The 48,414-nt window shown below is 66.1% G+C and carries 51 protein-coding genes and 5 tRNA genes; 18 read left to right on the plus strand and 38 right to left on the minus strand.

Features of this window, described 5'->3' with window-relative positions:
* Positions 1–102: 102 nt before the first annotated feature.
* Positions 103–1,236 carry a mandelate racemase/muconate lactonizing enzyme family protein gene (locus tag ACIBW7_RS13545; RefSeq protein WP_397047056.1) on the plus strand — a complete coding sequence of 378 codons (1,134 nt, stop codon included), beginning with the start codon at positions 103–105 and terminating at the stop codon, positions 1,234–1,236.
* A 112-nt stretch (positions 1,237–1,348) separates the two neighbouring features.
* On the opposite strand, the gene ACIBW7_RS13550 is transcribed toward ACIBW7_RS13545, so the two are convergent.
* The 9 genes from ACIBW7_RS13550 to pgsA form a co-directional block, all read right to left on the minus strand.
* Positions 1,349–1,792, minus strand: coding sequence for an SRPBCC domain-containing protein (locus ACIBW7_RS13550; RefSeq protein ID WP_397046563.1), 444 nt, complete (start codon positions 1,790–1,792; stop codon positions 1,349–1,351).
* A 27-nt stretch (positions 1,793–1,819) separates the two neighbouring features.
* Entirely contained in the window at positions 1,820–2,167 is a 348-nt protein-coding gene (locus ACIBW7_RS13555) for an ArsR/SmtB family transcription factor (protein WP_387296643.1), read from the minus strand.
* A complete protein-coding gene (locus ACIBW7_RS13560; protein WP_397046564.1) occupies positions 2,164–2,613 on the minus strand; it encodes an SRPBCC family protein in 450 nt (149 codons plus the stop codon). Before ACIBW7_RS13560 ends, ACIBW7_RS13555 begins: the two co-directional genes overlap by 4 nt.
* Before the next feature lie 132 nt (positions 2,614–2,745).
* On the minus strand, positions 2,746–2,925 hold the full coding sequence (locus tag ACIBW7_RS13565; RefSeq protein ID WP_397046565.1) for a hypothetical protein: 180 nt from the start codon (positions 2,923–2,925) through the stop codon (positions 2,746–2,748).
* Positions 2,926–3,266: 341 nt separating this feature from the next.
* Complete coding sequence (locus ACIBW7_RS13570) at positions 3,267–4,157, minus strand: hypothetical protein (RefSeq protein ID WP_397046566.1); 891 nt, start codon at positions 4,155–4,157, stop codon at positions 3,267–3,269.
* Positions 4,158–4,306: 149 nt separating this feature from the next.
* Positions 4,307–5,143, minus strand: coding sequence for a phage shock protein PspA (pspA, locus tag ACIBW7_RS13575; RefSeq protein WP_357483270.1), 837 nt, complete (start codon positions 5,141–5,143; stop codon positions 4,307–4,309).
* A gap of 202 nt (positions 5,144–5,345) precedes the next feature.
* Positions 5,346–5,783 (minus strand): helix-turn-helix domain-containing protein, encoded by a 438-nt coding sequence (locus ACIBW7_RS13580; protein WP_397046567.1) that lies wholly within the window; start codon positions 5,781–5,783, stop codon positions 5,346–5,348.
* A gap of 129 nt (positions 5,784–5,912) precedes the next feature.
* The gene (locus tag ACIBW7_RS13585) at positions 5,913–6,407 is read right to left on the minus strand and encodes a CinA family protein (protein ID WP_397046568.1); all 495 of its coding nucleotides are present in this window, start codon (positions 6,405–6,407) and stop codon (positions 5,913–5,915) included.
* Positions 6,404–7,060: a CDP-diacylglycerol--glycerol-3-phosphate 3-phosphatidyltransferase gene (gene pgsA, locus ACIBW7_RS13590; protein ID WP_397046569.1), complete on the minus strand. Its 657-nt coding sequence runs from the start codon at positions 7,058–7,060 to the stop codon at positions 6,404–6,406. Before pgsA ends, ACIBW7_RS13585 begins: the two co-directional genes overlap by 4 nt.
* A gap of 311 nt (positions 7,061–7,371) precedes the next feature.
* Here pgsA and ACIBW7_RS13595 point away from each other — a divergent pair, with 311 nt between their 5' ends.
* The 3 genes from ACIBW7_RS13595 (at position 7,372) to ACIBW7_RS13605 (ending at position 8,894) form a co-directional block, all read left to right on the plus strand.
* Entirely contained in the window at positions 7,372–7,938 is a 567-nt protein-coding gene (locus tag ACIBW7_RS13595) for an amino-acid N-acetyltransferase (protein ID WP_397046570.1), read from the plus strand.
* Between the two features lie 16 nt (positions 7,939–7,954).
* Complete coding sequence (locus tag ACIBW7_RS13600) at positions 7,955–8,239, plus strand: YciI family protein (RefSeq protein ID WP_397046571.1); 285 nt, start codon at positions 7,955–7,957, stop codon at positions 8,237–8,239.
* A gap of 115 nt (positions 8,240–8,354) precedes the next feature.
* Positions 8,355–8,894 (plus strand): hypothetical protein, encoded by a 540-nt coding sequence (locus ACIBW7_RS13605; RefSeq protein ID WP_397046572.1) that lies wholly within the window; start codon positions 8,355–8,357, stop codon positions 8,892–8,894.
* On the opposite strand, the gene ACIBW7_RS13610 is transcribed toward ACIBW7_RS13605, so the two are convergent.
* Positions 8,891–9,892, minus strand: coding sequence for a TerC family protein (locus ACIBW7_RS13610; RefSeq protein WP_397046573.1), 1,002 nt, complete (start codon positions 9,890–9,892; stop codon positions 8,891–8,893). The two genes, ACIBW7_RS13605 and ACIBW7_RS13610, sit on opposite strands and share 4 nt — an antisense overlap.
* A 262-nt stretch (positions 9,893–10,154) precedes the next feature.
* On the opposite strand from ACIBW7_RS13610, the gene ACIBW7_RS13615 reads away from it, so the two are divergent.
* From ACIBW7_RS13615 to ACIBW7_RS13645, 7 genes are all read left to right on the plus strand, one after another.
* The gene (locus tag ACIBW7_RS13615) at positions 10,155–10,499 is read left to right on the plus strand and encodes a hypothetical protein (protein ID WP_397046574.1); all 345 of its coding nucleotides are present in this window, start codon (positions 10,155–10,157) and stop codon (positions 10,497–10,499) included.
* An 83-nt stretch (positions 10,500–10,582) separates the two neighbouring features.
* On the plus strand, positions 10,583–10,729 hold the full coding sequence (locus ACIBW7_RS13620) for a hypothetical protein (protein WP_157187247.1): 147 nt from the start codon (positions 10,583–10,585) through the stop codon (positions 10,727–10,729).
* A gap of 77 nt (positions 10,730–10,806) precedes the next feature.
* A tRNA-Trp gene (locus ACIBW7_RS13625) sits at positions 10,807–10,880 on the plus strand.
* Between the two features lie 81 nt (positions 10,881–10,961).
* Positions 10,962–11,037 (plus strand) — tRNA-Arg (locus ACIBW7_RS13630).
* A gap of 7 nt (positions 11,038–11,044) precedes the next feature.
* Positions 11,045–11,121 (plus strand) — tRNA-Leu (locus ACIBW7_RS13635).
* Between the two features lie 23 nt (positions 11,122–11,144).
* Positions 11,145–11,217 (plus strand) — tRNA-Arg (locus tag ACIBW7_RS13640).
* Between the two features lie 4 nt (positions 11,218–11,221).
* A tRNA-Gln gene (locus ACIBW7_RS13645) sits at positions 11,222–11,293 on the plus strand.
* 79 nt (positions 11,294–11,372) lie between these two features.
* Here ACIBW7_RS13645 and ACIBW7_RS13650 read toward each other — a convergent pair.
* The 5 genes from ACIBW7_RS13650 to dapA form a co-directional block, all read right to left on the minus strand.
* Positions 11,373–12,827, minus strand: coding sequence for a carbamoyltransferase N-terminal domain-containing protein (locus ACIBW7_RS13650; RefSeq protein ID WP_397046575.1), 1,455 nt, complete (start codon positions 12,825–12,827; stop codon positions 11,373–11,375).
* A gap of 36 nt (positions 12,828–12,863) precedes the next feature.
* Positions 12,864–15,446, minus strand: coding sequence for a DNA translocase FtsK (locus ACIBW7_RS13655; RefSeq protein ID WP_397046576.1), 2,583 nt, complete (start codon positions 15,444–15,446; stop codon positions 12,864–12,866).
* A 226-nt stretch (positions 15,447–15,672) separates the two neighbouring features.
* Complete coding sequence (locus ACIBW7_RS13660; RefSeq protein ID WP_397046577.1) at positions 15,673–16,299, minus strand: TIGR03085 family metal-binding protein; 627 nt, start codon at positions 16,297–16,299, stop codon at positions 15,673–15,675.
* 60 nt (positions 16,300–16,359) lie between these two features.
* Positions 16,360–18,339 carry a ribonuclease J gene (locus ACIBW7_RS13665; protein WP_397046578.1) on the minus strand — a complete coding sequence of 660 codons (1,980 nt, stop codon included), beginning with the start codon at positions 18,337–18,339 and terminating at the stop codon, positions 16,360–16,362.
* Positions 18,340–18,406: 67 nt separating this feature from the next.
* Positions 18,407–19,315, minus strand: a complete 909-nt coding sequence (gene dapA, locus ACIBW7_RS13670; RefSeq protein WP_397046579.1) for a 4-hydroxy-tetrahydrodipicolinate synthase — start codon at positions 19,313–19,315, stop codon at positions 18,407–18,409.
* A 147-nt stretch (positions 19,316–19,462) separates the two neighbouring features.
* On the opposite strand from dapA, the gene ACIBW7_RS13675 reads away from it, so the two are divergent.
* Positions 19,463–19,909 carry a toxin-antitoxin system HicB family antitoxin gene (locus tag ACIBW7_RS13675; protein ID WP_397046580.1) on the plus strand — a complete coding sequence of 149 codons (447 nt, stop codon included), beginning with the start codon at positions 19,463–19,465 and terminating at the stop codon, positions 19,907–19,909.
* Positions 19,910–19,974: 65 nt separating this feature from the next.
* Positions 19,975–20,952: an alpha/beta hydrolase gene (locus ACIBW7_RS13680; protein WP_397046581.1), complete on the plus strand. Its 978-nt coding sequence runs from the start codon at positions 19,975–19,977 to the stop codon at positions 20,950–20,952.
* 5 nt (positions 20,953–20,957) lie between these two features.
* Here ACIBW7_RS13680 and ACIBW7_RS13685 read toward each other — a convergent pair whose 3' ends face one another.
* The 8 genes from ACIBW7_RS13685 to ACIBW7_RS13720 form a co-directional block, all read right to left on the minus strand.
* A complete protein-coding gene (locus ACIBW7_RS13685) occupies positions 20,958–22,157 on the minus strand; it encodes a winged helix-turn-helix domain-containing protein (RefSeq protein ID WP_397046582.1) in 1,200 nt (399 codons plus the stop codon).
* Positions 22,158–22,265: 108 nt separating this feature from the next.
* The gene (locus tag ACIBW7_RS13690; protein WP_397046583.1) at positions 22,266–23,279 is read right to left on the minus strand and encodes a hypothetical protein; all 1,014 of its coding nucleotides are present in this window, start codon (positions 23,277–23,279) and stop codon (positions 22,266–22,268) included.
* Entirely contained in the window at positions 23,272–24,591 is a 1,320-nt protein-coding gene (locus ACIBW7_RS13695; protein WP_397046584.1) for an ATP-binding protein, read from the minus strand. Before ACIBW7_RS13695 ends, ACIBW7_RS13690 begins: the two co-directional genes overlap by 8 nt.
* Entirely contained in the window at positions 24,555–25,238 is a 684-nt protein-coding gene (locus ACIBW7_RS13700; protein ID WP_040692955.1) for a response regulator, read from the minus strand. The genes ACIBW7_RS13695 and ACIBW7_RS13700 overlap by 37 nt, the downstream gene beginning before the upstream one ends.
* 117 nt (positions 25,239–25,355) lie before the next feature.
* Positions 25,356–25,808 carry a flavodoxin family protein gene (locus ACIBW7_RS13705; protein ID WP_157124579.1) on the minus strand — a complete coding sequence of 151 codons (453 nt, stop codon included), beginning with the start codon at positions 25,806–25,808 and terminating at the stop codon, positions 25,356–25,358.
* Between the two features lie 626 nt (positions 25,809–26,434).
* Positions 26,435–26,953, minus strand: coding sequence for a hypothetical protein (locus tag ACIBW7_RS13710; RefSeq protein WP_397046585.1), 519 nt, complete (start codon positions 26,951–26,953; stop codon positions 26,435–26,437).
* Positions 26,950–27,696: a 4-hydroxy-tetrahydrodipicolinate reductase gene (gene dapB / locus ACIBW7_RS13715; protein ID WP_327100945.1), complete on the minus strand. Its 747-nt coding sequence runs from the start codon at positions 27,694–27,696 to the stop codon at positions 26,950–26,952. Before dapB ends, ACIBW7_RS13710 begins: the two co-directional genes overlap by 4 nt.
* 175 nt (positions 27,697–27,871) lie before the next feature.
* Positions 27,872–28,291: a hypothetical protein gene (locus tag ACIBW7_RS13720; RefSeq protein ID WP_397046586.1), complete on the minus strand. Its 420-nt coding sequence runs from the start codon at positions 28,289–28,291 to the stop codon at positions 27,872–27,874.
* Between the two features lie 60 nt (positions 28,292–28,351).
* Here ACIBW7_RS13720 and ACIBW7_RS13725 point away from each other — a divergent pair, with 60 nt between their 5' ends.
* Complete coding sequence (locus tag ACIBW7_RS13725; protein ID WP_397046587.1) at positions 28,352–28,798, plus strand: MarR family winged helix-turn-helix transcriptional regulator; 447 nt, start codon at positions 28,352–28,354, stop codon at positions 28,796–28,798.
* Positions 28,799–29,042: 244 nt separating this feature from the next.
* Here ACIBW7_RS13725 and ACIBW7_RS13730 read toward each other — a convergent pair whose 3' ends face one another.
* Complete coding sequence (locus ACIBW7_RS13730) at positions 29,043–30,149, minus strand: zinc-binding dehydrogenase (protein ID WP_397046588.1); 1,107 nt, start codon at positions 30,147–30,149, stop codon at positions 29,043–29,045.
* 199 nt (positions 30,150–30,348) lie between these two features.
* Here ACIBW7_RS13730 and ACIBW7_RS13735 point away from each other — a divergent pair, with 199 nt between their 5' ends.
* Entirely contained in the window at positions 30,349–30,744 is a 396-nt protein-coding gene (locus ACIBW7_RS13735) for a VOC family protein (protein WP_397047057.1), read from the plus strand.
* 87 nt (positions 30,745–30,831) lie between these two features.
* Here the strand turns inward: ACIBW7_RS13735 and ACIBW7_RS13740 are convergent, their stop codons facing one another.
* Entirely contained in the window at positions 30,832–32,232 is a 1,401-nt protein-coding gene (locus ACIBW7_RS13740; RefSeq protein ID WP_397046589.1) for a pentapeptide repeat-containing protein, read from the minus strand.
* 49 nt (positions 32,233–32,281) lie between these two features.
* The gene (locus ACIBW7_RS13745) at positions 32,282–33,517 is read right to left on the minus strand and encodes an MFS transporter (protein WP_397047058.1); all 1,236 of its coding nucleotides are present in this window, start codon (positions 33,515–33,517) and stop codon (positions 32,282–32,284) included.
* A gap of 79 nt (positions 33,518–33,596) precedes the next feature.
* Here ACIBW7_RS13745 and ACIBW7_RS13750 point away from each other — a divergent pair, with 79 nt between their 5' ends.
* On the plus strand, positions 33,597–33,926 hold the full coding sequence (locus ACIBW7_RS13750) for an ArsR/SmtB family transcription factor (RefSeq protein WP_397046590.1): 330 nt from the start codon (positions 33,597–33,599) through the stop codon (positions 33,924–33,926).
* A gap of 1 nt (position 33,927) precedes the next feature.
* On the opposite strand, the gene ACIBW7_RS13755 is transcribed toward ACIBW7_RS13750, so the two are convergent.
* From ACIBW7_RS13755 to ACIBW7_RS13775, 5 genes are all read right to left on the minus strand, one after another.
* Positions 33,928–35,466: a hypothetical protein gene (locus ACIBW7_RS13755; protein WP_397046591.1), complete on the minus strand. Its 1,539-nt coding sequence runs from the start codon at positions 35,464–35,466 to the stop codon at positions 33,928–33,930.
* Between the two features lie 21 nt (positions 35,467–35,487).
* Positions 35,488–36,798, minus strand: a complete 1,311-nt coding sequence (locus ACIBW7_RS13760) for a M16 family metallopeptidase (protein WP_397046592.1) — start codon at positions 36,796–36,798, stop codon at positions 35,488–35,490.
* Between the two features lie 80 nt (positions 36,799–36,878).
* Positions 36,879–39,152, minus strand: coding sequence for a polyribonucleotide nucleotidyltransferase (locus ACIBW7_RS13765; protein WP_397046593.1), 2,274 nt, complete (start codon positions 39,150–39,152; stop codon positions 36,879–36,881).
* 366 nt (positions 39,153–39,518) lie between these two features.
* Entirely contained in the window at positions 39,519–39,788 is a 270-nt protein-coding gene (gene rpsO / locus ACIBW7_RS13770) for a 30S ribosomal protein S15 (protein ID WP_040692977.1), read from the minus strand.
* Between the two features lie 126 nt (positions 39,789–39,914).
* The gene (locus tag ACIBW7_RS13775; RefSeq protein WP_397046594.1) at positions 39,915–40,883 is read right to left on the minus strand and encodes a bifunctional riboflavin kinase/FAD synthetase; all 969 of its coding nucleotides are present in this window, start codon (positions 40,881–40,883) and stop codon (positions 39,915–39,917) included.
* 149 nt (positions 40,884–41,032) lie between these two features.
* Here ACIBW7_RS13775 and ACIBW7_RS13780 point away from each other — a divergent pair, with 149 nt between their 5' ends.
* A complete protein-coding gene (locus ACIBW7_RS13780; protein ID WP_040692983.1) occupies positions 41,033–41,809 on the plus strand; it encodes a metal-dependent transcriptional regulator in 777 nt (258 codons plus the stop codon).
* A 158-nt stretch (positions 41,810–41,967) separates the two neighbouring features.
* Here the strand turns inward: ACIBW7_RS13780 and ACIBW7_RS13785 are convergent, their stop codons facing one another.
* A complete protein-coding gene (locus ACIBW7_RS13785; RefSeq protein WP_397046595.1) occupies positions 41,968–42,390 on the minus strand; it encodes an EF-hand domain-containing protein in 423 nt (140 codons plus the stop codon).
* Positions 42,391–42,521: 131 nt separating this feature from the next.
* Positions 42,522–42,935 (minus strand): DUF4345 domain-containing protein, encoded by a 414-nt coding sequence (locus ACIBW7_RS13790; RefSeq protein WP_397046596.1) that lies wholly within the window; start codon positions 42,933–42,935, stop codon positions 42,522–42,524.
* Positions 42,936–43,020: 85 nt separating this feature from the next.
* Here ACIBW7_RS13790 and ACIBW7_RS13795 point away from each other — a divergent pair, with 85 nt between their 5' ends.
* Positions 43,021–43,623, plus strand: coding sequence for a TetR/AcrR family transcriptional regulator (locus tag ACIBW7_RS13795; protein WP_397046597.1), 603 nt, complete (start codon positions 43,021–43,023; stop codon positions 43,621–43,623).
* Here ACIBW7_RS13795 and truB read toward each other — a convergent pair.
* The 5 genes from truB to ACIBW7_RS13820 all read right to left on the minus strand — a co-directional run bounded on the left by truB (position 43,595) and on the right by ACIBW7_RS13820 (position 48,279).
* A complete protein-coding gene (gene truB, locus ACIBW7_RS13800) occupies positions 43,595–44,500 on the minus strand; it encodes a tRNA pseudouridine(55) synthase TruB (RefSeq protein WP_397046598.1) in 906 nt (301 codons plus the stop codon). The genes ACIBW7_RS13795 and truB overlap by 29 nt on opposite strands.
* A complete protein-coding gene (npt, locus tag ACIBW7_RS13805; protein ID WP_397046599.1) occupies positions 44,500–45,171 on the minus strand; it encodes a 4'-phosphopantetheinyl transferase Npt in 672 nt (223 codons plus the stop codon). Before npt ends, truB begins: the two co-directional genes overlap by 1 nt.
* Before the next feature lie 165 nt (positions 45,172–45,336).
* Positions 45,337–46,293 (minus strand): metallophosphoesterase family protein, encoded by a 957-nt coding sequence (locus tag ACIBW7_RS13810; RefSeq protein WP_397047059.1) that lies wholly within the window; start codon positions 46,291–46,293, stop codon positions 45,337–45,339.
* Positions 46,294–46,372: 79 nt separating this feature from the next.
* Positions 46,373–47,278 (minus strand): TIGR03943 family putative permease subunit, encoded by a 906-nt coding sequence (locus ACIBW7_RS13815; protein ID WP_397046600.1) that lies wholly within the window; start codon positions 47,276–47,278, stop codon positions 46,373–46,375.
* Positions 47,275–48,279: a permease gene (locus tag ACIBW7_RS13820; RefSeq protein WP_397046601.1), complete on the minus strand. Its 1,005-nt coding sequence runs from the start codon at positions 48,277–48,279 to the stop codon at positions 47,275–47,277. Before ACIBW7_RS13820 ends, ACIBW7_RS13815 begins: the two co-directional genes overlap by 4 nt.
* Between the last annotated feature and the right edge of the window lie 135 nt (positions 48,280–48,414).

Genomic DNA, 48,414 nt, shown 5'->3' on the forward strand with positions numbered 1-48,414 from the left:
CCTTCGGAGCCTCAACAGAGACAAAACCCCATCAGCTACACCCCACCGCCCTGGGCATCCAGGGCACCAACCCCAGACACCTACAAACTTAGGGACACCACCATGGATTCACCCATCCTCGACCGGATCACCAGCGTCAAGATCTCTTCGGTCACCGTGCCCCTGCCCACCGGGATCAGCGATGCGAAGGTGCTGACCGGTCGACAGAAACCGATGACCGAAGTCGCGGTGCTCTTCGCCGAGATCACCACCGAGGCCGGGCTCGAAGGCATCGGCATCAGCTACTCGAAACGCGCGGGCGGGCCGGGCCAGTTCGCACATGCCCGCGAGATAGCGCCTGTACTGCTCGGTGAGGATCCCAGCGATATCGCCAAGATCTGGGACAAACTCATGTGGGCGGGGGCCTCAGTTGGTCGCAGCGGGCTGTCGGTGCAGGCGATCGCCGCTTTCGATGTCGCTCTGTGGGATCTCAAGGCCAAACGCGCCGGGTTGCCGCTGGCGAAACTGCTTGGTGCACACCGTGATTCGGTGCGCTGCTACAACACCTCCGGCGGATTCCTGCACGCACCCATCGAAGAAGTCCTCGACCGCGCCACGGCATCGTTGGAACACGGCATCGGCGGCATCAAAATCAAGGTCGGACACCCCGACCACGCGGTGGATCTCGCTCGCCTCACCGCGGTGCGCGAAAAGCTCGGCGACCGAGTGCCGTTGATGGTCGATGCCAACCAGCAGTGGGATCGTCCGACCGCTCGCCGCATGTGCCGGGCTTTCGAGCCGTTCGGGTTGGTGTGGATCGAAGAACCCCTCGACGCCTACGACTTCGATGGCCACGCCCAACTCAGTGCCACCTTCGACACCGCCATCGCCACCGGTGAAATGCTCACCAGCGTCGCCGAACACACCCAACTCATCGCTGCCAACGGCGCGGACATCGTGCAGCCGGACGCACCACGCGTCGGCGGCATCACCCAATTCCTGAAGGTAATGGCCCTCGCCGACAGCCAAAACCTGCAACTGGCACCACATTTCGCGATGGAAATCCACATCCACCTCGCCGCCGCCTACCCCCGAGAGCCCTGGGTCGAACACTTCGAATGGTTCGACCCCCTCTTCAACGAACGCCTCGACATCGCCGACGGCCGCATGCACCTGTCATCCCGCCCCGGCCTCGGCGTAACCGTCAGCGACCAAGCCCGCGCCTGGACCATCGCCGAACACACCATCCACTCCTGACCCCACTGGGCTGGTCAGATGATCACCATGCGTTGTGTACGGCATCGGCCCAGAGGCCTGCCCCGTCAGCGCATGGTGATCGCCTGTCCGATTCGCAGGAAGGCCTGCTGCGTCAGTTCCAGTTGTCGATCTTGACGTCGTGCGGATCGGGCGCGCCCTTTCCGGTCTCCACCAACGACTTCAGGCTCAGCAGGAAGACCGCCCACTTGGTGCTGCAGTGGTGCATGAATTCCACCGGCTCCTTCCAGCCTTCATGCTTGAAGAGCACGACGGCGTAATCGTCGACCTGGTCGAGGTTCCAGTCCACGTGGGTGCCGACCCATTCTTCGGGTCCCTCGACGACCTCCCAGCGCACGCGCACGCCCGGGTCGAGCTCGAGGACCTTCATATCGAATCCACCGGCAACGAAACGGAATTGGAGCACGCCCCCGACGTCATTGCCTTTGCCCTGGGTGTTGTTCGCCCACCAGCCGGCGAGCCCCTCGACGGTGGTCAGGGCCGCATAGACCTCGGCCGTCGACGCTTTGATTGCGACTCGGTGCAGGATATCCACCATTTTCGATCCTCATTCCAGTGTTGGATTTCACTTCTGCTGCTGATCTTTTGTGCGTTGAATCGCCTCGGCGATCCGCTTGATGCGCCGGAGCCTGGCGTCCCACGCCGCGCCGACCGAGGACAACTGCGCTACCGCGCGGGCAAGTTGTGCCTCATCCACCCGATACCTCCGTTCCCGCCCCGCGGGCGTGGCGTGCACCAGGCCGACACGGTCGAGCACGCCAAGATGTTTCGCGATGGCCTGCCGTGTCACCGGCAGCTGCTCACTGAGACTGGTGGCTGTGCCATCCCCGGCCGCCAGGAGCAGGTCGAGCATCCGCCGACGGGTCGGATCCCCGACCGCGGACCACAGGTCGTCGTCGACGGTAGCGGTCACGGGGTCGACACCAGCCGCGCGATGTACTCGCCGAGTTGCGGAACGAACCTGTCCCAACCGGCGGCGTGGTCTTGGTATGTCTCCTCCAACTTCGCGGCCTCCCAACCCATCTCGCGAAACCCCGTCTCGGTGAGGCGAATCCTGGTGCCCGCGCCCGCCGGGGTGAGTTCGAAGGTGACGAGCAGAGAGTCGGCGAGGTCCGCCGGACCCTCCGGGTAGCACCAGCGGAACGAGAACAGCCGTGGCCGCTCGACGGTCACCACGGTGATCGGGGCGACATGTTCCCGGTCGCCGAAGACCAGTTCACCGACCGCGCCGGGAGTCGACTCGAAATCGGCCGCGTCGGACCACCATTCCGAGATGTGTTCCGGGCTGCTGACCACCTCGAAGACAACTTCGGGTGAGGCGTCGACGTGGATCTCGCGTTCGATGCTGCCGTACTCCATATTCTTCCTCCATCTGCAACGTTTGGTTGCACATCACGCTAGCCGACCATCCGTCATCACGCAACCATCGGTTGCGCATTTGCTCCGACCGCGTACCGGCAGACAAAACACCAGCGAGACCATCACGCATGGTCAGCCGAGGTTTCGGCGGCGACTCAGACCTTTTCGGTGACGTAGGCGTAATGGCAGGCGAAGAGCCCCGAGGACGACGAGCCAACGCAGCGTGCTCACCAGCGCCACCGAATCGACCGGGAGGGTGTAGGCGAGCACTACCCGCACCACGGCGTCGAGGGCGAAGCCCGAACCCCACACCGCGGTCAGTACCCGCAGCTGGCTGTGAAATCGAGAGTCGCTGTCCCCGCCGGCTGCCGATAGCCTTCTTCACAGTCACGATCGTGCGGGCGGCGCTGCACATGAAGGGATACCGGGTGAACCAGGGTGGCCAGCACCCACAGCCCCCGCCGTCAGCGCACCCGAGCCCGAGGACCGCCCGCGCCCAGCCACCTACCCTCCCGAAGCACATCGAGCCCACGAGAATGCATTGGCGGCGGGCCCTTCTCAGGTGTTTGCCTCGACCAGCGCACAGTGGCCATCCGACAGCTGCGCTGCGACTGAGGTCTTATGCCGCCGGCACCTCGGCCGGAGCTCGCCGGCTAGATCCCGTGCGGCGGAAGCGAAGTCGGGGCGTGCTGGTCTGCCACCTCGGTGAGCGCCTGCGCCCACCCGTCCAGGCGATCGGCCGCGTCGCGCAGATCGGCGACGATGGTGTCGAAGTTGTGCCGAAGCACCGCACTTTCGGGCACCGCGAGAATCCGCCCCGCCGCGGCAACTACCTGTTCGTACTCGGCGACCCCGCTATCGAGGCGGCCGAGTGCGAATTGCATATTCTCGGTGAGGCCAACGGCGGCAACGGATTTCGAGTGCCCGATGGCGCCGAGTGCCTGTTCCATCGCGGCGATGTCGGCGGCCAGCGCGTGCAGCGCGGCCGCACCCGAACCCGCGGTTTCGATCATGTCGGCGAGTTCGTCCTCGGGCAGCCGGTTCGAGCGGGCGATCTGCGTGCCGAGGCCGTGTAGCGCCTTCTCCGCCCGAACCAGGCGGGAAATCGGCCCGCGCGCCGAGGACCACGGCGGTGGCTGTTTGCGCGGCACGAAAGCTGCCTGCGGCAGCGGTGAGCTGCGCAACTGTAGGTAGCGGCGGGCGCTCAGCGCGGTACCGGTGACCAGCGCCACCGCTCCCCCGCCGACCACGACGACCGCCCATACCGGTGCCGAAAGCACCATCAGCCCAACGGTTCCCGCGGTGGTGAGACCGCCGACGGTGCCCAGTTGGAAGCTGCGGCGGCGGGCCCGGCGGCGCCTGCGCAACTCCCGCTCACGCGGATCCGCCCAGCGCCGTACCGCGACCAGCGCGTGTTCGCCCACCTCACGCAGACTGTCGGGCAGGCTCCCCGGCTGCGGTGCGAGTGCCGCCTGTGCGCGCACCAGCGCGGCACCGCGACGACGACCACCCTTGCCTTGTTCGCGAGGTCCCTGCGGGCTCATCGGTCTCCTCCAGGGCACGCGTTCGGCGCGACCCGCGGTGGCCGGACAGGCAGGGCCCGAGCATGACCGACGGCCGACCCGCCAGGTACCCGTGCCATGTCTTCCACCGAACCAGTCCTCGCCGAACTGTATCTATTTCGAGCTATCCGCTACTGCTGCGCGGTCTGGCCCTTGTTCATCTGCGGCTGTGGCTGTGCCGGATTCGCCTGCGCGGCACCCGGATTGATCGCCGGTGCGGTCGCACCGCCGGCGGGCAGCGCATCGCCGCGCATCGAGGCGCGGATCTGCTCCAGCTTGCTGTGTCCGGCCATCTGAATGCTGGCCTGCTGCACCTCGAGCATCCGGCCCTGCACCGAATTGCCCGCGAGTTCAGCGGCACCCAGCGCATTCGCGTAGCGGCGCTCGATCTTCTCGCGCACGGCATCCAGGCTCGGCGTGGTGCCGGGCGCGGACAGCGTCGAATCCATCCGCTGCAGCGATGCCGAGACCTGCTCCTGCATCTTGGCCTGCTCGAGCTGGCTGAGCAGCTTGGTGCGCTCGGCGACCTTCTGCTGCAACAGCATCGCGTTCTGCTCGACCGCCTTCTTGGCCTGCGCGGCCGCCTGCAGCGACTGGTCGTGCAGCACCTTGAGGTCCTCGACGGCCTGCTCGGCGGTGACCAACTGCGCGGCGAATGCCTCGGCGGCGTTGGTGTACTGGATCGCCTTCTCGGTATCGCCGGCTGCGGCGGCCTGATCGGCCAGCATGACGGCCTGGCGCGCATTGGCATTGAGCTTCTCGACATCGTCGAGCTGACGGTTCAGCTTCATCTCCAGCTGACGCTGGTTGCCGATGACCGATGCGGCCTGCTGCGAGAGGGCCTGATGCTGACGCTGAGCTTCCTCGATAGCCTGCTGAATCTGGACCTTCGGATCCGCGTGCTCCTCGATCTTCGAATCGAAGAGGGCCATCATGTACTTCCAGGCCTTGACGAACGGATTAGCCATCGATTGATCCCGCCTCCATAAGATGCGCCGCGCTTTACCGCGACTCTAGTGCGCGACCGTCACGCACCCGATATGTGCCTATCCTCCACCATGTGGCACCCGGGCCGGGCGAACCCGGCCCAACTGACGCCTAGTACAGAATCTATCCGCTTTCGGCACCGGTTCGCAGCGTCGGCCGCGGACGCCACCTCTCGTCTATTGGTCAGTTGCTTTTCACCAGGACCAGCATGTCGGCCCTCGGGGCCGGAATGACGATCCGGGTGTCCTCGGCGATCTGCGGCCGGGCACCGGCCACCGACATCGTGGCGGTCGCGGGCTCCGACGCGGCCTCGGCGGGTTCGGCCGCAGCGGTCCGCTCCGCCTCGGGTGCATCGGCGGTCTGAGTAGGCGCGTCGGCGGTCAGGCCGTCGGCGCCTGCCATGATCGTGCTCACATCCCAGAGCACCCGCGACAGCGGCACATCCAGGGCCGCGCAGATGGCGGCGAGCAGTTCGCTGGAGGCCTCTTTGCGGCCCCGCTCGACTTCCGACAGATATCCCAGGCTCACGCGCGCCGAGGTGGAGACCTCACGCAGGGTCCGGCTCTGGGCGAGACGAGCACGCCGCAGACTGTCCCCGATCGCCTCTCGCAGCAGCGTCATGTCGTTCTCCTTAGCTCCCAGTAACCGGGTCCGCGGGCGCCTACCTGCGCTGCGCACGCCGTCCTTTCTGGCACAACGTCGAACAGGGCCCAGTTGGTTCCCACGGTGGCAAACCAGGCGCGGCAGCACCTAGTGGCCGCCTCCCACGATACGACGCAACTCCCGTACCGCGCTGTGCGTAGCGCCGATTCGGATCGCCCACCGGTCGCCGTCCAGTTTCAGCCGCATGACCTCGGTATGCCCGGGCCCGGCCAGTCCGAGGAAGACAGTGCCGACGGCATGCCCGCCCTGAGATTCGGGTCCGGCTACCCCGGTCAGCCCGATACCCCAGTCCGCACCGCAGCGCAGCCGCGCACCGACGGCCAATTCTTCGGCAGTGCTCGCGGCAACCGGTCCCTCGGTCGCGAGCAGTTCGTCACTGACACCGGCCAGGCTGTGCTTGAGTTCCGTCGCGTAGACGACCAGCCCGCCGCGCAGCACCGCGCTGGCACCGGGCACCCCGGCGATGGTCGCCGCGAGCAGGCCCGCGGTCAGCGATTCGGCGGTAGCCACGGTCTGCCGGGCAGCACCCAGCTCGCGCACCAATTCGACGACGGGCGCTCCGGTTGTCAGCGGATCGGTCATGCGCCGCGTGTCCGGACCGGACCTCCCGCGAGCCACACCCGCGCCGCCTGCCCCACATAGTCGAGGCCGGTGATGACCGTCAGCGCGACGGCCACATACATCAATGTCATGCCGGCGGTGGCGAATCCGCCGTGCAGCGGCAACAGCAGTACCGCGATCGCGACGGACTGCACCAGCGTCTTCAACTTGCCGCCGCGTCCGGCCGGAATCACCCCGCGCCGCACGACCACCAGCCGCAGCAGCGTGATCCCGATCTCGCGACCGCAGATGACCAGGGTGATCCACCACGCCAGATCACCGAGCATCGATAGTCCGATCACCGCCGAACCGATCAGCGCCTTATCCGCGATCGGATCGGCGAGTTTGCCGAAATCGGTGACCAGGCCGTATTTGCGCGCCAATTGCCCGTCGAAACGATCGGTGATCGCGGCGATGCCGAACAGTGCGGCCGCCGCGATCCGCCAGCTGGTCTGGTGGCCACCGCCCGCGAACAGCGCGAGCACGAACAGCGGCACCAGCGCGATGCGCAGCATGGTGAGCACATTCGCGATATTCATCAGCGGGACGACGGGATCGGCCTGGGCGGGTGTGAATCCGGCGCGAACCGCGGGTTCGCCCCAGCCTCGATCGATCTCTTCGGGCTGCACGCTCACGCCTCCGCCTCGCTGGCGCTCGGCTCCGGCGCGTGCGTGCACGGCTGTGACATGGTTCGCTCGCTGCGCTCCCACACAGCCTCCACCTCGCTGGCACTCAGCTCCGGCGCGTGCGTGCACGGCTGTGACATGGTTCGCTCGCTGCGCTCCCACACAGCCTCCACCTCGCTGGCACTCAGCCCCGTCACGCAGGCCACAACACCCACCGCCACGAGGCTCGGACGCATGCCGACGCGATGCGGTGAGCGGAGCGGGTGGATGTGCGGCACACGTTCAGAGTATCGGTAACCGGGCCGACTACTGTGCACCCCATGACCTCTCGGGGACCACTAGGTGGTTCGACCAGCGACGCGTATCCGGGCGCGGCACCTGCCGCGAACAAATCTGTCCCTGTCGTGCGACGCGCCCGAACCTCCGATGTGCCCCAGATCAAGAGCCTCGTCGATGAATACGCCGGTCGGATCCTGCTGGAAAAGAACCTGGTCACACTGTACGAGGCAGTGCAGGAATTCTGGGTGGCCGAAGTCGACGGCCGGGTGGTCGGCTGCGGTGCGCTGCATGTGCTGTGGGCCGACCTCGGCGAGGTGCGCACCGTCGCGGTGCATCCCGATGTCAAGGGGCATGGTGTCGGTCGGCTCATCGTGGAACGGCTGGTCGCGGTGGCCAGGGAACTCGAGCTCGGACGGCTGTTCGTACTCACCTTCGAGGTGGACTTCTTCGGCAGGCACGGGTTCGTGGAAATCGACGGCACACCGGTGACCGCCGAGGTGTACGCGGAGATGTGCCGGACCTTCGATCCGGGTGTCGCCGAATTCCTCGACCTCAGCTATGTGAAACCGAACACCCTCGGCAATACTCGAATGCTGCTGAACCTCTGACCAGAACGGATCGATCGTGCCCATTTTCGCCGTGCACTACACCTACTCCGATGCCACCGTCGAGGCGCGCGACACCTTCCGCCCGGAACATCGAGCCTGGCTCAACGGCCTGATCGACGCCGGTTCACTGCTGACCAGTGGTCCCTACCCGGACGGTTCCGGCGCACTGCTGCTGTTCCAGGTCGCGGACGAGGCGGCCATCAAGGAACTGCTGCCGCGGGATCCGTTCGCCCGCGAGAACCTCATCGACGATGTACGGGCGGTCGAGTGGCTGCCGGTGATGGGCACATTCGCTTCCTGACCGTCCGGCTGACCCGCCGCGTGTCGCCGCTCAACACTCGGCGGTCAGCAAACTTACGGCGACACGCCGTGCCAGGTGCGGAAAAATTCGCGCCTGCCGACGCAGACTCCCCCGTATGCGCATATCCGTCGCGATTTTCGTGTCGATGTCGGTCGCAGGCCTCGCACTCACCATATGCTCGACGGCCGCCGATTTCGACACCACGGCAAACTTGACGGTCGGGGATCGTCCATTGCTACGACCGGGTTCGGTCGACGAGTCGATGTACCGCGCCGCCGACGGCTACTACTTCCGGACGGCGGATGGCGGCCTCGCGTGCGGCTTCCTCGATGAACCGTTCGGACAGCCGAAACGACCGGTCGGCTGTCAGGGCACGACCCAGCCCACCCCGCAGGCGATGCAGGCCTGCTGGGACATCGACCCCAGTGCGGCCGCGCTAGCCGTTGGCGAGAGTGCCGGATATCTCTGCGTGAACCGGGGCTACTTCGTCGGACACACATCCGGAGCGGATGCCGACACGCCGGTGCTGCCGGTCGGGTCGAGCCTGAGCGTGTCCGGCTTCACCTGCCTGGCCCAGCCCGTCGGGGTGACCTGCCGCAATGACGCGACCGGGCGCGGCTTCGAGATCGCGCCCGAATACAACCGAGTCTTCTAATCCGCGACCCTGCTCTCGGCGGAACGGGCCGCGCCGCGGGTTTTGATCAGGCTCGCGACGGTCGCGATCAGCAGAATTCCGATGATCACGCTCAGCGAGACCGGCGTGGAAATCTCCGGTACCTTGACGTGCTGACCACCGTTGACGAAAGGCAGGGTGTTCTCGTGCAATGCGTGCAGCACCAGTTTGACGCCGATGAACGCGAGAATCGCCGAAAGGCCGTAGGACAGGTAGACCAGGCGATCCAGCAGGCCGCCGATGAGGAAAAACAGCTGCCGTAACCCCATGAGCGCGAAGGCATTCGCGGTGAACACGATGTAGGGCTGCTCGGTCAGACCGTAGATGGCGGGGATGGAGTCCAGCGCGAACAGCAGATCCGCGAAGCCGATTGCCAATAGCGCCAACAACAATGGGGTGACCACGCGCCGGCTGCCGATCCGGGTGAGCAGTTTGTCACCGTCGTATTCGTCGGTGGTCGGGAGCACCCGTTTGGCCAGCGCCACGATCCGGCTGTCGCGCTTCTCCTCCTGCTCGACCTCGTGTCCGCTCTCGCGCAACAGTTTGACGGCCGTATAGACCAGGAACAGGCCGAACAGATAGAACACCCAGCTGAACGCACTGATCGCAGCCGCGCCGACGGCGATGAACACACCACGCATGACCAACGCCAGCACAATGCCGATCAGCAGCACCTTCTGCTGGTAGATGCGCGGCACCGCGAAACTCGACATGATGATGACGAAGATGAACAGGTTGTCCACCGAGAGGGCCTTCTCGGTGACGAAGCCCGCGTAGTACTCGCCCGCGAAGGTCGAGCCCCACTTCCAGGCCACGAAGCCACCGAAGACCAGGGCCAGGCCGATGTAGATCGCCGACCAGGTGCCGGATTCTTTGAAGGTCGGATCGTGTGGTGTGCGGACATGAGCGAAGAAGTCGAAGACGAACAGACCCAGGATCACCACGATCGTCAAGGTCCATTCGAGTGCGGTTACGTGCATGCGGGCTCCGGGGCGGAAACGCGTTTCATGACAGCAATCATGCCCGATTTGTCCGTTCTGTCGAGCTAGCGGAATAGTTGCTAACCATAATTTCACATGCGGGTCCGGCGGCCGCCTTGTCATCCTCGCGGGCATGACCGACGATCGTTGGGCACGAGCGGTCGCGGATTTGCCGCGGCCGGGCGGAAGGGCTGTTCCTGCGCGACGGACATCCGATGCCGACCCTTTCGAGCGACCTGCAAGCAGCCACCGGCGGCGGGTCATGGACGAAACCCGCACCGACCGACCTACTGTCGGCTATCCCTACTTCGAAATGCCTGAGCCCACCGTGTTTTCGTCTGGAACGACTTATGTCGATACCGATAGGGAATTCACACAGATCACGGCGCGGGAGTGGAACCACGGACTCGGTGATGTGGTGACCGGGCTTCTCGATCACGGCATGACGATCACCGGACTGGTGGAGCACCGCAGCGTTCCCTGGGAGGCATTGCCCGGACAGATGGTGCACGAGGCGAATGGCGAGTGGCGGCTCAGCGAGCATCCCGAACGTCTTCCACTGACTTACCCACTGCTGGCACGCCGACAACTCGCCGGTGGGGAATAAATGGGTTCCTCATCGCGTCTTTCGGTGTTAGCGTTATCCAGAACGTAATCGATCGGTAATCGGAACCACGAAAGGCAAAGGCAATGACCAGCACTCAGGACCAGGGGCTACGCTCCCTCGCCGGTGCCTGGCAATTGCGTTCCGGCACCCGGCGGCCGATGTCGCAGCTGCGCCTGACCTGGCTGTTGATGTCGCAGCTGCGACAGGCGAGTATCCGGAGCCGCCCCTGAGGTCTCGATTCGAGAAGGCCTGAGCAGGGGCCGCTCCCGGCGAAATACTCGCCACGGAGCGGCCCTTTTTCTGTCCAGCGGATGTAGCTCAACTGGAAGAGCAACGATCTCCAAAGTCGTCGGCCTGGGGGTTCGAGTCCCTCCATCCGCGCCCATAACTTCACAGTGAATATATGGCAGTAGGTATTTCGTAATACGGTATTTGAATAACCCTGCTGCATACCGGTTTCGAACCCGTGTAGCTCAGTGGACAGAGTGGCGCCCTCCGACGGCGCAGGTCGGTGGTTCGATCCCACCCACGGGTACCAAAACCATTCCCTCGTAGCCCAATTGGCAGAGGCACCGGACTTAGAATCCGGTTGATGCGAGTTCGAATCTCGCCGAGGGAACCAGTCCGCGCGGTCTGCGTGGATCAGCGCTCGTAGCTCAACGGATGGAGCACCTGTTTACGAAGCAGGCGGATGAAGGTTCGAATCCTTCCGAGCGCACCGATGGAGTGTGGTGTGAACGGCCGCATGATGGGCTCTGACCCCGTCGATTCAGGTTCGAATCCTGGCACTCCAGCGCACACCGACCCAGGCTCATGCAGGTTCGCCCCGGGGCTCTCATAAGGCCCTGCCGCGTGGTTCGACTCCACGATGAGCTACCACATCACACTGGTATGGCCCCAGTCTCGCGGAGCCGACCCGCGTTCGCGGATGGTTTGCCGTGCCCGTGCCTGATCCGTGTACAGATACCCTTCTGACCAGATGTAGCGGGCGCCACCCCAGCGGGCCGCGGCGGCCACATCCGGAAAGAACCCGCACCCTTCGGAATTCGCACTCGTATTGCACAACACCGGTATGCCGCTGATGGCCTCGTACGCCGCCAGAATCCGCGCGGTCGGGCTCTTGGCCGCGGCATCAATGGTCTGCACCCGCGCGACACCGTCCACCTGCACGGCTGGAATACGGTCGGTCCAGTCCGCGCGAATGCGGTGCTCGAAGGTCAGGTACGGATCGCTGCCGCCAGGCCCGAACACCTCCACCGCCCGCTCCGCCAGGCACACCGCCGCCACCGACCGGCGGACGGCCCGGTGCTTGATGCCGTTGAGCCGGTCCCGCACCGCCGAATCCGTTGCTGGAGCGAGTATGCTGCGGTTGCCGAGGGCACGCGGACCGATCTCCGCGCGGCCCGATAGCACCACTACCGGCTCACCTTTCCGGTGCAGCAACTCCGCCACTCCCCGCTCGTCGCAGAGCTGTCTGCGCCAGTTGTCCGGCACCCCGCAGACCCTGACTCGTGGACCGGAGTACACACCCCATCGCAGCGCCGGATTGCGCCCGTTCCGGAACATCTCGCAGCACGCTGCACCGATGGCGGCGCCGGAGTCGTCGGGAAAGGGCGGAATCCAGATCTCCTCGACAATCCCCTGCAGCTGCGAGTTCCACTTGATATCGAGGGCGCTTTCCCCGGTGACCACGAGCTTCGATGGCAACGAAGCGTCCCGGTGTACAAGCGAACTCAGCGCCAACCGCTCGCGCGAATCCGCCCGGAAGGTGGCGACCGAACGTACCTTTCTAGCCGCCGCGACAACATGGTAGAGCCGCGCGACAGCTCCACCATCGCCCACCAGGACGAGCGCATCCTCCCCGCGTGCCGCGAACGGACTCGCGCAGTATCCGCCCATAATGTGCTGGTCCACATGGTGATAGCTGACGTATTCATCGGCGGCGGAACCGAATCCGTGACCACGAAAACGGTGCCGTGCCAGCGGTATGGTGCGTCCGGGCCGATCCTGATACGGCGCGATCGTGAGTTCGACCGGGCGGCCGCCGACCAGCGTCGCAATGCGCGCGGGCTCGGTCGAATCCGTCTCCGGTGCAGAACCATCCACCACGAACCGGTCGATATCAGCGGGCGTCAATCCCTCCGACCGCAAGATCGCGGCGACCTGCTCGAGATCGCCCAGCGGGTGGTGGCGCCTGCCGCTGTCCAGCTTCTCCAGCTCGATCCCAAAAACCAGCCGGTCGTCCTCGATAACCGCGACCCCACCATCGTGCGACACTCTGATTCCGCAGATCACCACGCCGAACCACTGTACCGACGCCACGGCCACCCACCGGCGGTGAGAATATTTCCCGCCGAAGCATTTTCACTCCTCCGGGCTGTCCGCATCTCCGCCGCCGCGGATCGTCCACAGCAGCCCCTCGAGCTCATCAGGCTTGATGAGCACATCGCGCGCCTTCGACCCCTCGCTGGGGCCGACGACACCGCGGGTTTCCATCAGATCCATCAGGCGACCGGCCTTGGCGAAGCCGACGCGCAACTTGCGCTGCAGCATGGAGGTCGAGCCGAACTGTGAAGTGACGACCAGTTCCACGGCCTGGATGAAGACATCCAGATCGTCGCCGATATCGGGATCGACATCCTTCTTCTCACCAGCCTTGGCGGCGGTGACGCCCTCCTGGTATTCGGGTTCGGCCTGGTTCTTGGTGAAGTCGACGACCCCGTGGATCTCCTCATCGGAGATGAACGCGCCCTGCAGCCGGGTCGGCTTGTTCGCGCCCATCGGCAGGAACAGTCCGTCACCCATACCGATCAGCTTCTCCGCGCCCGGCTGATCCAGGATGACTCGTGAATCCGTCAGTGACGAGGTGGCGAAGGCCAATCGGGACGGCACATTGGTCTTGATCAGACCGGTGACCACGTCAACCGAAGGACGCTGCGTCGCGAGTACCAGGTGAATGCCTGCGGCGCGGGCCTTTTGGGTGATGCGCACGATCGCGTCCTCGACATCGCGGGGCGCGGTCATCATGAGGTCGGCGAGCTCGTCGACGATGGCGAGAATGTACGGATAGGGCCGATAGACCCGTTCGCTGCCCAGCGGCGCGGTAATGGCACCCGACTTGACCTTCTTGTTGAAGTCGTCGATGTGGCGCACCTTATTGGCCTGCATGTCCTGGTAGCGCTGTTCCATCTCCTCCACCAGCCAGGCAAGCGCGGCGGCGGCCTTCTTCGGCTGGGTGATGATGGGGGTGATGAGGTGCGGAATGCCCTCGTACGGTGTGAGTTCCACCATCTTGGGATCGATGAGGATCATCCGGACCTCGTCCGGAGTCGAGCGTGCCAGCAGCGATACCAGCATCGAGTTCACGAAACTCGACTTGCCGGAACCGGTCGAACCGGCGACCAGCAGATGCGGCATTTTCGCGAGATTCGCCGAGACGAAATCGCCCTCGATATTCTTGCCGAGCCCGATCACCAATGGGTGGTGATCATTTCGGGTCGAGGGGGCCTTGAGCACATCGGCCAGGCGCACCAGTTCGCGATCGGAATTGGGCACCTCGATACCGACGGCGGACTTACCCGGAATCGGGGCCAGCAGCCGAACATTCTCGGTGGCAACGGCATAGGCGATATTGCGGGCCAGCGCGGTGATCTTCTCGACCTTCACGCCGGGCCCGAGTTCCACCTCGTAGCGGGTGACCGTCGGGCCGCGCACGAAACCGGTGACCGCCGCGTCGATCTTGAACTGCACCAGCACCTCGGTGATCGCCTCGATCATCGATTCATTGGCGGCACTGCGCTTCTTGGGCGGATCGCCGTCGGTGAGCAGCGTCAGCGGCGGCAATGTGTAGTCGCCCTCGACCTCACGGTCGTTGATGAACTCCAGCTGCTTCGGCGGCGGTGGGGTCTGGTCCTCGACCTTGATCGGGGCGCGCTTCTTCGGCTTGGGCTTTTCTTCGAGCGCCGCCTCGGCCGCAATCGGTTTCGCATCGCGCAGTGGCGGTTCGCCCATAACCTCGGTGACCGCATCGGAGCCGCCGAATTCATCGGGCGGGTAGTTCTCCTCGGGGGTGCGACCGCGCCGCTTCGACTTGGTATTGCGATGCAGCGGGAATCCGTCGGCATCGTAATTGGCCGGATCGAAATCGGATTCGCCATCGTAGTCACCGTATTCGTCGCCGCCGCTGCCGGTGCCGAAGTACTCGCGCAACCGCTGCGGTACCTCGCGAACGGTGGTTCCGGTTACCAGCAGCACGCCGAAAATGATGGCCAGCAACAGAATCGGCACCGAAAGCCAGGCCGTGAGCCCGTTGGTGAGCGGGCCGCCGACCACGAATCCGACGAAACCCGCTGCGCGCGAACGCCCGTGCGCATCGGTCGGCGATCCGGCCGCGATATGCCACAGGCCCAGGACCGGCAATCCGATCAGCAATCCGCCGAGTACCAGCCGCGGCCGGATCTCCGGACGTGCCTCGGTCCGCATCAGGACGATAGCGATTCCGGTAGCCACGAACGGCAATCCGGCCGATGCCGACCCGGAGACCGCGCGAATCGCCTCCTCGACCCAGTGCCCGATCGGCCCGCCCGCCGAGAGCCATACCGCAGCCGCGATCACCGCGCTCAGGGCGATGAGGGCCAGTGCGATGCCGTCACGACGATGCCCGTGTTCGATTTCGCCCGCCCGGCTCACGGCCCTGGTGGTGGCGCCGAGTCCGCGCGCGAGCATATTCCAGCCGCTGCTGATACCGCGGCTGATGACCGCGAGCGGTGCGGTATTCGACCTACGGCGGACCGGTCGGCGCGCCGGTGCGGTGCGGGTGCGCGGTGCGGGCGAGCGGCGTTGAGCGGTGGTGCGAGCCTGGCCCGAACGAGATGCCGCCGTGGTCCTCCCCCGGGCCGATCCCGCCCGCGCACGAGTGGTCGTGGAGCTGCGGGACTTACCTGCCATGGACTCAGGCTAGCCGCAAACGCCCCATCCAGACCATCAACCACACACGTATCGCAAGCCGCTCCCTCGCCTCCGCGAGTATTTTGCCGGTCGTGAGTGCCGCTGGAATACCTGACCGGACCGGAAGTAAAGAGCTAGGCAGCTTTTGGGCGTACCCGATGAGTAACCCGTGCGCGCACGAATCAGTGGTCGCGAAAGTCGGTCGCTCTTGGCGTGTCGGCGCTGATTACAAAGAGCGATCCGCCTCGAGGACAGCCCGCACATCCGCCGGATCACCCGCGGTTTCGATCCGGACCTCATCGCGGCCGAAGGCGTGCAGCAGCAGTTCCGAGGGCTTGCCGGTCAGCGTCACCTGCGCCGTTCCGGCCTTCGTATGCACCACGGCGCGCCTTCCGTCGAGGGTGGCCAGTTCGACGGTGACCGGCGCTTTGCGGTACGCCATCCGGCCCATGCGACGTAGCGCCGACCACAGCTTGTCCTCCTCGGCGACGGGCAAGTCACGCGGCTCCCAGCCGGGTTCGCCGCGGCGCACGTCCTCGTGATGGACGAACATTTCGGTCAGATTGACGACCGCATCGACCGGTTTGAGCGGCGACCACCACGGCGGGCCGGAGCGGACATCCGCCAGCAGGTCCGGGAATGGCCGCCGCGCCGCCTTGGCCTGCACCGACTCCAGATATCCGGCGAACGGTTTCAGCATGATGCCGGGCGACGCGTCCGGGCGGCGTTCCCGAACTATCAAGTGCGCGGCCAGATCTCGCACCGTCCAGCCGCCGCACAGCGTGGGCGCGTCCGGCCCCGCCGCAGACATCGTGTCCACCAGTGCCCGACGTTCCCGTTGCGCCATGCTCATCTGCCGAACATATCGGATGCGGAGTCGGCGCGGCGGTCCGACTCCGCACGGACGTAGGTGTCAGACGCCGATGACCGTCGGCACGATCATCGGGCGGCGGCGGTAGGTTTCGGCGACCCAACGGCCGACCACCCGCCGCACACTCTGTGCGATGCGGTGGGTTTCAGTGACGCCCTCACCGGCCAGTCGCAGCAGTTCGGCCTCGACGAGTTCGGCGGCATCGACGAGCGCGGTCGGATCATCGGAGAACCCACGCCCACTCACCTCGGGTGTGCTGACCGCCTTACCCGTCGTCGAGTCGACCGCGAGGGTGATCGAGATGAACCCGCCCTCACCGAGGACCAGCCGATCCGAGAGCGTCGATTCACCGACATCGCCGACCGAGAGTCCGTCGACGTACACATGTCCGACCGGCACGCGCCCCACGATCGAGGCGATCCCGTCGACCAGGTCCACCACCACGCCGTCCTCGGCGAGCACCACCCGATCCTCGGCCACACCGGTCGCCACGGCCAGCGCGGCATTGGCGCGCAGATGCCGCCATTCGCCGTGCACCGGCATGGCATTGGTCGGCCGCACCGCGTTGTACAGGTACAGCAATTCGCCCGCGGACGCGTGTCCGGAGACGTGTACCTTCGCATTCTGCTGGGTGATCACCGTGGCGCCGAGCCGCGACAGACCGTTCACCACCGCGAATACCGAATTCTCATTGCCCGGAATCAGCGAGGAGGCCAGCACCACGAGATCGTCGGCGCGGATATTGATCTGGCGGTGTTCACCGCGCGCCATCCGCGACAGCGCGGAGAGCGGTTCGCCCTGCGAGCCGGTCGAGATGAGCACCAGCCGATCGCCCGGCAGGGTCGCGGCGACATCGAGATCGACGACCACACCGGCGGGCACCGTCAGGTAGCCCAGTTCCTGCGCGATCTCCATATTGCGCACCATCGAGCGACCGACGAAACACACTCGCCGCCCGTACTTCTGGGCGACATCGACCACCTGCTGGATCCGATGCACGTGGCTGGCGAACGAGGCGACGATCACCCGGTGCCTGGCCTTGCCGATCACCGTATCCAGAACGCCGCCGATTTCGCGTTCCGGCGTGACGAAGCCCGGCACCTCGGCATTGGTGGAATCCACCAGGAACAGATCGACGCCCTCGTCACCGAGGCGGGAGAAACCGGCCAGGTCGGTGAGGCGACCGTCCAGGGGCAGCTGATCGAGTTTGATATCGCCGGTGTGCAGCACGACACCGGCGGGCGTGCGGATGGCGACGGCAATGGCATCGGGAATCGAGTGGTTGACCGCGAAGTACTCGCAGCCGAACGGGCCGTGCGTGGTGTGCTGGCCCTCGATCACCTCGACGAGCTTGGGACGCTGCCGGTGCTCGCGGCATTTCGCGGCCACCAGCGCGAGGGTGAATTTCGAACCGACGACCGGGATATCGGCACGCAGGCGCAGCAGGAACGGCACCGCGCCGATGTGGTCCTCGTGGCCGTGGGTGAGCACAATAGCTTCGACGTCGTCCATCCGGTCCTCGATGGGCCGGAAGTCGGGCAGGATCAGATCGACGCCGGGCTGCTGATCCTCCGGGAACAGCACGCCGCAGTCGACGATGAGCAGTTTGCCGCCGTATTCGAAAACGGTCATATTGCGGCCGATTTCGCCGATGCCGCCCAGGGCGAAAACACGCAGACCGTTCTTGGGCAGTTTCGGCGGGGCACCGAGGCGGTCGGCGGTCGCCCGCTCGGGGGCTGCCACTGGTTGCTCGCCGCGTCCGCGACCGCCCTGCTGACGGCCGCGCCCCTGTCTGCGGGGCTGCTCGGCCGGAGCCTTCAGCGCGGCCTTCTTCTTCGCGGGAGCCTGCTCCGACGCGGTCTGTCTGGGCGCGGTATCGGACTGCGCTAGGTCACCGACGACGGATTTCGCTGCCTGATTGGACTTTTCGCTGCTGGCCGGTGGGCGCTGCGCGGCGGGTTCGGGTGCGCCCGCGGCCCTGGTCGCGGTCCGGCGGGGGCGACGACCTGCTGCTTCAGTCATGACTGCACCTCACTACTGGTCGGTTCGATCATGTCTGACAATGCGGTGATTCTGATTCGCTCACTCCTCATGAAAGCACCCCTGCCAGCCGGAGGTCGGCGGCCAGGGCATCGAGTTGTTCGGTGGTCGGCATCAATTGCGGCAGCCGCGGTTCGCCGGCATCCACACCGAGCAGACGCAGCCCGCCCTTGCTCATCGCGACACCACCAAGTCGCGACATCGCGGCGTTCAACGGCAACATGCCCGCATTGATCTCGCGGGCGCGCACCACGTCACCCGCGGTGTAGGCCTCGAGCAGGGCGCGCAGCCGCTCGGGCACGAGATGTCCGATGACACTGATGAATCCGGTCGCGCCGACCGACAGCCACGGCAGGTTCAGCGCGTCGTCACCGGAGTAGAAGGCCAGATCGGTATTCGCGATGAGATCCGCGCCCGCGTTCAGATCCCCCTTGGCATCCTTGACCGCGACGATGCGCGGATGTTCGGCGAGTTTGCGAATGGTGTCGCTGGCGATGGGAACCACCGAGCGCGGCGGAATGTCGTACAGGGTGACCGGTAGGTCGGTGGCATCTGCGACGGCGGTGAAATGCGCGATCAGGCCATCCTGGGTCGGCCGGGAGTAGTACGGGGTCACCACGAGCAGGCCGTGCGCGCCCGCACGCTGGGCGTTGCGCGCGAGTTCGATCGAATGCGCGGTGTCATAGGTGCCCGCGCCGGCGATCACGGTGGCGCGAGCGCCGACGGCATCGACGACGGCGCGCAGCAGATCCGCCTTCTCCGATTCGGTGGTGGTCGGTGATTCCCCGGTGGTACCGGAAATCGCCAGCAAATCGACGCCGCGGTCGACCAGGCGAGCCGCGAGTGCGACCCCGGCATCGACGTTGAGCTTGCCGTCGGCACCGAAGGGAGTCACCATCGCGACACCTACCGTGCCGGACGCGCGCAGCTCCGTAGGCGTCGATTCACCGTTCGTCATGGTCAGAAAGGCTACCCGCTCCCGGGAACAGCCTCGACACCGTCATCGCCGAACGGCCTGCCACGGCGAGTGATTCACCTCCCAGTATCCGATCATGATGTCAAATCCGCCCTTGCGTGACGCCATGAATGGCGTCACACTGATGTCATGGATTTGAACAAATACACCGCACAGCTACGCGAGGACCTGATCGCGGCCGCCGCGCTCGGTGACGAAAAGACCCAGGCCACCGCCGCCGCCCTGGCCGCTGCGACGGAGAGTTCGGCACGATTGGCACTGCTCGCGGCGCTATCGGACCTCGCCGCAGAGGTCAGCGCAGAGCTCGGCGACCGTACAGTTCACGTCTCGGTGGACGGCACCGATGCGACCGTCGACGTCCGAAAGAATCCGGCGGCGGAAAACGAGCATCCGACGATCGAGGAGATGACCGGCGATATCAGCCGAGTCACCCTGCGGATGGTCGAGCAATTGAAGGCCAAGGCCGAGGAAGCCGCTGCGGCCAGCGGGGTTTCGCTGAACTCGTGGCTGTCGAATGCCGTCAGCGGTGCAGTGCGCGACCAGATGCGCGGGTACGGGCCCAAGCGCGACAGCTGATTTGAATGTCACTTCAGGTACCGCTAACTATTGCAAGCAGACCCAGCGGCTGATTCAATCGAATTATGGTCAACGTCGATCACGCCCGCCGTCCGTCGCTCGCCGGGCGCGGACTGAGCCTGGCAGCCAAGGTTGTCGTCCGCGGTCCGCAACTGCTTTCGCCGCTGCTACCGGTTCGACCCGGTGCGCTGCTCGCTCGCGCCGTGCTGCTGTTGGCGTGCACCGCTGGATTCGCACGAACGTTGCCGCACAAGGCGATCGATATGACCGGACCCCGAGGCAGGTTGCTGGGCGAGTGGGTCGGCGTGGCGCCCGAACCGGGCCGTCCCGTGCTCTACTTCCTGCACGGCAGCGGCTATGTCGGGTGCAGTCCGGGAACTCATCGCGGCCTGGTCAGCGAGCTGTCGCGGCGGTTGGACCGACCGGCCTTCAGCCTGGACTATCGCCGCGCGCCGGAGCACCGGTTTCCCGCTGCCCACGATGACACGCTCAACGGTTACCTGTGGCTGCTCGCTCGCGGGCATGCGGCCGAGGACATCGTCGTCATGGGTGATTCGGCGGGCGGACATCTCGCGCTCGGGTTGTGTGTGCAGCTGCGGGAGCTGGGGCTCGCGCAGCCGAAGGCGGTGGTCGGGTTCTCGGCGTTGGTCGACTCGACCTGGACGTTGTCGCGGGAGCGCGAACCGCACGTCGATGACGCCTTTATGCGAGTGCGGGCGGCGCAGAAGCTGACCGAGCTCTACACCGGCTCGGACCATTTCGACGACCCGCGGCTGAATGTGCTCGGTGCGGTCGGGCCGGATCTACCGCCGATCCTTTTGCAGGCAGGCGCCGCCGAGGTGCTGTCGGCCGATGCCGAAGCATATGGCGCGGCACTGCGCGCGGCGGGCGGTGATTGCGAGGTCCAGACGTGGCCGGGCATGTTCCATGTATTCCAGCTGCCGCATCGGCTGCTGCCGGAGGCCGAAGACGCGCTCGATGACGTCGAGCAGTTCGTGGCGCGAGTGGAATCGCAGTCCGCGCGGAAACCGAAATCGGCCTGAGCAGTTCACAACAGCGGTGCGAGATCGCCGCGATCGCCGATCACCACCTCGTCGAGTTCGAGCCACTCGGCCATCTCACGCAGCGCGTCGGTGAGCGCCCCCGCCGTCTCGGGAGTGCTGTGCCCCGGTTCGGCGAACGCACCCGGCACCAGCAGCCTGCCTGACGCACGCTCGGCACGTAGGTCGACCCGCCCCACGAGTTGTCCGTTCAGGAGGAACGGAAATACGTAATACCCATGCACCCGTTTGGGTTCCGGCGTGTAGATCTCGATCCGGTAGTGGAAGTCGAAGATCCGCTCGGTGCGGGTTCGGAAGAAGATGAGTGGATCGAAGGGGCACAGTAAGGCCGCGCTCTCGATTCGGCGCGGTGTCGAGGCACCGGCGCGCAGATAGGCGGGCTTACCCCAGCCCGCCACCTCGACCGGTTCCAACTCCCCCGCATCGACCAGCTCCGCGATGGCCGGTTCGGTTTGTGAGCGATGTAGGCGGTAGTAGTCGCGCAGGTCGGTCTCGGTCGCGACGCCGAGTGCGGTGGCCGCGCGCAGCACCAATTCCCGGACCGCCTCGGCCTCGGCTACGTCGCGCGCCAGGATCTCCGGCGGGATCACTCGCTCGGCCAGGTCGTAGTGGCGGGTGAACCCGACCCGCTTGTCGACCGAGAGCACACCTGCTGCGAACAGCGCCTCGCAGATCATCTTGGTGTCGCTGAGATTCCACCAGGAGCCCTTGGGGCGCGGCTTGTCCAGTTCGAGGTGGCGCTCCACCTCACCGGCGGTGGCGGCACCGACCTCGGTGATGACGTCGAGAATGTCCTTGCCGAGGGTGGGATTGCGTTCGGTCGCGCGGCGCATGCCGCTCCAGCGCCCGTGTTCGTATTTCCGCATGCGCCAGCGCATGAGCGGCCAGTCCTCGACCGGGATCAGTGCGGCCTCGTGGGCCCAGTATTCGACCAGACGCCGCGGGCGGCGCACACCATTGCTCCACGCGGCATCGTCCAGCACCGTTCGGTCGTAACCGCCGATCCGGCTGAAGACCGGCGCGTAGTGCGCGCGCACCACCGCCGATACCGAATCCAGTTGCAGCAGTTGAGTTCTGCCGAGCACGTCGAGGATCGTCCGCCGGGTCGGCGCGGCCGGTTTGCGCCGTCCGAAACCCTGCGCGGCCAGCGCCGTCCGACGCGCGGCCACCGCACTCATCTTCCGCATGGACCGAACAATGCCATGCCGCACCGACAGGTTGAGCCGTCGTACCGGCAAACCGGGCATCCGGTGACCGGGCGCGGTGCCGATCAGCCGGGTGGCAACTCGTGACGGCTATGTCGAAACGCTGACCGCACCCGCGGTATCGATCTCGGTGCGCCGATCCCGATCCGGTGCGTTCGCGAGGACCGTGGCCAGTACCCGTCGGCCCATCGGCAATACCCGCACGGTCACCGAACCGGCATTGGCGGCATCCAATTCCCGGGTCGCCGATTCGATCACCTGTTGGCGCACCCATTTCGGCACCCCGGCGAATCCACCGTCGTCGAGCAGCACCACCTCGACTCCGCGCGAACGCGCTCCGCGGGCGGCACTGCTCAATTCGTCGGTCACCAATTGCGGTGCGCGCAGACCGTCCCTGAGTTCGGCCTCCAGCAGCCTGCACTCTTCGCGTTCGCCCGCGGTGAGTTCGGCGCCGTCGGCGATGCGTTCCAGAATCGGCCGGGCCACCTTGTCCAGCCGAGCCAGCTGCCGATCCCGTTCGCCGTTCTGCGCGGCCATGGTCGCCTCGGCGGCCGCGCGCATGGTCGCCTCCTCACGCAGCAGCCGCAACGAGCGCTGCATCGGCCGCATGACCGCCGCGCCGATCGAGACCCCGGCCACCGTGGCGATCGGCACGATGGATCCGACCACCACCCGCAGGCCGTTCGTCGCACCGACCACCGCGATCACCGCCGCGATGCCCGCTACACCGCACCACGCCACGCCCAATCGGCCGCGCACCACCAGCACCGCCAGCACATAGGACGAAGCGAATGCGGTCCAGACCTGCTTGGACATGCCGTGGTCGATACTCACGGTGGTCAGCGCCGCCGCGATCGGGCCGGCCGCGGCCACCGCGATGGCTGCGGGCAGCGGCAGCGGATCGACCGGGATCACCAGGACCAACACTCCGGCACCGGCCACCAACACCAGCGCGGTCGCGGCCAGCAGCAGCGGCGATTCGGCGAAATTGCGCACCATGTACAGCAGGATCGTCGCCTCGAAGATGACCAGGAAGAGCCAGGCCGACCGGTCTCGCAGCCCGAGCAGATCGCGCAGGCCGAATTCGTTATCGGTATCAGCCATCGCCACCCCAGACCAAGGTCACCGTGGTCCCCTCCCCCGGTTGGGATTCCACGAATCCGGCGCCACCGGCCAGCTGACGCATCCGGCCGAGGATGCTGACCGAGACGCCGAGCCGATCGGCGGGCACCCGGTCCAGATCGAAACCCGCGCCGTCATCACGGAATACGACACGGATACCGCCCGCACTGATCGTCACCGTGACGGTGCGCTGCACGGTGCGGCCCGCAACGGTGGCGTGGCGCAGACTATTTCGCGCCGCCTCGGCCAGGGCGGCGGCGATGGTGCCCGCCGCGTGCACCGGCAGGCGCAGGTCATCGAGTCCGGCCCAGCGGCGCGCGGTGAATCGGATGCCCGGATTCACCTCGTAGATAGCCGAGCGCAGGAAGCCGATCGCCGATTGCGCGTCCAGTCGGTCGGGTTCGGTATTGGTGCCGCGACATTCGTCGAGTTGTTCCAGCGTGCGTTCGGCCTGACTGCGCAGCACCGGCGATTCGGCGCCCGCCCGCGAGGCGTCGAGCAGGGTCGACAGCACCGCGTCGTGGATCAATGCGGCGAAGCGGGCACGCTCACGATCGCGTGCCGCGGCACCGGCCACCGCGGCCGCGCGGCGGCTCGCGATCACCGATTCCCGGTCCACCCGCGCGGCCGCCGCGAGTGCGTAGACGCAGCACCACAGGAACAGCGCGCACAGGCCGGCCGCCCTGGCGAAATCGCCGATCAGCGACCAGACCGTCGCATCGGGCAGCACATACCGGTTCGCCAGTGCCGCGGTGGCCGCGCCGACCACGAGATAGCCGGTGGCCAGCGCCGGACGCCAGGCCAATACGGCCGCCAGCACGCCGAGCGCGATCACCCGATACATCCACACCGATGTGGTGTCGGTCAACGGCACGGCATAGATGAACGGCATGGTCGTAAGCGCGGCAAGATAACTCACCGCGGCCGCACCGGCCACCACGCGAATCGCCCTGCGGCCCATGGTGAACGAGACGACCGCGAGCACCGGGAACCAGCCGAGCGCCACGCCCACCACCAGGCTCGCCCACGGGCCGGAGACGAATTTGGCCTGGTCGGCAATGTCGGGTAGTTCGACGATCGCGACGATCACACCGGCGATTCCGACGGCCAGGCCCATCCGGCGCAGAATGCGATCCGAGGCGGCTTCGATAATCTTCTCCCTGGACACCGCGGTCCGCCCACGGCGCCACCGACTCGCCCGGAACGGGTCGGCGGAGCTCGCAGTGGTTATCGAGGTGTCCAGCGCGCTGGACGCGGTCATCCGCGCGGATGCCGCTCGGGAACCGGTAGCCATCCGTCCTCTACCGCCCGCTTGTAGAGGTCGGTCTTGGTGGGAGCCGGACGACCCGCATCGGCGTACTTCTGCCGGATGCGCCCCAGATAATCGTTGACGGTCTGCTCGGACAGACCCGTCAGCCGCGCGACGCGAGAGGCCTTCTCACCGGAGGCGTAGAGGGTGAGTACCTCTTCCTGGCGCGGGCTCAGACCAACGTCGGACAGTTGCGGATCGCCGTCGATGGCGGCGGCCCAGTCGGTGGTCACCACCTGCTCACCCGAGGCAGCGCGGCGCACCGCCGCGACCACCGTCGGCACATCCTCGGATTTGCGCACCACGCCGAGCACACCGGCCTTCGCCGCGGCGCGCACCAGGAACGCGTTATCCGCGCCGGTGAATACGAGGACCTCGACGCCGCGGTTGCGCAGCGCGCGCACATTGTCTTCGGGCGAGGATCCGTCGGCCAGTCGCAGATCCAGAACGACCAGATCCAGCGGGGCGCTATTCGCCGCCGCCGCAAGCAGTTCCGGTACGGTCCCCGCCGTCAGCACCAGATCGAGATCGGGTTCCGGCGCCAGCATCGCGGCAAGCCCGATCGCCACCGATTCGTGGTCTTCGACCAGCCCGATCCGGCGCGGTGCTGTTTCGCCCCCTTCGGCCCACATCACCTCGATACTCCGTTCCCGAGCAAACTCGTCACATCCCCGCCGCTACAACGTCGCCTCGTAGTATGCCCGGATCCGCCGGATACCGGTCAGACACCAAAATTCGGGGGACGCCCATTACCCCATGAGCTGCGCCGCAACGGTCGCGCCGAGTTCCCAGCACTGCTGGATCTCCTCCTTACCGGGCGCGCCCATCACGATGACCGGCGCGGCAACCTGCTCCCAGCCGAGTCCGGTGGTCACGCTTCGCACACCCCGTTCGGCCCCCTCGGTGCCTTCATTGCCGTGCAGATAGAAGCCGAACGGCCGACCGCGCGTCGAATCGAGGCACGGGTAGTAGAACGTGTCGAACGCATGCTTGAGCGCGCCGGACATATAGCCCAGATTCGCCGGGCTACCGAGCAGATAACCATCGGCGGCCAGCACATCGCTCGCGGTGACCGCGAGCGCGGCCCTGCGCTCGACCTCCACCCCCTCGATCTCCGGATCCGTCGCTCCCGAGACAACCGCCTCGAACATCGCCTGCATATGCGGTGACGGAGTGTGATGAATGATCAGCAGCCGTGGCACATCCAGCAGCGTACTGCCGCCCTTGAACTCGAGTCGGATCTTCGGCGCCCGGCTATTGACTGGCGACAAAATAGGAGGAGAATAAAGGTTTACACCAGAAAACCGGAAGTGCCGAACTGTCGGCGGAGACGTCCAAAAACATGGGAGACACTTTCGAGGATCTGGCCAGGCCCCCGGCAAGCCAGTCGAATACCGGAGCTGTCAGCGACGACTGAAACTCATGGATTCGATGGAGACTACCGGGGACTGCTCTGTGTGGGGGTTCTTTCATTCCAGTCTCCGAGCTGCATGCCGACGCGCTGACGCGGGCACATGGGGCATGGCAATCGCCGGACACATCGATCCCACGAGAATGCACTGATGGCAGGGCCTTCTCGATGTTTGCCAGCACCACTACATGGTGATCGTTCGTCCGAATTCGAGCCCCCCGGTGACCAGAAGGCGACGGGCGGAGGCTGTGACATCGTGTGATATCGCCCGGTTGCGGGATGTGGGTGTGCGTCACCCGACCACAGCACCCCAGCGCATGAGAATGCACTGGTGGCAGGGCCTTCTCGATGTTTGCCTGCACCAATACATGGTGATCGTCTGACCAGATTCAGGTGCGTCTAGGCGAGGGCGATGCGTCAGGGGGTGTGGTCCAGTTTTTCCAGGGCTACTGCGCGGCGCATGGTTTCGCGGGCTCGGGTGCGGTCGCCGGCGTAGTCGTAGGCGCGGGCCAGGCGGTAGGAGACGCGCCAGTTGTCGGGGTCGGCCTCCCATTCCTGTTTGACCTTGTTGAAGAGTTCGTCCGCGGCGGCTCGTTCGATGCGGCCGGAGGGGCGGCGCGGGAGGTCCGAGGTGTCGAGTTCGAGGCCCTCGTCGCGGATGCGGCGGGCCAGGTGTTGGTGTGCCAGGGCCGCACGGACGGTGGCGACGACGATCCAGACGCCGAGCAGCGGCAGGATCAGGACGCCGATGCCGATGACGACGGCGGCGAGGTCGCCGGAACCGATGAGGCTGAGCGCGATGCGGCCGAGCAATACGAAGTAGAAGCCGAGCACGACGACCAGGGCCGCGACGAATGCGACGACCTTGCGGACGTCGGTGCCGCGCGCGTCGGTGTCCGAGCCCTGGTCTTCCGGCTGGACCGGTTCCTGTGTCACAGATCCAGGAACGGGTCGAGCCCGACGGTCAGGCCTGGGCGATTGGCGATCTCGCGGACGCCGAGCAATACGCCGGGGGCAAAGGAGGAGCGGTCGATGGAATCGTGGCGGATGGTGAGGGTTTCGCCCTGGGTGCCGAAGAGCACCTCCTGGTGTGCGACGAGTCCGGCCAGGCGCACCGAGTGCACCCGCACGCCGTCGACATCGGCGCCGCGCGCGCCCTCGAGTTCCTGGGTGGTGGCGTCGGGGCTGCGGCCGACTCCGGCCTTGTCCCGCGCGGCGGCGATCAGGCCCGCGGTGCGATATGCGGTGCCCGAGGGCGCGTCGACCTTGTTCGGGTGATGCAGTTCGATGACCTCGACCGAGTCGAAGAACCGCGCCGCCTGCTCGGCGAAGCGCATGGACAGCACGGCGCCGATGGCGAAGTTCGGGGCGATGAGCACACCGGTCTCCGGCCGCCCGGCCAACCAGCCGCGCACCTCGTCGAGGCGCCCCTCATCGAATCCGGTGGTCCCGACGACCGCGTGAATTCCGCGCTCCACCAGGAACTTCAGATTCCCCATCACCACATCGGGATTGGTGAAGTCGACGACCACCTGCGTGTCCGACTCGGTGAACGACTCGAGCGAATCGTCCTTGTCGACGGTCGCGACCAACTCCAGATCGTCGGCCGCCTGCACTGCCGCACAGATCGCCTGACCGACTTTCCCCCGCGCACCGAGCACTCCGACCCGTATGGTCACCGCCACCGCACCTCCTGGTTCCACTTCCGTACCGCAACCCTATCGAGCCCACGCGCGCCCCGGTCGCCGACCTCCCGCGGCGCGCGGCCGATCGCGCACGACTGCGCCTCGCTGACGCTCGGCTCCGTTGTGCGCGATGGCGCACTGTGCTGATGGTTCACTCGCCGGCGTTCGCTCACGCGACCTGCGCGCCCGACATGTTCGCGACCATCTGCTCGAGCGTTCGGATTGTCTCGGCGTACCGCTCGTCGGTGATGCCCTCGACCATGGCGCGGCGGCGCTTGCGGATGCGGACGAAGGCTTGGTCGTGAACGCTGCGACCCGCATCGGTCAGCTCCAACGTGCCCGCGTTGTCGACCATCAGGCCGCGATTCACGAGTCCGGTGAGCTCCGCCTCCCATTCGCTGTCGTGTTCCCAGAAGGGCGCGAGACCATCGCGCACCTCGGCGGCCGGACGCACACCGTCGGCCAGCGAATGGACCATCTGCCAATGCCTGCGACTCAGCTCGCCGGCAGCGAGGTCCTCCTCGAATCGCTCATTGATCAGTCGATCCAGCTCCTTCAGCAAGTACCCGATCATGCGTTTCTCGGCCATGGCTCCTCCGCTTACATGTAGAATTACAACTATATGTAATATGACATGAAAGTGGGCGGGATGGAAGAGCGCGATGCGGTGACCGCGGCCGTCGAGTCGGCGATGGTGCGGATCCGGCGGCGACAGACCCGCGGGGCACTCGGCAAAGATTCGCCGGTGCCGATCGCGGTGTTCCGGGTGCTGGACGCCGTAGCCGGCGCGAATGCGGACACCGTCGGAACCCTGGCCCCAGCATTGGGCGTCGATCAGCCACGCGCGAGTCGCCTTGTCGCCCAGGCAGTTTCATCCGGCCACCTCGAGCGGGTGGCGGATCAGCAGGACGGCAGGCGAGCCGTCCTACGACTGACCGCCGCCGGACGCGCCGCCGTAACCGCAGCGCGCGACGGACGCCGCAGCGCCATGGCGGCAGCGATGGCGGAGTGGACCGACCGAGAGCGCACCGAATTCGCCCGCCTGCTCGGACGATTCGTCGACGCCCTCGACGAACGCCCCGGAGCGGGTACCTGAAAGCGGCCGCCGCGGAAGACCAGACCGGCTTCGCACGGTAGGCGGCGATGACAAGATCCCCGCACAGATGGTCGTCCGAGACCCGCGAGGCAACGCTCGGCGACGGTGTCCCGAGCGAGCCGGACCTGGCTGGTCCCACCGCCGCCGACCTCGGCCATGTCCTGCCACCGCGCCCGGAGCAACTTCAGGTCGCGCACCCACGCGACAACCGCGCAGGCCAGAGAGGACGAAACACCGCCGCGCGCTAATCGAAAACAATGACCTGCCGCAGCGCATGCCCGGCAGCGAGTTCATCCATGGCGCGGTTGATTTCGTCCAATCCGACGTGCGAGGAAACCAGCTTCTCGACGGGCAACCGACCCTCGCGCCACATGCGAACGTACTCCGGAATATCGCGGGAGGGCACCGCCGAGCCGAGGTAGCTGCCGATGATGGTGCGGCCCTGCGCAACCAACGCGAGGGGCGAAATGCTCGCACGGGCATCGGGGGCAGGCAGTCCGACGGTGACAGTCGTACCGCCGGGTCCTGTTGCAGCCACAGCGGTTTCGAACGCGCGGACATTGCCTGCGGCCTCGACCACGATATCCGCCTGGATACCCTGTTCCGCGAGTTCGGCCGGTGTATATGCGGTGCTCGCGCCGAGTTCCTTTGCGAGAGCCAGCTTTTCCGGCACGGTGTCGACGGCGATCACCTCGTGCGCACCGAGCGACACCGCGACGAGCACAGCCGCCATGCCGACGCCACCTAGCCCGACCACCATGATCCGATCTGCCACACCGGGTTTCGCGGAGTTGAGCAGCGCACCACCACCGGTGAGCACCGCGCAGCCCAGTACCGCGGCAACCTCCGGCGGCACATCGGCATCGACCGGGACCACCGATCGGCGGTCGACGACGGCGTGCGTCGCGAAGGCGGACACGCCGAGGTGATGGTGCACCTCCGCCCCCTCGCGGTGCAGCCGCCGCCCACCGTTCAATAGCTCACCCGCATTATTGGCAACGCTGCCCGGCCCACACGGCGTGCGGCCGTCACTGGCACAGCCCGCGCACTCCCCACAGCGCGGCAGGAAGGTCATCACCACGCGCTGCCCCACCGCGAGATCACTGCCGCCGGGCCCGATCGCTTCGACGATGCCCGACGCTTCGTGCCCGAGCAGCATCGGCACCGGTCGTACCCGGTTTCCATCCACCACCGACAGGTCGGAATGACACAGCCCGGCGGCCTCGATCCGCACCAGCAGCTCACCCGGCCCCGGCTCCCCGAGGTCCAGCTCGCAGACGGTGATCGGCGCCGACTCGGCGAACGGCGTGGGCGCTGCGATCCGCTCCAGGACCGCCCCTCGAATCTTCATTCCACCGACGCTACCGCGCAGCGTCACAGACAGAGAAGCGGGTCACAGCCGGACACGCGGTCGAGGAAACATGGTCGCGATCACTGAGAGTGGCACGGTGGGGAGTCATTCGCTAATCTCGACGCCCGTGACGGTGCTCCCGTAGGCCGCCTTGTACCGAGCCCGGGGTCGGGACCGTCACGACACAAGGAGAAATCCCCTGTCAGTTCAGTTCAATCACACCATTGTCGGATGTCGCGACAATCGGGTATCCGCCGAATTCTGGTCGGACATCCTGGGTTTGGAACTAGGAAAAGAGTGGGGCCCGTTCATCCCACTTCCCACGGGTAATGGAGTCACCTTCGACTTCGCGAACGTGCCGGAACACATCACCGAAATCCAGCCCCAGCATTACGCATTCCTGATCTCCGAGGCCGAGTTCGACGCGGCCTACGCCAAGATCCAGCGCTACAAGCTGGAGCATTGGGCCGACCCCCGCCAACAGGGTGTCAACGAGATCAACCACAACGATGGCGGTCGCGGCGTCTATTTCCTGGACCCCAGTGGCCACTTCTTGGAGCTGATCACCGTCCCGTACGGCGGTTGGCCGACGTAGTGCACACCGTCGGGGCAGCCGCCAACCGTAGCTGCCCCGACAGGTTGGTTCGAGAAGCCCGGCCTGTTCGCGCGGGTCGGCTGAGCGTCACACCGCAGCGGTCGGCGGCCAGGGATTGGGTTTGACGCTGGTCGGTTTGCGGGTCGGCGCGTCATCCCAATCGAAGTGGGTGCCCACCCAGGCCTTCGGGCGATCGAAGTGGGTTTCCTGGGCGGCGAAACGGGTGCCGACGAAGGAGATGTCGCCGAAGAAGTCGCCTTCGGTGAAATCGACTACGCGCCCGCCGAGTACGGTGCGCGGGAATCTGACACCGCCGTGGAATTCGGCCTGCGAGAAGTCGGTTTCGCGAGTGCCCCTGTTGCGTAGTCGATTCGGCGTACCGATCTTCGCCTCGTCGAAGGCGGTGAGCGTGGCGTAGAACTGTGCGGCCTTGAAGGTGATACGGGGGCTTGCTAATTCGGCGCGGTCGAAGGCGATGTGCTCACCGTCCAGGACCGTACGCTCGAAGGAGGTCAGCTCTGCCTGGAACCTTGTGTCCTGAAATGAGGTTCGAGAGCCTAGGAAGCGAGCTCCGGCGAATGTCGTGCGTGGGCCACTGAAGCTGACGCCCTCGAACGACACCGAACCTTCGAAGGTGACACCGGCGAAGGTGGTTCCGAATCCAGCCAATTCGGCCTTCTCGACGCGATTCGTCCCGAACTCCGCCCGGTCGAACGACACTGGTCCGTCCCGGAAGCTCGCATCGCGGAACGTGACGTGCGGACCCACGAAAAGCGCTCGCTCGAACATGGTTTTATCGCTGAACACCACGCGCGCAAAAGACGTATGCCTGCCCGCGAATACGGCGTACCGGAAGTCGGCCTTCTCGATGACCGCGCCGTTGAAGGTGAAGTCGCGTGCCGACCAGGAGATATCCGCGGACCGCTTCAGATGGTCGGCGATCACCTTGACAATGGTGCGGCGCACCTCGCGATCGTTCTGCCGGAACTGGTAGACCCGTTCGATCTTGGTGCCCGCCTCATCGGCCGATTCAGCCCGCGAGACAAGATGGTTGGATCCACCGGCCGCATCATAGGGCAGCCGCAAATACCCGCACAGCACATCGATGCACTGCTGCCTGCGACTCGGTGCTGAGAACTCGTCGGCGACACCCGCCATCGCATACACCCCGGCGATCCGAACAGCCGGGTCCGCATCCCCCAACTGCCGCGCCGCCGCACCGAACAACTCCGCGAACCGCCCGCGCTCCAGATCCCGCTGCCGCCGATACGCCACCACCAGCGCGACCGCTCCACCAACCCCGGCGGCCACCGACAGCGCGATCTTGGTGAGGTCCAACTGATTCGGCGTCTCAGCCTTCGCACCCAAGAGCCACCACAACAACCACCAGGTCAGCCCGGCAATCACCAATCCACCGGCAACCGCACCCAACACCGCGAGCAACAGTGCCGCGCGGTGTAGTCGGTTGCCGAACCGCCCCCATCGCATCACCGAATGGTAGCCGGATTGTCGCTCGCCGACTACCGCACAAGATCGGCTACCCCTGCGCCCCTTGCGTTTTCGCTTCCTGGTTCCGGCGCAGCCCGAGCGCCGCCGCCACCAGGCAGGCGAAGGCGACCGCACCGACGAACCATGGGAACACTTCGCTCAGACCCCATTCGGTGGCCGCCCAGCCGGCGAGGATGGTCGGCAGCGCCATGGCGGTGTAGGCGAGCAGGTAGTACGCCGACATGGTCTCGCCGCGCTTGTGTTGCGGCACAACCTCGGACAGATGCCGCAGCGAACCACCGAAGCCGAGTCCGAAGGTCGCGCCGAGCAATACTCCGGCCAGCAGCACCACTACCCAGTTGCCGGTGTGCAATGCGGGCACGGTGAGCACCAGTGCCACCGCCATGCCGGTATCACCGCCGATTGCCGCGCGCCGCGCCGGAATTCCGGTCGCGAACAGCTGGGCCGTGGCACCGGCCACCGCGGTCGACGCGACGACCGCGCCACCGAAGACCAGATTGTGGATGCCGGTCTCCGCCGAGGCGAGCGACGGATACAGCGACAGCAGTACGCCCAGCACCGACCAGGCCGCCATCACACCCAGCGCGGAGAACCAGAAGTCACCGCGAATCTCCTGCGGCACCGCTGGTTTCGCGATCGTGATGCGTCCGGCGATCCGAGCGGTATGCGGTTCCCGCAATGCGACGACACCAAGGCCGATGAGCAGGCACACCACCGTGATGACGACATACGGCGTGCGCAGCGGATGCGGCGCGTACTGCGCCAGCAATGCCGAACCCAGAATCGCCACGGCCATACCCACATTGAAGGCAACACCACTGAGCTGACCGGACCGCGCACCGTGCTTCGGCCGCAGATCCAGCAGTGCCGCGGCACCGGCGACCACCGTCGAGCCGACTGCCAGCCCGTGCAGCGCCCGCGCAATCAACAGCATCGCGACATTGTCGGCCAACAGGAACACCACCAGCCCGATGATCATGGTGGCGAATGCGCCGAGCAGCACCGGCTTACGACCGACCACATCGGAGATACGACCGGAAACCAGCACCGCGGCCAGCGCCGCGAATGCGTATACCGCGAAGACGAAGGTCGTCGTGAGCGGCGTGAAATGCCATTCCTTCTGATACATGCCGTACAGCGGCGCGGGCACCCCGGAGACGCCGAGCGCCACGCCACTCGCCGCCAGAATCAGCGCATAGGCCCAGCGCTGAGAGGTCTGCTGGTCGGCCGCCACCGTCATTGTCGCTGCCATCGGAACCCCGATCAGGTAAGTTTGATGATGATCGAACTTCAATAGACGATACAGCCGGTACGATAACCATCAAACCACTGTGAGGTAGATCATGACCGAAACTAAGGAATCGGCCGCCGAGGCACCTCCGGTCGCCTCGTTACCCGCCGTGCTCGGCGCCCTGCAGGATCCGGTCCGACTGGAGATGGTGCGCCGGCTGAGCAATGCGGGCACCGCCGTGCGCTGCGGTGCGCTCTATGAGGTGATCAACAAGTCGACCGCCACCCATCACTTCAAGATTCTGCGCGAAGCCGGTGTCATCGAGCGACTGATTATCGACGGGCAGACCTGCCAGCGCTTGCGTTCCGAGGACCTCGACAATGCCCTGCCCGGATTGCTGCCCTCGATCGTCGAGGCCGCCAACCGCGCCCGCAACGACTGATCTAACGCGTGGGGGTCGGCAGCGGCGGCGCCGTGAAATGGAACGTCGGAACGGGCGGCGGTGTGAAGTGGAAGGTCGGAACGGGCGGCGGTGACTTCGGGGCGGTCGGCACCGGAGTTCGCTCATCGCTGCGGAAGGTCTGCGTCGCGGTCTGCTGCGAACCCCACCAGATCGCGAGCGCCATCAACGCCGCGACCAACAGCACGCCCCCGACATACGCGTCGAACATCCGCCACCGGTACTCCAGCGCCTGCACCAGCAGAATCTCGAGCAGCAACGTCACAACCACAATGCCCACGATGGCGACGAACACCCCGAACGCCGCGGGCTGGCGAGACCAATGCCGAAGCGCGGCAAGCATTCCGACGAGTAGCAGCCCGCCACCGATCACGATGATCACGCTCAGCAGCGCGAACTCCTCCCCCGCACTGCGATCCGACTCGCCGTCGCGCCGCACGACCCACGCCCCGAACAGCATCAGATGCGCCAGCGCGGCACCCACCACCCCGACCAGCACTACGACGTACCCGCCGCGCACATCCACGGCCGACCAATCCGATCGCAATACCAGCGCACCGATATCGGCGACGAAACTCGAGAGCAACCCGATCACCAACGCCGACAGCGCTTCCGGACGCCCCAGCAGCCGCTTGCGCATATATCCCCGCGGCAGCTGACTACTCAGCTTCCGGAACACGCCGAACCACGCACCCAGGACACCCACGAACAGCGCCGGTGTCAGCACCCGCATGCCCCCCGCGGGAATCCACATCGATAGGAAGACCACGGCGGCCGCGAAGAACCACACCCAAGCGGCCAGCCTGATCAGCGCCCGCCACATGATTTCGGCGAGCAGCCGGCGTGCACCCGCATTGCCCGGATTCGAGCCGAGCAGTCCACGCAGCGTCGCGACCGCCTTATCCCTGGTCGCGATGTTCTCGAAGTCCAGCCGCGCGCGGGTCTGCAGCAGTTCGGCATGCGTCGGATCCTCGGCGAGACCGGCCTCGACGTGGCGTCGGGCCGCATCCGAATCATGTAGTCGCCGATAGGTTTCCGCGGCGTGGGCGTGTGTGTCCGCATGTGCGGGGGCGAGTTGCGTCGCCCTTTCGAGAGCATCGCGGGCTTCGGCTCGCGGTTTATCGGAGGTTGCCGCATCGGCGATGACCCGAGCCAGCACCAGCAGGGCGGCGACATTGTCGGGCGCCAACCGGGTCGCCATGCGGGCGTGCCGTTGTGCTTCGTCACGCATGGTGTAGGCGTCGTAGGCCAGGGCCGCGGTCAGGTACGCGTCGATGCGCGCCGGATCGGCGGAGATCGCCGCGGTCGCATAGCGCAGCGCCTCGTCGGTCTGATCGAGTCGATAAGCGATGTCGGCCATGCGTTCCAGCAACACCGGATCGTGCGGTCGCTCGACCAATGCCTCGCCGATGATCCGGCGCGCCTCGTCGAGCCGTCCGAGTTCGACCGCCACCTCCGCACGCCCCAGCGCCGATCCCGTCATATCCACCCCGATCGGATCAGTGGCCGGCGCGAATCGCACCGGCCACCAGGTTGATCTACCTCAGTCCTCGACCAATCGCCGCACCGCGGCGGGCAAGTCCCGGGTACGCCGGTACGGTCCGGCCACCGAGGCCGCGAATGGTCGCGCCAGCAGGGTGCGGGCGATCGCGGAAACCTCATCGGTGGTCACCGCATCGATGCGCGTCAACGTCTCCGAGACGCTGCGGTGGTTGCCGTAACTCAGTTCACTGCGACCGATCCGGTTCATCCGAGATGCCGAATCCTCCAGACCGAGCACCAGTCCGCCACGCAACGACCCCTTGGCGCGCGCGCATTCCGCGTCGGTAATGCCATTGGCCGCAATCTCTTCCAACACCCCGCGCGCCAATGTCGCCACCTTGCCGAGGTTTTCCGGCTGACAGCCGATGTACACCGAGAACGCGCCGGTATCGGCGAAGGTGTCGACGCTGGAATACACCGAGTAAGCCAGTCCGCGTTCCTCCCGAATGCGTTGGAACAGCCGCGAACTCAGGCCACCGCCGACCACGGTATTGAGCACCGACAGCGGCCAGCGCCGCTCCCCCTCGTGCCGCCCGAAGGCGCGCACGCCGAAGGCCAGATGTGCCTGTTCGCTGTCGCGATGGCACCAGTGCAGCTCAGGTACGCTGTGCGGCCGGAAGCGGCCCTCGCGACGGCGGGCCGGCTCGGCGGTCGGGTCGAGCCGGGGCGCGAATGCGCGATGCACCAATTCCACGGTGTGGTCGTGCTCCACATTGCCCGCGACCGCGACCACCATCCGGTCCGGCCGGTAGCGCCGCAGATGGAAGCCGCGCAACTGCGCGGCATTCATCGCCTCGATGGTTTCGATGGAGCCGATCACCGGCCGCCCGATCGGATGATCACCGAAGAGCGCGGACAGGAATGCGTCGCCGACCAGATCCTCCGGATCGTCGTCGCGCATGGCGATCTCCTCGAGCACCACCTGCCGCTCCACGTCCACGTCCTCGGCCCGGCACAGGCCGTTGAGTACGACATCGGAGACCATATCGACGGCCAGTGGCAGATCCTCGTCGAGGACGTGGGCGTAGTAGCAGGTCTGCTCCTTCGCGGTGAACGCGTTGAGCTCGCCGCCGACCGCGTCCATCGCCTGCGCGATATCCAGCGCCGAACGCGTCGGAGTCGCCTTGAACAGCAGGTGTTCCAGGAAATGCGCGGCACCCGCGACGGTCGGTCCCTCATCGCGCGAGCCGACCCCGACCCAGACCCCGATCGATGCCGAACGCACGCCGGGCACATGTTCGGTGACCACGCGCAGCCCGCCGGGTAGTACGGTGCGCCGTACCCCCGCGTCGGTGCCCCGCATCTGGTCCATCCGCAGCTCCAGAGACGAACCCCCCTGCTCGCCGCGGAGCAGAGGGGTTGTCGTCTTCTTCTTCGTCACAGAGACAAGTACTACTCGGTCTCCGCCTGGCCCGCATCAACGGATTCGGCGGCCTCGGGCTCGTCGGCGTTCTCGTCGACCGGCACCAGCGAAATCTTGCCGCGGTTGTCGATATCGGCGATTTCCACGCGCAGCTTGTCGCCGACGTTCACCACGTCCTCGACCTTGGCCACGCGCTTGCCGTTGCCCAGCTTGGAGATGTGCACCAGGCCGTCGCGACCGGGCAGCAGCGAGACGAACGCGCCGAAGGCGGTGGTCTTGACGACCGTGCCCAGGAAGCGCTCGCCGACCTTCGGCAGCTGCGGGTTGGCGATGGCGTTGATCTGGTCGATCGCCGCCTGCGCCGCCGGGCCGTTGGTCGCACCGACGTAGACCGTGCCGTCGTCCTCGATGGAGATGTTGGCGCCGGTCTCCTCGGTGATCTGGTTGATCACCTTGCCCTTCGGGCCGATGACCTCACCGATCTTGTCGACCGGGATCTTGATCGCGGTGACGCGCGGTGCGTACGGGCTCATCTCGTCCGGGGTGGCGATGGCCTCGGCCATGACCTCCAGGATGGTGGTGCGGGCATCGTGCGCCTGGCTCAGCGCACCGGCCAGCACCTGCGAGGGGATACCGTCCAGCTTGGTATCCAGCTGCAGCGCGGTGACGAAGTCCGGGGTGCCCGCGACCTTGAAGTCCATGTCACCGAAGGCATCCTCGGCGCCGAGGATATCGGTCAGCGCGACGTAGCGGACCTCGTCCTCGCCCTTGTCGTTCTTGATGGTGTCCGACACCAGGCCCATGGCGATACCGGCGACCGGCGCCTTCAGCGGCACACCGGCGTTCAGCAGCGACAGGGTCGAGGCGCAGACCGAACCCATCGAGGTGGAACCGTTGGAGCCCAACGCTTCCGAGACCTGACGGATGGCGTACGGGAACTCCTCCTGGCTCGGGAGAACCGGGATGAGCGCCCGCTCGGCCAGCGCGCCGTGGCCGATCTCGCGACGCTTCGGCGAACCGACGCGACCGGTCTCACCGGTGGAGAACGGCGGGAAGTTGTAGTGGTGCATGTAGCGCTTGGAGGTCTCCGGGCCGAGCGAGTCGACCTGCTGGGCCATCTTCACCATGTCGAGGGTGGTGACGCCCATGATCTGGGTCTCGCCACGCTCGAACAGCGCCGAGCCGTGGGCGCGCGGGATCACGGCGACCTCGGCCGACAGGGCACGGATATCGGCCAGCCCGCGACCGTCGATGCGGAAGCCGTCGGACAGGATGCGCTGGCGCACCAGCTTCTTGGTGACCGAGCGGAATGCCGCGCCCAGTTCCTTCTCGCGACCGGTGAAGTCGTCGGCCAGCCGGTCCAGCACGGCGAGCTTGATCTCGTCGATCTTCGCCTCGCGCTCCTGCTTGTCGGCGATGCTCAACGCCTCGCCCAGCTCACGCTTGGCGGTGCCCTCGACGGCCTCGTAGACATCGGCCTCGTACGGCGGGAAGAGCGGGAACTCCTCGGTCGGTTTGGCGGCCAGCGAGGCCAGATCCTGCTGCGCCTTGCACAGGCGGGCGATGAACGGCTTGGCGGCCTCGAGGCCCTGCGCCACCACGGCCTCGGTCGGCGCCTGCGCACCGTCGGCGACCAGCGCGATGACCCTATCGGTGGCCTCGGCCTCGACCATCATGATGGCCACGTCACCGGATTCGACAACGCGACCGGCGACAACCATGTCGAAGACCGCGCCCTCGAGCTGTTCGACGGTCGGGAACGCGACCCACTCGCCGTCGATCAGCGCGACGCGCACGCCGCCGACCGGGCCGGAGAACGGCAGGCCAGAGATCTGGGTGGACGCGGATGCGGCGTTGATGGCCACGACGTCGTACAGGTCGTTGGGGTCCAGACTCAGCACGGTGACCACGACCTGGATCTCGTTGCGCAGGCCGTCGACGAAGGACGGACGCAGCGGACGGTCGATCAGACGGCAGGTCAGGATCGCGTCGGTGGAGGGGCGGCCCTCACGACGGAAGAACGAACCCGGAATGCGGCCCGCGGCGTACATGCGCTCTTCGACATCGACCGTCAGCGGAAAGAAGTCGAACTGATCCTTGGGGTGCTTGCCCGCGGTGGTCGCGGACAGCAGCATGGTCTCGTCGTCCAGGTAGGCGACGACCGAACCGGCGGCCTGGCGGGCCAGCCGGCCGGTCTCGAAGCGGACGGTGCGGGTTCCGTAGGTGCCGTTATCGATCAGCGCGACGGATTCGAACACACCGGGTTCGACCTCGATGGCCGAAGATGTAGTTGTTTCAGACATTTTTCTGCTCTCAACCTCTCGTCTTCGCCGGATCGAGCGCCGGGTAGGCGCGATCCAGCTCTCGTCAGCCGTACCGGATACGGACGCGCAGCAACCCTCCTGGCTGCGACGCGCGCACCCGGCCGAATCCCCTTGGAAACGGCGACGCGGAGGCGGTCATCGATCGAAGCCCGCCGGCGACTGCTCGCCTGCCGGGAGGCCACTACCGAAGACCGACGCCACGCGGGCGGGTGCATACGGCTGTGCAATGTTGTCGTGCAAACGGGGAGTAAATAACCCCTCATACACATATAGCCAACGGGGAGATTGTACTTCTCCCCGTTGGCCGGTCTGTCGACTACCCGAGGTAGCCGGTGTGTCGAAGGATCAGCGACGCAGACCCAGGCGCTCGATCAGCGAACGGTAGCGCTGGATGTCCTTGTCGGCGAGGTACTTCGACAGGCGCTTGCGACGACCGATCAGCGCCATCAGGCCGTGGCGGGTGTGGTGGTCGTGCTTGTGCTTCTTCAGGTGCTCGGTGATGTCGGCGATCCGCTTGGACAGCAGCGCGATCTGCGCCTCCGGGGAACCGGTGTCCTTCTCGTGCAGGCCGTAATCGGCGAGAATGGCCGACTTCTGCTCGGTGGTCAGCGCCATGGGGCATCCACTCCTATTTCTCAGTGCCGCGCTCGAGGATTCCGGTTACCCGGCCGGGTGCCGCCGCGGACCGCAGCAAACCCGAGGATCCACCTTACCCGACACCGCCGCGCCGACCGAATCCGGTCAGGAGTCGGCGGCGGCGAGGACCTTGCGGGCGTTCTCGACGTCGCGCCCCATCGCCTCGAGAAGTTGGTCGATGGAATCGAATTTGCGCATACCGCGCAGATGCTCGACGAAATCCACCGCGACGTGCTGGCCGTACAGATCCGCCTCACCGTCGAGTACGTAGGCCTCGACGGTGCGCGCGCGCCCGGAGAAGGTGGGGTTGGTGCCGATCGAGATCGCGGCCATCGCGCGCTCACCCGGCGTCACGGTGCCGATGGTCGGGCCGGGACCCAGCACGGTGAACCAGCCCGCGTAGACGCCGTCGGCCGGAATCGCGGCGTACATCGGCGGCGCGATGTTCGCGGTCGGGAAGCCCAGCTCACGGCCGCGGCCGTCGCCGTGCACGACCACGCCCTCGACCCGATGCGGACGGCCGAGCGCCTCGGCGGCCGCGGCCATATCGCCCGCGTCGACGCAAGCACGGATGTAGGTGGAGGAGAAGGTGACCGCGTGCTCGCTGAGCAGTTTCACGCCGTCGACCTCGAAGCCGAAGCGCTCACCCAGCTCACGCATGGTCTCGATGGTGCCCGCAGCCTTCTTACCGAAGGTGAAGTTGTCACCGACCACCACCTCGGTCACATGTAGCCGCTCGACCAGCAGATCGTGTACGTAGCGCCCCGGCGTCAGCTTCATGAATTCTTGGGTGAAGGGCATGACGCAGAACACGTCGACGCCGAGTTCCTCGGCCAATTCCGCGCGCCGGGTCAGCGTGGTCAACTGCGCCGGATGCGAGCCGGGGCGCACCACTTCCATCGGGTGCGGATCGAAGGTCATCAACACCGCCGGAACACCCCGCGCGGCAGCGGACTTCACGGCCCTGCTGATCAGCTGCGCGTGGCCACGATGCACACCGTCGAATACGCCGATCGTGAGCACGCACCGCCCCCAGTCCGCGGGTACGTCATCGAGGCTCCGCCATCTCTGCACAGTCCGCAGCCTACGCAAAACGAGGGGCGAACAGTATTCGGAGGTGTCGATCCGCACTCCGGCCCGAGCCCCGTGTGTACATGGGGTGAATTGCGGGTTCAGCTGGGTGACGCCTGTTCAAGTGTCTGGATGTGTGAATCGGGAGCCCAATGCATAAGCTCGAAGATGTGCCCGGTAAACGAGACATCGCAACCCGACGCGAGCTGGCCGACACCGCAGCGCAGCCGACCGAGACCACAGGCCCCCACGGCAGCACCGCGACGATTGCGCCGGAGCTCACCTCGGTCGCCCAGGACTATTTGAAAGTGATCTGGACCGCTCAGGAGTGGTCGCAGGAAAAGGTATCGACGAAACTGCTCGCCGAACGGATCGGCGTCTCGGCCTCCACCGTCTCCGAGGCGGTACGCAAGCTCGCCGATCAAGGCCTTGTCGAACACGCACGGTACGGATCCATCACCCTCACCGAACACGGGCGTCGTGCCGCGGTCGCCATGGTGCGCCGGCATCGGCTGATCGAGACATTCCTCGTCAACGAACTGGGCTACGGCTGGGATGAGGTGCACGACGAGGCCGAGGTGCTCGAGCACGCCGTCTCGGAACTGCTGATGGCCCGTATCGACGCGAAACTCGGCTATCCGGACCGGGATCCGCACGGCGATCCCATTCCCTCGGTCGACGGTGCGGTGCCGACGCCGCCCGCTCGCCAGCTCAGCGACTTCCGCGCGGACGAATCCGGCCATGTCGCACGGATTTCCGATGCCGATCCGGATATGCTGCGCTACTTCGATTCGGTCGGCATTGCCCTCGATACGCCGATCGTCGTCGTGGAACGCCGAGATTTCGCGGGCACCATCGCGATTCGCATCGGGGACCGCACCATCGATCTCGGCCGCCCTGCGGCCGAAGCCATCTGGCTCAGCGACTGACGGTCGCGTGCCAGTGGTGACGATTCGTTGTCACCACCGCACGCCGCCGCGGCCACCGCGTCCGCGGCAAGAACAAACTCCGATACCCACCTATCGCATGGTCGGGCCTCGGAGTTAGCACAGGTCAAGCCCCATAGAAATTTCGCGCGCCGAATCGGTCAGCGTGACAGGAAATCCAGCAGCGCACGGAATTCGGACGGCGACAGGTAGCCGTCCCCGTCCGTATCCGCCGCCGCGAGCAGCGACTCGGCGGGCTCGTCGATCAGCCCGGCACCGACATGGCGAATCAGGGATTCGAGTTCTTCGACCGAGATCTTGCCGTCACCATTGATATCGAAGACCGTGAAGGCCGCATCGGCATCGGTGACCTCGATACGGCCGCCGACCAGTGCGGCATCGAATTCGGCTCGGGAGACCAGGAAGTCGCCATTGGTATCGGCAGCGGCGACCATCCGTTCGACGGCCTCGTCATCGACTTCCAGTCCGAGCGAACGGATTCCGGTGACTATGTCCTCGACGGACACCAGACCGTCGCCGTCCCGGTCCCAGAGCTCGAACGTATCGACCGGTTGTCCACTCATTGCCCCACAGCCTTCGTCGCACTGTCTACCGCGCCTACTGTACGGATCGCCGTGCCAGTTCACGCATAGCCACTGACTACCTCGCACAGGGCACACCCTGTGCGAGGTAGTCAGTGGCTATGTGACACCGGTCAGCCAACGGCGGGCACGCGGCCGGCGGTGAAAGCGGTGCGCTTTTCGTGGGCGGCGGTTAGCCAGAAGAAGATCGGGGGGAGCGCGAATTCTATTGCGGTGAGGACGATTTGGAACCAGTGCGGCCAGCCGTGGACGGCGACCGAGATCAAGCGGGCGATGCCGCTCAGCAGGAAGATTCCGGCGAGCCAGCGCACCGCGAGTGCGGAGATCGGATTTTGGCGGGCTGCCCAGATCCAGGCGAGGCCGTAGCCGACGAAGATGCCGCCGAAGAAGCGAGTCTGACTGTCGGCGGTGACGCCGGAGGAGCCCATATCGGGGATGCCGTCGATTCCGGCGGCCATGTGGAATATGCCGATACCAACGATGACAACACCCATCGCCATGGACAGCCATTTGAGTGCCGAGGTCATGAATTCCTCCCTTCACTAGTAGACGTATGTCTACTAAACCGACCCTACGACGCTTAGTAGACATACGTCAACTAAGCTTGCAGGGGTGACCCGCCGCCGCCTCGCCCCCGACGAACGCCGCCGCCTGCTGCTGGACGCGGGCGCGAAACTGTTCGCCGAACGCGCCTACGACGCGGTGCTGATGGAGGATGTCGCGGCGGCGGCCGGTGTTTCGCGCGCCCTGCTCTACCGGCACTTCCCGACCAAACGCGACCTTTTCGCGGGCGTCTACCAACTGGCCGCCGATCGCCTGCTGGTAGCCACGAAACTCGATACCCAAACCCCGCTGCCCGAACAGCTCGCGGCCGGACTCGACGAGCACTTCGACTATTTCGAGGCCAATGCGAATACAGTGGTGGCCGCCAATCGCCTGCTCGCGGGCGATCCGACCATCCAGGCGATCATCTCGGGCGAACTCGGCGAACTCCGGGTGCGTCTGCTCGACGTCATGGGCGTCGAAGGCCATCTCCGCGAGCTCACCTCATCGGTGCTGATGGGCTGGCTGACCTTCGTCCGGGTGCTATCGGTCGACTGGCTGGAAAACCGCACCTGCACCCGCACCGAACTCCGCGAAATCTGCGTCGGCGCGCTGCTCGGCGCGCTGGAACCGCTCGGCGCGGTTAAAGATTCGACGGACGCACGACCATGACCGAGGCCGCGCGCTTACCACTCTCCTGCAATAGCGCGATCGCACGTCCGGACGGGTCGATGGCGGCGTAGACACTGGAGATGCCGACCGGCTCGAGCCAGCGACCGTTGCGCAGATCGTCGGCCTGCTTGTCATCGATATCGCGGTGCGGGAACGCGGTTCGGATGGCGTCGTCGATACCCAGACTCAACAGCGCATTCTCGGATTCGGCCAGTTCGTCGAGGGTTCTGGCGTGTTCGAGGGTGAACGGGCCGACCCTGGTCCGGCGCAAGGCGGTCAGATGGCCGCCGACGCCGAGTGCGGCGCCCAGATCGCGCGCGAGGGCACGAATGTAGGTACCCGACGAACATTCGACGACCACATCCAGATCGACGAACTCCGAAATATCGTGGCGGGCGAGGATATCGAAGCGCGAGACGGTGACCGGGCGAGCGGCGAGCTGGACCTCGGCACCAGCCCGGTGCCGGGCATAGGCGCGTTCGCCGTTCACCTTGATGGCGCTGACCGTGGCAGGCACCTGCTCGATATCGCCGGTCAATTTCGCAGTTTGCGTGGCGATTTCGACATCGGTGAGATGGGTCGCCGAGGCGGTCGAGAGCACTTCACCCTCGGCATCGTCGGTGGTGGTGGCCTGGCCGAGTCGAATGGTCGCGGTGTAGGCCTTGGTGGTCAGCGTGAGCAGGCCGAGCAGTTTGGTGGCGCGTTCGACGCCGAGGACCAGTACGCCGGTGGCCATCGGATCGAGCGTCCCGGCGTGGCCGATCTTCTTGGTGTGCAATAGTTTTCGACATTTCGCGACGACGTCGTGGCTGGTCCAGCCGCCGTCCTTGTCGACGATCAGCAGACCGCCGAGTGCGTCGATCCGTGTGTCGGCCATCAGTCGTGCACAATCGCGGTCAGGATGAGTCCGTCGCCGATCATCCAGCGGCCGTCGAAGGAAACCAGCGGCGCGCCACCGTCGGTGACCTGTCCCGGCACCAGGATCTGGCTCTGGAACGTACCCGCACCCGCGCCGTCGGAACTCTCATCGATGGTGAAAGTGATGTGGGCGTCTTCGAAGCCGAGCCAGCGCGCGGTCAATGGCCACCACGCCTTGTAGGTGGCTTCCTTCGCACAGAACAGCAAGCGGTCCAGGTGCAGACCGGAACCGTCGACCCGCGCCAACCAGTCCCGCTCGGGGGGCAGGCTCACCGAATCCAGCACGCCCTCGGGGAGTGTGCCGTGCGGTTCGGCGTCGATGCCGATCGAGCGGAACCGCAGCTTGTGGCCCAAGGCCGCCGCCCGGTAGCCGTCACAGTGCGTCAGGCTGCCGACGATGCCGCGCGGCCACACCGGCGCACCCCGCTCGCCCTTGCCGATCGCGACCGGAGCCTCACCCAGTTCCACCAGCGCCAGCCGGGCGCAGTGCCGAGCACCGATGAAGTCCCGGCGGCGCTTCTCCACCGACTTCTCGATGAGGTGCGCCTCGGCCGGATGCGGCTGCAGGTCTTCCGGATAGGCCAACAACTCGGCCGAGGCCACACCGGCAGGAAGAATTTTCTCGATCATCACTGATGAGCCTAGTCGAGCCGCCACCGACAAACGCCTGGGGAGGCACGGCGCATCACCCGCGCTCAACCTCTGCGGAGGAGTGGACCGAGCACTCGTTCTCGGTCCACATTCGCGGGATCGGAGCGCTGAGAACCAAGTCCTCTGGCCGCGCCGCCGTCGGACTCATACGCCGCGACGGCGCTCGGCCTTTTCGCGCATCTCGGCGGCCGCGGCCTCCATCTCGGGGGTGACCTTGAAATGGCCGCCCCATTTGTTCAGCGAACCCGGCGGGTAGTCGGGGGTCGGGAGGATTTGGCGCAACAACTGGTCGGGCAGTCCGCGACGCTGCCATTCGCGCGGGTAGCCGAGCGACACCTCTTCGAAGCGCACGCCGTCGTAGTAGGAGGTGCGCGGGATGTGCAGGTGGCCGTAGACCGAGCAGACCACGTTGTAGCTGGTGTGCCAGTCGGCGGTCAGATCGGTGCCGCACCAGAGGGCGAATTCCGGATACCACAGCACCTCGGTGGGCTGGCGGACCAACGGGAAGTGGTTGATCATCACGATCGGCGTCTCGGGTGCCAGCGCGTCCAGTTTCCGCTTGGTGACCTGCACTCGGGCGTGACACCAGGCATCACGGGTCAGATACGGATCCGGCGACAGCAGGAATTCGTCGGTGGCCACAACATTGCGTTCCCGGGCCAGGGCGAGGCCCTCGGCCTTCGTCTTGGTGCCCTTCGGCAGGAACGAGTAGTCGTACAGCAGGAACATCGGAACCAGCGTCACCTGACCGCCGTGCTGTTCGGACCCCGCGCCGGTCCACACCGGGAACGGATCCTCCGGTGTGACGACATCGAGGTCCCGGCAGATCGACACCAGGTAGTCGTAGCGCGCGACACCGTGCATCTGCACCGGATCCTTCGCCGTGGTCCACAATTCGTGGTTGCCCGGCACCCAGATCACCTTGGCGAAGCGGCCGCGCAGTAGCTCCAGCGCCCACCGGATATCGTCGGACTTCTCCCCGACGTCCCCGGCCACGATGAGCCAGTCCTCGGGCGAATCCGCCCGAATCTGCTCGACGACCGGACGATTCCCCTGGTGCCCGACGTGAATGTCGCTCACCGCCATCAACTTGGGTATCACCACACCTACATTGGCATATCCGCGGGAGTTACCGCAGTTCGGCTCGATGATCATGGCGATCCTGGTTCGAGTCCGCCCGCTAGCGACCGCGTTCGTAGGGCCGGTCCGGAGCCTCGATCCGCTGGTAGCCGGTGACGACGAGGGTGGGCGTGTGATCCGGATCCCGCTGAGCACTGCCGGTTTCGACAACACCCCTGACCTCGAGCCAGGCATCGTCGTCGATCACCTCCGGCATCCCCGACAGGTGCACCAGTACATACCGCGCATCAGCGACACAGCAGGTGATGACTACTCGCGCGAGATCCGCATCGGGCGTATCCGGATGCTGCTGCGCGAGATCCTTGGGCCGAATAATGAACCCACTGATAGTGACCTCACGACTGTCCAGCGAGTGACTGGAATCCTGAAGCGCCCGATCCACCAGATCCACAATCGGCAACCGCGGTGACGGCTCAGCCGACAGCGGCGGAAAAGCCCAGAGCTTCGGCTGCTCCGCAGCGATGTCGCGCGGGACGACCTGAACGGGCGAACTGGTTACCGCCGCCCCCGCGCCCAGCGCGGGTGGGGCGACGAGCAAGAGCGCGGCGACCGGTGCGAGCAATAACCACTGCGCGCGACCCGATCCGTGCTCATGATCGTGCTGCGCGGCGCCATGCCCGAACTGGTCACGGTCTACCACGTCACTGCTGCCGTGCACGTTGGCATCACCCAGCGCATTGTCGAGCATGTCGCTGGGTCGGGGCATGTTGATATGGCCGCGTACATCACTGTGGCCGTGCATGCCGGCTTGTTCGTCGGATACGGTGCCACGGCGGATATCTCGGATGATTGCCACCATGGCCAGCAGGATGAAGCCGACGCTGCTGATCAGTAGGAATGGGTAGAGGCTCGGTTTTACGTAGCGTAGGTAGCTGCCGTCGAGGGTTATCCACAGCACTGCGCTGCCGATGAGTAGCAACAGGAGGTTCTGTGTTCCTCGTTTCATCGGGCACCTCCCAGGAAGACGTATCCGGCGATCGTGCCGCAGGCCACGGCAACGGCGAAGGTCATGGGGGCGAAGCGCATCGCGAATCGGCGGCCGAAGCTGCCTGCCTGCATGGCGAAGAGCTTCACGTCCACGGCGGGGCCGACGACCAGGAATACCAGCCGTGGCAGCAGGGGCAGCGTCGACATGCTCGCGGCAACGAATGCATCGGCCTCCGAGCACAGCGCGAGCACGATCGCCAGCACCGCCATGATCAGGATCGCGACCACCATCTGTCCGGCCAACCGTTCGTACCAGGTGGGCGGAACCAGTACGTGCAGCGCGGCGGCGGCCGCGGCGCCGAGTACCAGAAATGCGCTGGCCTGCAAGAGATCGTGGCGCGCGGCCTCGGTGAAGACCTCCCACCGGGTTCGCCCCGTCACACAGTGGTCGCGACCGGTGCCACGCGGCAGCAGCCAGGCCGGGCGTCCGATTCGCGACCAGATCAGCCCCATCACCACCGCGGTGGCCAGTGAACCGGTGAACCGCGCGGCCACCATTCCCGGCTCGCCGGGAAAAGCCACCGCCGTGGCGATCAACACCACCGGGTTGATCGCGGGGGCCGACAGCATGAAGGCCAAGGCCACCGATCCGGGCGCCCCCTGGTCGGTCAGTCGTCGCGCCACCGGCACGACACCGCACTCACAGCCGGGCAGCGCCATCCCGGCCAACCCGGCGACGCCGATTGCGACAGATTCGTTGTGCGGCAATACCTTTCGCAGCAGCGCAGGTGAGACGAAGGCCGCGATACCACCGCTCACCAACACCCCCAGCGCCAGAAACGGCACCGCCTGCACGAAGACACCCGCGAAGATCGTCACCGCGGTCTGCAATCGCGCTGACGCACCCACCGCACGCACCAGCGGCGCCCGCAGAACCAGTCCGAGGGCGATCAGTGCGGCGAGCACATATGTCGAGGACACCCGCGTCCGTACCGAATTCACACCGTTCTGTGCGAGCACGTACCCATCCTGCCTTGCGCTGTCGCCGAATCCCGCTTGTCGCCGATCACCCCGCGTTGCGCCGCCCGCACATCGCCGCGAGCGATTCGGCGCGCGACGACCCGTCCGACCGATCCCGACCACCCGAACCGGCGG

This window comes from Nocardia sp. NPDC049526, assembly GCF_044465765.1.
Lineage (GTDB): Bacteria > Actinomycetota > Actinomycetes > Mycobacteriales > Mycobacteriaceae > Nocardia.

What these genes read in the sequence shown, in the direction of transcription:
- ACIBW7_RS13675 (WP_397046580.1), top strand. Translation starts at nt 19,463, where the DNA reads ATGGATTTGAACAAATACACCGCACAGCTACGCGAGGACCTGATCGCG.
- dapA (WP_397046579.1), bottom strand. Translation starts at nt 19,315, where the DNA reads ATGACGAACGGTGAATCGACGCCTACGGAGCTGCGCGCGTCCGGCACG.
- ACIBW7_RS13680 (WP_397046581.1), top strand. Translation starts at nt 19,975, where the DNA reads ATGGTCAACGTCGATCACGCCCGCCGTCCGTCGCTCGCCGGGCGCGGA.
- pspA (WP_357483270.1), bottom strand. Translation starts at nt 5,143, where the DNA reads ATGGCTAATCCGTTCGTCAAGGCCTGGAAGTACATGATGGCCCTCTTC.
- ACIBW7_RS13585 (WP_397046568.1), bottom strand. Translation starts at nt 6,407, where the DNA reads ATGACCGATCCGCTGACAACCGGAGCGCCCGTCGTCGAATTGGTGCGC.
- ACIBW7_RS13700 (WP_040692955.1), bottom strand. Translation starts at nt 25,238, where the DNA reads ATGTGGGCCGAAGGGGGCGAAACAGCACCGCGCCGGATCGGGCTGGTC.
- ACIBW7_RS13815 (WP_397046600.1), bottom strand. Translation starts at nt 47,278, where the DNA reads ATGAAACGAGGAACACAGAACCTCCTGTTGCTACTCATCGGCAGCGCA.
- ACIBW7_RS13570 (WP_397046566.1), bottom strand. Translation starts at nt 4,157, where the DNA reads ATGAGCCCGCAGGGACCTCGCGAACAAGGCAAGGGTGGTCGTCGTCGC.
- ACIBW7_RS13725 (WP_397046587.1), top strand. Translation starts at nt 28,352, where the DNA reads ATGGAAGAGCGCGATGCGGTGACCGCGGCCGTCGAGTCGGCGATGGTG.
- ACIBW7_RS13655 (WP_397046576.1), bottom strand. Translation starts at nt 15,446, where the DNA reads ATGGCAGGTAAGTCCCGCAGCTCCACGACCACTCGTGCGCGGGCGGGA.
- npt (WP_397046599.1), bottom strand. Translation starts at nt 45,171, where the DNA reads ATGATCGAGAAAATTCTTCCTGCCGGTGTGGCCTCGGCCGAGTTGTTG.
- ACIBW7_RS13765 (WP_397046593.1), bottom strand. Translation starts at nt 39,152, where the DNA reads ATGTCTGAAACAACTACATCTTCGGCCATCGAGGTCGAACCCGGTGTG.
- rpsO (WP_040692977.1), bottom strand. Translation starts at nt 39,788, where the DNA reads ATGGCGCTGACCACCGAGCAGAAGTCGGCCATTCTCGCCGATTACGGC.
- ACIBW7_RS13750 (WP_397046590.1), top strand. Translation starts at nt 33,597, where the DNA reads ATGACCGAAACTAAGGAATCGGCCGCCGAGGCACCTCCGGTCGCCTCG.
- ACIBW7_RS13730 (WP_397046588.1), bottom strand. Translation starts at nt 30,149, where the DNA reads ATGAAGATTCGAGGGGCGGTCCTGGAGCGGATCGCAGCGCCCACGCCG.
- truB (WP_397046598.1), bottom strand. Translation starts at nt 44,500, where the DNA reads ATGGCCGACACACGGATCGACGCACTCGGCGGTCTGCTGATCGTCGAC.
- ACIBW7_RS13545 (WP_397047056.1), top strand. Translation starts at nt 103, where the DNA reads ATGGATTCACCCATCCTCGACCGGATCACCAGCGTCAAGATCTCTTCG.
- ACIBW7_RS13720 (WP_397046586.1), bottom strand. Translation starts at nt 28,291, where the DNA reads ATGGCCGAGAAACGCATGATCGGGTACTTGCTGAAGGAGCTGGATCGA.
- ACIBW7_RS13690 (WP_397046583.1), bottom strand. Translation starts at nt 23,279, where the DNA reads ATGGCTGATACCGATAACGAATTCGGCCTGCGCGATCTGCTCGGGCTG.
- ACIBW7_RS13605 (WP_397046572.1), top strand. Translation starts at nt 8,355, where the DNA reads ATGCGCATATCCGTCGCGATTTTCGTGTCGATGTCGGTCGCAGGCCTC.
- ACIBW7_RS13740 (WP_397046589.1), bottom strand. Translation starts at nt 32,232, where the DNA reads ATGCGATGGGGGCGGTTCGGCAACCGACTACACCGCGCGGCACTGTTG.
- ACIBW7_RS13660 (WP_397046577.1), bottom strand. Translation starts at nt 16,299, where the DNA reads ATGAGCATGGCGCAACGGGAACGTCGGGCACTGGTGGACACGATGTCT.
- ACIBW7_RS13550 (WP_397046563.1), bottom strand. Translation starts at nt 1,792, where the DNA reads ATGGTGGATATCCTGCACCGAGTCGCAATCAAAGCGTCGACGGCCGAG.
- ACIBW7_RS13610 (WP_397046573.1), bottom strand. Translation starts at nt 9,892, where the DNA reads ATGCACGTAACCGCACTCGAATGGACCTTGACGATCGTGGTGATCCTG.
- ACIBW7_RS13780 (WP_040692983.1), top strand. Translation starts at nt 41,033, where the DNA reads ATGCATAAGCTCGAAGATGTGCCCGGTAAACGAGACATCGCAACCCGA.
- ACIBW7_RS13580 (WP_397046567.1), bottom strand. Translation starts at nt 5,783, where the DNA reads ATGACGCTGCTGCGAGAGGCGATCGGGGACAGTCTGCGGCGTGCTCGT.
- ACIBW7_RS13560 (WP_397046564.1), bottom strand. Translation starts at nt 2,613, where the DNA reads ATGGAGTACGGCAGCATCGAACGCGAGATCCACGTCGACGCCTCACCC.
- ACIBW7_RS13595 (WP_397046570.1), top strand. Translation starts at nt 7,372, where the DNA reads ATGACCTCTCGGGGACCACTAGGTGGTTCGACCAGCGACGCGTATCCG.
- ACIBW7_RS13620 (WP_157187247.1), top strand. Translation starts at nt 10,583, where the DNA reads ATGACCAGCACTCAGGACCAGGGGCTACGCTCCCTCGCCGGTGCCTGG.
- ACIBW7_RS13665 (WP_397046578.1), bottom strand. Translation starts at nt 18,339, where the DNA reads ATGACTGAAGCAGCAGGTCGTCGCCCCCGCCGGACCGCGACCAGGGCC.
- ACIBW7_RS13760 (WP_397046592.1), bottom strand. Translation starts at nt 36,798, where the DNA reads ATGGACCAGATGCGGGGCACCGACGCGGGGGTACGGCGCACCGTACTA.
- ACIBW7_RS13790 (WP_397046596.1), bottom strand. Translation starts at nt 42,935, where the DNA reads ATGACCTCGGCACTCAAATGGCTGTCCATGGCGATGGGTGTTGTCATC.
- ACIBW7_RS13695 (WP_397046584.1), bottom strand. Translation starts at nt 24,591, where the DNA reads ATGGCTACCGGTTCCCGAGCGGCATCCGCGCGGATGACCGCGTCCAGC.
- ACIBW7_RS13685 (WP_397046582.1), bottom strand. Translation starts at nt 22,157, where the DNA reads ATGCGGAAGATGAGTGCGGTGGCCGCGCGTCGGACGGCGCTGGCCGCG.
- ACIBW7_RS13785 (WP_397046595.1), bottom strand. Translation starts at nt 42,390, where the DNA reads ATGAGTGGACAACCGGTCGATACGTTCGAGCTCTGGGACCGGGACGGC.
- ACIBW7_RS13615 (WP_397046574.1), top strand. Translation starts at nt 10,155, where the DNA reads ATGGACGAAACCCGCACCGACCGACCTACTGTCGGCTATCCCTACTTC.